This is a genomic window from Actinomadura rifamycini DSM 43936 (assembly GCF_000425065.1).
Lineage (GTDB): Bacteria > Actinomycetota > Actinomycetes > Streptosporangiales > Streptosporangiaceae > Spirillospora > Spirillospora rifamycini.
The window spans coordinates 57672-113844 of the sequence record NZ_KE384301.1 but is presented as its reverse complement, the minus strand read 5'-3'; the positions used below and the strand labels follow the sequence as shown (position 1 = coordinate 113844).

General features: G+C 74.5%; 55 protein-coding genes and 1 tRNA gene (2 of these 56 only partly in view). 35 read left to right on the top strand and 21 right to left on the bottom strand.

The features are described from left to right. From H505_RS0137330 to H505_RS0137280, 11 genes are all read left to right on the top strand, one after another. A protein-coding gene (locus H505_RS0137330) for an amino acid permease (protein ID WP_034521801.1) crosses the window boundary here: on the top strand, positions 1–1443 show its 3' portion. 24 nt of this gene lie to the left of the window's left edge; the window shows 1443 of its 1467 coding nt (coding positions 25–1467); the start codon falls outside the window, past its left edge; its stop codon occupies positions 1441–1443. Continuing rightward, positions 1440–2330 (top strand): universal stress protein, encoded by an 891-nt coding sequence (locus tag H505_RS0137325; protein WP_026406038.1) that lies wholly within the window; start codon positions 1440–1442, stop codon positions 2328–2330. Before H505_RS0137330 ends, H505_RS0137325 begins: the two co-directional genes overlap by 4 nt. Positions 2331–2488: 158 nt before the next feature. Next, on the top strand, positions 2489–3310 hold the full coding sequence (locus H505_RS46815; RefSeq protein WP_084551262.1) for a helix-turn-helix transcriptional regulator: 822 nt from the start codon (positions 2489–2491) through the stop codon (positions 3308–3310). After that, the gene (gene sufB / locus H505_RS0137315; RefSeq protein ID WP_026406037.1) at positions 3307–4719 is read left to right on the top strand and encodes a Fe-S cluster assembly protein SufB; all 1413 of its coding nucleotides are present in this window, start codon (positions 3307–3309) and stop codon (positions 4717–4719) included. The genes H505_RS46815 and sufB overlap by 4 nt, the downstream gene beginning before the upstream one ends. Then, entirely contained in the window at positions 4719–5858 is a 1140-nt protein-coding gene (sufD, locus tag H505_RS0137310) for a Fe-S cluster assembly protein SufD (RefSeq protein ID WP_026406036.1), read from the top strand. The genes sufB and sufD overlap by 1 nt, the downstream gene beginning before the upstream one ends. Continuing rightward, positions 5855–6172 (top strand): non-heme iron oxygenase ferredoxin subunit, encoded by a 318-nt coding sequence (locus tag H505_RS0137305; RefSeq protein ID WP_026406035.1) that lies wholly within the window; start codon positions 5855–5857, stop codon positions 6170–6172. The genes sufD and H505_RS0137305 overlap by 4 nt, the downstream gene beginning before the upstream one ends. Positions 6173–6186: 14 nt before the next feature. Continuing rightward, positions 6187–6954: a Fe-S cluster assembly ATPase SufC gene (gene sufC / locus H505_RS0137300; RefSeq protein WP_026406034.1), complete on the top strand. Its 768-nt coding sequence runs from the start codon at positions 6187–6189 to the stop codon at positions 6952–6954. Further along, positions 6951–8213 carry a cysteine desulfurase gene (locus tag H505_RS0137295; RefSeq protein ID WP_026406033.1) on the top strand — a complete coding sequence of 421 codons (1263 nt, stop codon included), beginning with the start codon at positions 6951–6953 and terminating at the stop codon, positions 8211–8213. The genes sufC and H505_RS0137295 overlap by 4 nt, the downstream gene beginning before the upstream one ends. A 42-nt stretch (positions 8214–8255) precedes the next feature. Further along, entirely contained in the window at positions 8256–8714 is a 459-nt protein-coding gene (sufU, locus tag H505_RS0137290; RefSeq protein WP_026406032.1) for a Fe-S cluster assembly sulfur transfer protein SufU, read from the top strand. Next, positions 8711–9115, top strand: coding sequence for a metal-sulfur cluster assembly factor (locus tag H505_RS0137285; protein ID WP_026406031.1), 405 nt, complete (start codon positions 8711–8713; stop codon positions 9113–9115). Before sufU ends, H505_RS0137285 begins: the two co-directional genes overlap by 4 nt. Before the next feature lie 103 nt (positions 9116–9218). Then, positions 9219–9998: a class I SAM-dependent methyltransferase gene (locus H505_RS0137280; protein WP_211238636.1), complete on the top strand. Its 780-nt coding sequence runs from the start codon at positions 9219–9221 to the stop codon at positions 9996–9998. Here the strand turns inward: H505_RS0137280 and H505_RS0137275 are convergent. Next, the gene (locus H505_RS0137275) at positions 9967–10548 is read right to left on the bottom strand and encodes a hypothetical protein (RefSeq protein WP_026406029.1); all 582 of its coding nucleotides are present in this window, start codon (positions 10546–10548) and stop codon (positions 9967–9969) included. The genes H505_RS0137280 and H505_RS0137275 overlap by 32 nt on opposite strands. Before the next feature lie 4 nt (positions 10549–10552). Beyond that, on the bottom strand, positions 10553–10738 hold the full coding sequence (locus H505_RS0137270; RefSeq protein ID WP_026406028.1) for a hypothetical protein: 186 nt from the start codon (positions 10736–10738) through the stop codon (positions 10553–10555). A 157-nt stretch (positions 10739–10895) separates the two neighbouring features. On the opposite strand from H505_RS0137270, the gene H505_RS0137265 reads away from it, so the two are divergent. Further along, entirely contained in the window at positions 10896–12098 is a 1203-nt protein-coding gene (locus tag H505_RS0137265) for a sensor histidine kinase (protein WP_233617390.1), read from the top strand. After that, positions 12099–12767: a response regulator gene (locus H505_RS0137260; protein ID WP_026406026.1), complete on the top strand. Its 669-nt coding sequence runs from the start codon at positions 12099–12101 to the stop codon at positions 12765–12767. A 105-nt stretch (positions 12768–12872) separates the two neighbouring features. On the opposite strand, the gene H505_RS46810 is transcribed toward H505_RS0137260, so the two are convergent. Next, a complete protein-coding gene (locus H505_RS46810; RefSeq protein WP_064743786.1) occupies positions 12873–14069 on the bottom strand; it encodes an EAL domain-containing protein in 1197 nt (398 codons plus the stop codon). A 103-nt stretch (positions 14070–14172) separates the two neighbouring features. Then, positions 14173–14568 carry a hypothetical protein gene (locus H505_RS0137250; protein WP_026406025.1) on the bottom strand — a complete coding sequence of 132 codons (396 nt, stop codon included), beginning with the start codon at positions 14566–14568 and terminating at the stop codon, positions 14173–14175. Positions 14569–14674: 106 nt separating this feature from the next. Here H505_RS0137250 and H505_RS0137245 point away from each other — a divergent pair, with 106 nt between their 5' ends. The 3 genes from H505_RS0137245 to H505_RS0137235 are packed head-to-tail and all read left to right on the top strand — an operon-like array spanning position 14675 to position 16730. Next, the gene (locus H505_RS0137245) at positions 14675–15313 is read left to right on the top strand and encodes an AIM24 family protein (protein ID WP_233617389.1); all 639 of its coding nucleotides are present in this window, start codon (positions 14675–14677) and stop codon (positions 15311–15313) included. After that, complete coding sequence (locus tag H505_RS0137240) at positions 15313–15966, top strand: AIM24 family protein (protein ID WP_026406023.1); 654 nt, start codon at positions 15313–15315, stop codon at positions 15964–15966. The genes H505_RS0137245 and H505_RS0137240 overlap by 1 nt, the downstream gene beginning before the upstream one ends. Positions 15967–15968: 2 nt before the next feature. Then, the gene (locus tag H505_RS0137235; RefSeq protein WP_034521797.1) at positions 15969–16730 is read left to right on the top strand and encodes an AIM24 family protein; all 762 of its coding nucleotides are present in this window, start codon (positions 15969–15971) and stop codon (positions 16728–16730) included. Between the two features lie 52 nt (positions 16731–16782). Here H505_RS0137235 and H505_RS0137230 read toward each other — a convergent pair whose 3' ends face one another. Further along, entirely contained in the window at positions 16783–17568 is a 786-nt protein-coding gene (locus H505_RS0137230; RefSeq protein WP_026406021.1) for a VOC family protein, read from the bottom strand. A 279-nt stretch (positions 17569–17847) separates the two neighbouring features. Here H505_RS0137230 and H505_RS0137225 point away from each other — a divergent pair, with 279 nt between their 5' ends. The 4 genes from H505_RS0137225 (at position 17848) to H505_RS46805 (ending at position 23146) form a co-directional block, all read left to right on the top strand. Beyond that, a complete protein-coding gene (locus H505_RS0137225; protein ID WP_026406020.1) occupies positions 17848–19446 on the top strand; it encodes an ABC-F family ATP-binding cassette domain-containing protein in 1599 nt (532 codons plus the stop codon). A 116-nt stretch (positions 19447–19562) separates the two neighbouring features. After that, complete coding sequence (locus tag H505_RS0137220; protein WP_026406019.1) at positions 19563–19775, top strand: helix-turn-helix domain-containing protein; 213 nt, start codon at positions 19563–19565, stop codon at positions 19773–19775. Positions 19776–20062: 287 nt separating this feature from the next. Next, positions 20063–20878 carry an enoyl-CoA hydratase/isomerase family protein gene (locus H505_RS0137215; protein ID WP_051301594.1) on the top strand — a complete coding sequence of 272 codons (816 nt, stop codon included), beginning with the start codon at positions 20063–20065 and terminating at the stop codon, positions 20876–20878. Between the two features lie 201 nt (positions 20879–21079). Then, complete coding sequence (locus tag H505_RS46805; RefSeq protein WP_084551324.1) at positions 21080–23146, top strand: ABC transporter ATP-binding protein; 2067 nt, start codon at positions 21080–21082, stop codon at positions 23144–23146. On the opposite strand, the gene H505_RS0137205 is transcribed toward H505_RS46805, so the two are convergent. Next, entirely contained in the window at positions 23122–24069 is a 948-nt protein-coding gene (locus tag H505_RS0137205; protein WP_026406017.1) for a sulfotransferase family protein, read from the bottom strand. The genes H505_RS46805 and H505_RS0137205 overlap by 25 nt on opposite strands. A 116-nt stretch (positions 24070–24185) precedes the next feature. On the opposite strand from H505_RS0137205, the gene H505_RS0137200 reads away from it, so the two are divergent. From H505_RS0137200 to H505_RS0137190, 3 genes are all read left to right on the top strand, one after another. After that, complete coding sequence (locus tag H505_RS0137200) at positions 24186–24953, top strand: SIR2 family NAD-dependent protein deacylase (protein WP_026406016.1); 768 nt, start codon at positions 24186–24188, stop codon at positions 24951–24953. Positions 24954–25313: 360 nt separating this feature from the next. After that, the gene (locus H505_RS0137195) at positions 25314–26255 is read left to right on the top strand and encodes a S66 peptidase family protein (protein ID WP_245592733.1); all 942 of its coding nucleotides are present in this window, start codon (positions 25314–25316) and stop codon (positions 26253–26255) included. Continuing rightward, entirely contained in the window at positions 26252–27142 is an 891-nt protein-coding gene (locus H505_RS0137190; RefSeq protein ID WP_026406014.1) for a hypothetical protein, read from the top strand. Before H505_RS0137195 ends, H505_RS0137190 begins: the two co-directional genes overlap by 4 nt. Before the next feature lie 55 nt (positions 27143–27197). Here the strand turns inward: H505_RS0137190 and yczE are convergent, their stop codons facing one another. After that, on the bottom strand, positions 27198–27860 hold the full coding sequence (yczE, locus tag H505_RS46800; RefSeq protein ID WP_425248286.1) for a membrane protein YczE: 663 nt from the start codon (positions 27858–27860) through the stop codon (positions 27198–27200). A gap of 117 nt (positions 27861–27977) precedes the next feature. On the opposite strand from yczE, the gene yczR reads away from it, so the two are divergent. Further along, positions 27978–29513, top strand: a complete 1536-nt coding sequence (gene yczR, locus H505_RS46795; protein WP_051301593.1) for a MocR-like transcription factor YczR — start codon at positions 27978–27980, stop codon at positions 29511–29513. Between the two features lie 4 nt (positions 29514–29517). Here the strand turns inward: yczR and H505_RS0137175 are convergent, their stop codons facing one another. Further along, positions 29518–29952, bottom strand: a complete 435-nt coding sequence (locus H505_RS0137175) for a CBS domain-containing protein (RefSeq protein WP_026406013.1) — start codon at positions 29950–29952, stop codon at positions 29518–29520. Between the two features lie 143 nt (positions 29953–30095). On the opposite strand from H505_RS0137175, the gene H505_RS0137170 reads away from it, so the two are divergent. Beyond that, positions 30096–31544, top strand: a complete 1449-nt coding sequence (locus H505_RS0137170; protein ID WP_051301592.1) for an MFS transporter — start codon at positions 30096–30098, stop codon at positions 31542–31544. Positions 31545–31565: 21 nt separating this feature from the next. Here the strand turns inward: H505_RS0137170 and H505_RS0137165 are convergent, their stop codons facing one another. From H505_RS0137165 to H505_RS0137130, 9 genes are all read right to left on the bottom strand, one after another. Then, complete coding sequence (locus H505_RS0137165) at positions 31566–33203, bottom strand: phytoene desaturase family protein (RefSeq protein WP_211238635.1); 1638 nt, start codon at positions 33201–33203, stop codon at positions 31566–31568. Positions 33204–33250: 47 nt separating this feature from the next. Continuing rightward, on the bottom strand, positions 33251–35008 hold the full coding sequence (locus tag H505_RS0137160) for an SDR family oxidoreductase (protein WP_034521791.1): 1758 nt from the start codon (positions 35006–35008) through the stop codon (positions 33251–33253). Continuing rightward, positions 35009–35851 carry a M24 family metallopeptidase gene (locus H505_RS0137155; protein ID WP_245592732.1) on the bottom strand — a complete coding sequence of 281 codons (843 nt, stop codon included), beginning with the start codon at positions 35849–35851 and terminating at the stop codon, positions 35009–35011. A 197-nt stretch (positions 35852–36048) separates the two neighbouring features. Further along, positions 36049–36981, bottom strand: a complete 933-nt coding sequence (locus tag H505_RS0137150; RefSeq protein WP_026406008.1) for a metal-dependent hydrolase — start codon at positions 36979–36981, stop codon at positions 36049–36051. Between the two features lie 174 nt (positions 36982–37155). Beyond that, positions 37156–37968 (bottom strand): formate dehydrogenase accessory sulfurtransferase FdhD, encoded by an 813-nt coding sequence (fdhD, locus tag H505_RS0137145; RefSeq protein WP_026406007.1) that lies wholly within the window; start codon positions 37966–37968, stop codon positions 37156–37158. Between the two features lie 56 nt (positions 37969–38024). Further along, positions 38025–38675, bottom strand: coding sequence for a trimeric intracellular cation channel family protein (locus H505_RS0137140; RefSeq protein ID WP_026406006.1), 651 nt, complete (start codon positions 38673–38675; stop codon positions 38025–38027). Then, positions 38672–39088: a DUF3099 domain-containing protein gene (locus H505_RS46790; RefSeq protein ID WP_281173529.1), complete on the bottom strand. Its 417-nt coding sequence runs from the start codon at positions 39086–39088 to the stop codon at positions 38672–38674. Before H505_RS46790 ends, H505_RS0137140 begins: the two co-directional genes overlap by 4 nt. Further along, positions 39051–39144, bottom strand: a tRNA-Sec gene (locus H505_RS50435). The genes H505_RS46790 and H505_RS50435 overlap by 38 nt, the downstream gene beginning before the upstream one ends. Positions 39145–39181: 37 nt before the next feature. Next, positions 39182–41026, bottom strand: coding sequence for an AMP-dependent synthetase/ligase (locus H505_RS0137130; protein WP_026406005.1), 1845 nt, complete (start codon positions 41024–41026; stop codon positions 39182–39184). A gap of 193 nt (positions 41027–41219) precedes the next feature. Between H505_RS0137130 and selD the strand changes: the two genes are divergently transcribed. The 3 genes from selD to H505_RS0137115 are packed head-to-tail and all read left to right on the top strand — an operon-like array spanning position 41220 to position 44019. Further along, entirely contained in the window at positions 41220–42212 is a 993-nt protein-coding gene (gene selD / locus H505_RS0137125) for a selenide, water dikinase SelD (RefSeq protein WP_026406004.1), read from the top strand. Positions 42213–42259: 47 nt separating this feature from the next. Continuing rightward, positions 42260–43753, top strand: coding sequence for a peptide MFS transporter (locus tag H505_RS0137120; protein WP_026406003.1), 1494 nt, complete (start codon positions 42260–42262; stop codon positions 43751–43753). Continuing rightward, entirely contained in the window at positions 43750–44019 is a 270-nt protein-coding gene (locus tag H505_RS0137115) for a hypothetical protein (RefSeq protein WP_026406002.1), read from the top strand. The genes H505_RS0137120 and H505_RS0137115 overlap by 4 nt, the downstream gene beginning before the upstream one ends. Before the next feature lie 44 nt (positions 44020–44063). On the opposite strand, the gene H505_RS0137110 is transcribed toward H505_RS0137115, so the two are convergent. After that, the gene (locus H505_RS0137110) at positions 44064–45950 is read right to left on the bottom strand and encodes a propionyl-CoA synthetase (protein ID WP_026406001.1); all 1887 of its coding nucleotides are present in this window, start codon (positions 45948–45950) and stop codon (positions 44064–44066) included. Positions 45951–46067: 117 nt separating this feature from the next. Then, entirely contained in the window at positions 46068–47525 is a 1458-nt protein-coding gene (locus tag H505_RS0137105) for an MFS transporter (protein ID WP_026406000.1), read from the bottom strand. A 273-nt stretch (positions 47526–47798) separates the two neighbouring features. Between H505_RS0137105 and H505_RS0137100 the strand changes: the two genes are divergently transcribed. The 3 genes from H505_RS0137100 to H505_RS48430 all read left to right on the top strand — a co-directional run bounded on the left by H505_RS0137100 (position 47799) and on the right by H505_RS48430 (position 52084). Beyond that, positions 47799–49715 carry a GTP-binding protein gene (locus H505_RS0137100; protein ID WP_026405999.1) on the top strand — a complete coding sequence of 639 codons (1917 nt, stop codon included), beginning with the start codon at positions 47799–47801 and terminating at the stop codon, positions 49713–49715. Positions 49716–49802: 87 nt separating this feature from the next. Continuing rightward, complete coding sequence (locus tag H505_RS0137095) at positions 49803–50996, top strand: RtcB family protein (RefSeq protein WP_026405998.1); 1194 nt, start codon at positions 49803–49805, stop codon at positions 50994–50996. A 2-nt stretch (positions 50997–50998) separates the two neighbouring features. Continuing rightward, positions 50999–52084, top strand: coding sequence for a TfoX/Sxy family DNA transformation protein (locus H505_RS48430; protein ID WP_051301591.1), 1086 nt, complete (start codon positions 50999–51001; stop codon positions 52082–52084). On the opposite strand, the gene H505_RS0137080 is transcribed toward H505_RS48430, so the two are convergent. After that, positions 52044–52868: an alpha/beta hydrolase gene (locus H505_RS0137080; RefSeq protein WP_026405997.1), complete on the bottom strand. Its 825-nt coding sequence runs from the start codon at positions 52866–52868 to the stop codon at positions 52044–52046. The genes H505_RS48430 and H505_RS0137080 overlap by 41 nt on opposite strands. A 142-nt stretch (positions 52869–53010) precedes the next feature. Between H505_RS0137080 and moaA the strand changes: the two genes are divergently transcribed. From moaA to H505_RS46780, 3 genes are all read left to right on the top strand, one after another. Beyond that, complete coding sequence (gene moaA / locus H505_RS0137075; RefSeq protein ID WP_026405996.1) at positions 53011–54000, top strand: GTP 3',8-cyclase MoaA; 990 nt, start codon at positions 53011–53013, stop codon at positions 53998–54000. Between the two features lies 1 nt (position 54001). Then, entirely contained in the window at positions 54002–54589 is a 588-nt protein-coding gene (gene mobA, locus H505_RS0137070) for a molybdenum cofactor guanylyltransferase (RefSeq protein WP_026405995.1), read from the top strand. 139 nt (positions 54590–54728) lie between these two features. Continuing rightward, the gene (locus H505_RS46780) at positions 54729–55028 is read left to right on the top strand and encodes a DUF6457 domain-containing protein (protein ID WP_233617733.1); all 300 of its coding nucleotides are present in this window, start codon (positions 54729–54731) and stop codon (positions 55026–55028) included. 6 nt (positions 55029–55034) lie between these two features. Here the strand turns inward: H505_RS46780 and H505_RS0137060 are convergent, their stop codons facing one another. Then, the gene (locus H505_RS0137060; protein ID WP_026405994.1) at positions 55035–55271 is read right to left on the bottom strand and encodes a hypothetical protein; all 237 of its coding nucleotides are present in this window, start codon (positions 55269–55271) and stop codon (positions 55035–55037) included. 65 nt (positions 55272–55336) lie between these two features. On the opposite strand from H505_RS0137060, the gene H505_RS0137055 reads away from it, so the two are divergent. Then, a protein-coding gene (locus tag H505_RS0137055) for an MFS transporter (protein ID WP_026405993.1) crosses the window boundary here: on the top strand, positions 55337–56173 show its 5' portion. The gene runs 582 nt beyond the window's last position; the window shows 837 of its 1419 coding nt (coding positions 1–837); it begins with the start codon at positions 55337–55339; its stop codon lies beyond the right edge, outside the window.

Sequence of the window (56173 nt, the reverse complement as noted above, 5' to 3'; positions counted from 1 at the left end):
GCCCCCGCCGGGCCCGGCGCCGGCGGGTTCGCGCGGAGCCTGCTGCGCACGAAGCCGGTCGACCGGATCGTCGCCGAGGGCGGGCGCGGCGCGGGCGGGGAGCTGCGGCGGACGATGGGCCTGCTGCAGCTCACCCTGTTCAGCGTGGGCGCCACCCTCGGCACGGGCATCTTCGTCGTGCTCGGGTCGGCGGTGCCGCTCGCGGGCCCCGCGGTCGTCGCGTCGTTCGTCCTCGCGGCGGTCACCGCGCTGTTCTCGGCGCTGTCGTACGCCGAGCTGGCCGGGACGATCCCGGTGTCCGGCTCGTCCTACTCGTACGCGTACGCGACGCTGGGCGAGCTGGTCGCGTGGGTGTGCGGCTGGTGCCTGCTGCTGGAGTACGGGGTGTCGGTCTCGGCGGTCGCGGTCGGCTGGGGCGCCTACCTGAGCGCCTTCTTCGACACCACGCTCGGGTTCACGATCCCGGCGGAGCTGGCCGACCCGCCGGGCGGCGGCGGGATCGTCAACGTGCCCGCGGTCGTCGTCGTGGCGCTGGCGGCGTTCCTCCTGCTGCGCGGCGCGTCCGAGACCGCCGCCGCGAACACGGTCATGGTGTTCCTCAAGATCGGCGTGCTGCTGTTCTTCTGCGCGGTGGCCTTCACGGCGTTCCGGTCGGAGAACCTCGCCGGGTTCGCGCCGATGGGCTGGGCGGGGATCAGCGCGGCCGGGTCCAAGGTGTTCTTCTCCTACATCGGCTTCGACGCCGCCTCCACCGCCGGCGAGGAGGCGAAGAACCCGCGCCGCGACCTGCCGCTGGCGATCGTCCTGTCCCTCGCCATCGTCACCGCCGTGTACGTGCTGGTCGGGCTCGCCGCGGTCGGCGCGATGCACTGGACGCGGTTCGGCGAGGACGACTCGGAGGCGTCCCTGGCGAACGTGCTCGACGCGGCCACCGGCGCCGCGTGGCCGTCGGCCGTCCTGTCGATCGGCGCCGTGATCGCGATCGCGAGCGTCGTCCTGACGGTGATGTACGGGCAGACCCGCATCCTGTTCGCGATGTCGCGCGACGGGCTCGTCCCGCCCGTCTTCCAGCGGGTGAGCCCGAAGCGGTCGGTGCCGGTCGCCAACACGGTCATCGTCGCGGCGTTCATCGGGCTGCTCGCCGGGTTCGTCCCGCTGGGCCGCCTCGTGGACGCCACCAGCATCGGGACGCTGTTCGCGTTCGCGCTCGTCAGCGTCGGCGTGATCGTCCTGCGGCGGACCCGCCCCGACCTGCCCCGCAGCTTCCGGACGCCGCTGTACCCGATCACGCCGCTGCTCGGCGTCGCGTTCTGCCTGTACCTGATGGTGGGGCTCGGCGGGATCACGTGGCTCGTGTTCCTGCTGTGGGGGCTGGTCGGGCTCGCCGCGTACTTCGCCTACGGGCGCCGCCACTCGCGGCTGCGGGGCGGGGGGACGGCATGACGGCGCGGGTCCTGGTCGGATGCTCCCCGGACGAGCGCGGCGACGACGCGCTCGTGCTCGCCGCGCTGGTCGCGCGCGCCACGGGCGCGGCGGTGACCGCCGCGAACGTCCACCCGCCGCCGTGGCCCGCCCGCGGACCGGGCTCGGTGGACGCCGAATGGCTCGCCTACCTGCGCGGCCGCGCGGACGAGGTCGTCCGGGCGGCGGTGGTGCGGCTCGCGGAGCTGGGCGTCCCGGAGGGCGGCGCCGAGCCCCGGGTGCACGCGCACCGGGGCAGCGGCCGCGGGCTCATCGAGGTCGCCGAGGACGTCGGGGCCGGGGTGGTCGTGATCGGCTCGGCGCCGCGCGGCCGGCGCGGCCGGATCGCGGTCGGCAGCACCGCCGACCAGCTCCTGCACGGCTCGCCGGTGCCGGTCCTGATGGCGCCGCGCGGGTACGGGGCGGAGGCGCCGCCGCGGCTGGAGCGGCTGACCGCCGCGTACTGGCGCCGCCGGGAGGCCGAGAACCCGCTCGGCGTCGCCGCCGGGTGGGCCGCGGCGCTCGACGTCCCGATGCGGCTGCTCACGCTGGTGCTCCGGCCGCCCGGGGTCGCCGCGCGGTTCCGGGACTCCGGCGAGATCCTGGAGCGGCAGCGGGAGCGGGCCGAGGAGGACCTCGCCCGCGCCGCCGGATCGGTGGAGGGCGTCCCGGTGACGACCGAGGCGGTCGCCGGGGTGAGCGTGGGCAAGGCCCTCGCCGCGGTCGATATGCTGCCGGGCGAGGTGCTGACCTGCCAGTCCGGGCACCACGGCCCGTTGCGCGGGGTCTTCCTCGGGGAGAGCTCCGGCAAGATCGTGCGCTCGGCGCCCCGCCCGGTGCTGATGCTCCCGCGCGTGGCGTCCCGGTGACGGACCGCTTCCGGGAGCCGCTCCGGGGCACGGCACGCGGCCCGTACGCTCACCGGGCCGGACGGCTCGTTTAGGTAAGGCTTACCTGCGTGAGCCACGACATCGGCAAACCGGTGTTTCGGGGGAAGGAATTACGGCACACTGATGTTGTGAAAAACGTGAGCGAGGATCGGGCGAGCGCGGAGGCCGTGGTGACACGGCCGTCCGGCGTGCCGTCTCCGGCCGGGACCGAGCGCGACACCCGCGCCCGGGTGGCCCGGCTGATCCTCGAGCACGGCCCCGTCACCGCGTCCGCGCTCGGCGAGCGGGTCGGCCTCACGCCGGCCGCGATCCGCCGGCACCTGGACGCGCTGCTGGCCGAGGGCATGATCGAGGTCCGCCGGGCCCGGCCGCAGACGCGGCGCGGCCGCGGGCGCCCCGCCAAGTGGTTCGCCATCACCGACGCGGGACGCAGCGCGTTCGTGCACGCCTACGACGACCTGGCGACCAGCGCGCTGCGCTTCCTCGCCGAGACGGCCGGCGCCCACGCGGTCGCCGAGTTCGCCCGGCGCCAGATCGCCGACCTCGAGCGGCGCTACCGGCCCGTCGTGCAGGAGGCCCCGCCCCACCAGCGGGTCCGCACGCTCGCCGAGGCGCTGTCCGGGGACGGCTACGCGGCGGCCGCCGCGAAGGCCCCGCAGCCGGGCGGCGGCGAGCAGCTGTGCCAGCACCACTGCCCGGTCTCGCACGTGGCGGCGGAGTTCCCGCAGCTGTGCGAGGCCGAGACGGAGGCGTTCAGCCGGCTGCTGGGCACCCCCGTCCAGCGGCTCGCCACGATCGCCCACGGCGACGGCATCTGCACCACCCACGTCAGCTCCCGCTCCCTGTGCGGGGACGGGACGGACGCCGCCGGGGAACCGGCGGACGGGCCGGGGGACGCGGGGGATCCCCCCGCAAGCACACTGACCAGTGACGAGGAGTCCGGGAGGACGCCCCTATGACTACGGCAGCCCACCCTGAACTGGAAGGGCTCGACAGGTACAAGTTCGGCTGGGCCGACTCCGACGAGGCCGGAGCCTCGGCCCGCCGCGGCCTGAACGAGGACGTCGTCCGCGACATCTCTGGCAAGAAGGACGAGCCGGACTGGATGCTCGACCTGCGCCTCAAGGGGCTGCGGCTGTTCGACAAGAAGCCCATGCCGACCTGGGGCTCGGACCTGTCGGACATCGACTTCGACAACATCAAGTACTTCGTCCGGTCGACCGAGCAGCAGGCCGCCTCCTGGGAGGAGCTCCCGGAGGACATCAAGAACACCTACGACAAGCTCGGCATCCCGGAGGCGGAGAAGCAGCGCCTCATCGCCGGCGTCGCCGCCCAGTACGAGTCGGAGGTCGTCTACCACAAGATCCGCGAGGACCTTGAGGAGAAGGGCGTCATCTTCGTCGACACCGACACCGGCCTGCGCGAGCACCCGGAGATCTTCCAGGAGTACTTCGGCTCCGTGATCCCGGTCGGCGACAACAAGTTCGCCGCGCTCAACACCGCCGTGTGGTCGGGCGGCTCGTTCATCTACGTGCCGCCGGGCGTCCACGTCGAGATCCCGCTCCAGGCGTACTTCCGGATCAACACCGAGAACATGGGCCAGTTCGAGCGGACGCTGATCATCGCCGACGAGGGCTCCTACGTCCACTACGTCGAGGGCTGCACCGCCCCGATCTACAAGTCGGACTCCCTGCACTCGGCCGTCGTCGAGATCGTCGTGAAGAAGGACGCCCGCGTCCGCTACACGACCATCCAGAACTGGTCGAACAACGTCTACAACCTGGTGACCAAGCGCGCCGTCGCCTACGAGGGCGCCACCATGGAGTGGGTCGACGGCAACATCGGCTCCAAGGTCACCATGAAGTACCCGGCGGTCTACCTGCTCGGCGAGCACGCCAAGGGCGAGACCCTGTCGATCGCGTTCGCGGGCGAGGACCAGCACCAGGACGCCGGCGCCAAGATGGTGCACGCCGCGCCCAACACCTCCAGCAGCATCGTGTCCAAGTCGGTGGCGCGCGGCGGCGGCCGCACCTCCTACCGGGGCCTGGTGCAGATCCAGGAGGGCGCCGAGCACAGCAAGTCCACCGTCAAGTGCGACGCGCTGCTGGTCGACCAGATCAGCCGCTCCGACACCTACCCCTACGTGGACGTCCGCGAGGACGACGTGGAGATGGGCCACGAGGCCACCGTCTCCAAGGTGTCGGAGGACCAGTTGTTCTACCTGATGAGCCGCGGTCTCACCGAGGACGAGGCCATGGCGATGATCGTGCGCGGGTTCGTCGAGCCCATCGCGCGCGAGCTGCCGATGGAGTACGCCCTCGAGCTGAACCGGCTCATCGAGCTGCAGATGGAAGGAGCCGTCGGCTGATGGGGCTGGACGTGAAGCCTCTCTCGACGCTGCACGAGAAGGCGTCGTACGACCTGGGCGACTTCGAGGTCCCCACCGGCCGCGAGGAGGAGTGGCGGTTCACCCCGCTGCGCCGCCTCCACGGCCTGCACAACGGGACCGCGCAGGACGGCGGCAAGGTCATCGTCGACGTCGAGGCCGCGCCGGAGGTGACGGTCGAGACCGTCGGCCGCGACGACGCCCGCCTCGGCAAGGCGTACGTCCCGGCCGACCGGGTCTCCGCCCAGGCGTGGAACGCGTTCGCGCACGCCACGGTCGTCACCGTGCCGAAGGAGGCGGTGGCGTCCGCGCCGACCGTCCTGCGGGTGCGCGGCGAGGACGCCTCGGCCGCCGCCTACGGGCACACCACCGTGATCCTGGAGCCGTTCGCGGAGGCCACCGTGGTGCTCGCGCACCGCGGCTCGGCCACCTACGCCGACAACGTCGAGTTCGTCGTCGGCGACGGCGCCCGCCTCTCGGTGATCAGCCTGCAGGACTGGAACGACGGCAGCGTGCACGTGTCGCACCAGCACGCCCGGCTCGGCCGCGACGCCCGGTTCGTCTCCCACAACATCTCGCTGGGCGGCGACCTGGTGCGGATCTCCCCGTCGGTCGCGTACGAGGCGCCCGGCGGCGACGCCGAGCTGTACGGTGTGTACTTCGTCGACGGCGGCCAGCACCTCGAGCACCGGCTCCTGGTCGACCACACCGTGCCGCACTGCCGCAGCCGCGTCGACTACCGCGGCGCCCTGCAGGACGCCGACGCGCACGCCGTCTGGATCGGCGACGTCATCATCCGCGCCGAGGCCGAGGGCACCGACACCTACGAGCTGAACCGCAACCTCGTCCTCACCGACGGGACGCGCGTCGACTCGGTGCCGAACCTGGAGATCCTCACCGGCGAGGTCGCCGGCGCGGGGCACGCCTCCGCGTCCGGACGCCTCGACGACGAGCACCTGTTCTACCTGCAGGCGCGCGGCATCACCTTCGACGAGGCGCGGCGCATGGTCGTCCGGGGCTTCCTCGGCCAGCTCGTCGACCGCATCGAGGTCGACGAGGTGCGCGACAAGGTCCGGCAGGCCATCGAGGCGGAGCTCGACGTGCGGGGCGGTGACCGGTGACGTACGTGAAGGTGTGCGCGCTCGCCGACGTCCCGGCGGACGGGGCGCTCGGCGTGGAGGTCGACGACACGCCCGTCGCGATCGCGCGCAGCGGCGACGAGGTGTTCGCCGTCAACGACATCTGCTCGCACGCCGAGGTCTCCCTCTCCGAGGGCGAGATCTACAACGGCACCATCGAGTGCTGGCTGCACGGGTCCTGCTTCGACCTGCGCACGGGCAAGCCCACCAACCCGCCGGCGACGCAGCCGGTCGCCACCTACAAGGTCAAGGTCGAGGACGGCGACGTCTACGTCTCGCTCGGCTCCGACGACTAAGGAACGACAACACCATGGCCACGCTTGAGATCCGCGACCTCCACGTCTCCGTCGGCGAAGGCACCGACGGGACCAAGGAGATCCTGCGCGGGGTCGACCTCACCGTGCAGGCCGGCGAGACCCACGCGCTGATGGGGCCGAACGGCTCCGGCAAGTCCACCCTCGCCTACGCGATCGCCGGGCACCCCAAGTACGAGGTGACCGGCGGCACCGTGACGCTCGACGGCGAGGACGTCCTGTCCATGAGCGTCGACGAGCGCGCCCGCGCCGGGCTGTTCCTGGCGATGCAGTACCCGGTCGAGGTGCCGGGCGTGTCCGTCTCGAACTTCCTGCGCTCGGCCGTCACCGCCGTCCGCGGCGAGGCCCCGAAGCTGCGCGAGTTCTCCAAGGAGATGAAGGCGGCGATGGACGGGCTGTCCATCGACCCCGCGTTCGCGCAGCGCTCCCTCAACGAGGGCTTCTCCGGCGGCGAGAAGAAGCGGCACGAGATCCTCCAGCTGGAGATGCTCAAGCCGAAGATCGCCGTGCTCGACGAGACCGACTCCGGCCTCGACGTCGATGCCCTCAAGGTCGTGTCCGAGGGCGTGAACCGGTTCTCGGCCGCGCCCGGCACCGGCGTCCTGCTGATCACGCACTACACGCGCATCCTGCGGTACGTGCAGCCGGACTTCGTGCACGTCTTCGCGGGCGGCCGCATCGTCGCCGAGGGCGGCCCCGAGCTGGCCGACCAGCTGGAGAACGAGGGCTACGAGAAGTACGTGAAGGCGGGCGCGTCGGCATGACACTGCTGCCCGAGGAGCTGAAGAAGGACTTCCCGCTCCTGCAGCGCACCGTCCGGGGCGGGCGGCCCCTGGTCTACCTGGACTCGGGGGCCACCTCGCAGAAGCCCGTCGCGGTGCTGAACGCCGAGCGGGAGTTCTACGAGCGGTACAACGCGGCGCCGCACCGCGGCGCCCACCTCCTCGCCGAGGAGGCCACCGAGGCGTACGAGAAGGCGCGCGCGTCCATCGCCCGGTTCGTCGGCGCGACGCCCGGCGAGATCGTGTTCACCAAGAACGCCACCGAGGGCATCAACCTCGTGGCGTACGCGATGAGCAACGCCGCCACCGCCGGGCCCGAGGCCGAGCGCTTCCGGGTGGGCCCCGGCGACGAGGTCGTGGTGTCCGAGATGGAGCACCACGCGAACCTCGTCCCGTGGCAGGAGCTGTGCCGCCGCACCGGCGCGACGCTCCGCTGGTTCGGGATCACCGACGAGGGCCGCCTCGACCTGGACGGCCTGGACGGCCTGGTCAACGAGCGCACGAAGATCGTCGCGCTGACGCACCAGTCGAACGTCCTCGGCACCGTCACGCCGGTCGACCGCATCGTGGAGCGTGCCCACGCGGTCGGCGCGCTCGTCCTGCTGGACGCCGCGCAGTCCGTTCCGCACCAGCCGGTGGACGTCCGCGCCCTCGGCGCCGACTTCCTCGCCTTCTCCGGGCACAAGATGCTCGGCCCGACCGGCATCGGCGTGCTGTGGGGCCGCCGCGAGCTCCTCGAGGCCATGCCGCCGTTCATCACCGGCGGCTCCATGATCGAGCTCGTGCGGATGGAGTCGAGCACGTTCATGCCGCCGCCGCAGCGGTTCGAGGCGGGCGTCCCGATGACCGCGCAGGCCGTCGGGCTCGGCGCGGCCTGCGACTACCTTGCCGACCTCGGCATGGACCGGGTCCACGCGCACGAGGAGGCCCTCGTCGGCTACTCCCTCGAGCGGCTGTCGGAGATCCCCGGCGTCCGGATCATCGGCCCGGGCACCACCGAGGCGCGCGGCGGGGCCGTGTCGTTCACCGTCGCGGACATCCACCCGCACGACGTCGGCCAGGTGCTGGACGACCTCGGCGTCGAGGTCCGCGTCGGGCACCACTGCGCGTGGCCGATCTGCCGCCGGTTCGGCATCCCCGCCACCACCCGGGCGACGTTCTACCTGTACAACACCCTCGCCGACGTGGACGCGCTCGCCGACGGGGTACGGCAGGCGCAGAAGTTCTTCGGAACAGCCTGAGGGCCGCCCCGGTTGTAGCCAGAAAGGCTTGGAAAGGACGACATGCAGCTGGAGGCGATGTACCAGGAGGTCATCCTGGACCACTACCGCAATCCCCTCCACAAGGGCTTGCGGGAGCCGTACGAGGGTGAGGCGCACCACGTCAACCCGACGTGCGGCGACGAGGTGACGCTGCGCGTCCACCTGGACGGCGACGGCCGGGACGCCACGGTGGCGGACGTCTCCTACGACTCCATGGGCTGCTCGATCAGCCAGGCCAGCGCGTCGGTGATGGCCGACCTGCTGATCGGCAAGTCGGTCAAGCAGGCCATGGAGGTCGGCGACGAGTTCCTGGCGCTGATGCAGTCGCGCGGCCAGGACGTCGAACCGGACGAGGACGTCCTGGAGGACGCCGTCGCCTTCGCCGGGGTGTCGAAGTACCCGGCCCGGATCAAGTGCGCCCTCCTCGCCTGGATGGCGTGGAAGGACGCGACCGCCCGCGCACTGGGAGAGGCATCATGAGCGAGACGACCGACACCGCCGAGACGACCGGCACCGCCGAGACGACCGGCGCGCCCGAGACGGCCGAGGCCGCCGCGGGCGGCACCGGCGCCGACACCGCCGCCGAGGAGGAGGTCCTCGAGGCGCTGAAGGACGTCGTCGACCCCGAGCTCGGCATCAACGTCGTCGACCTGGGCCTGGTGTACGGGGTGAACCTCGACGGGGGCGTCGCCACCCTGGACATGACGCTCACCAGCGCCGCCTGCCCGCTCACCGACGTGATCGAGGACCAGGCGCACAGCGCCCTGGACGGCCTGGTGCAGGACGTCAAGATCAACTGGGTGTGGCTCCCGCCGTGGGGCCCCGACAAGATCACCGAGGAGGGCCGGGACCAGCTCCGCGCCCTCGGCTTCAACGTCTGACGCGCCACCCGCGGAGGCCGCGCCCCGACCCGGGGCGCGGCCTCCGCGCGTCCGCCGGGCGCGGTGCCACCGGCGCCGAGGCGTCCGCGTAGGGTCGTCCGACGTGAAGGATGCTTTTCCGGACAGCGATCCGGGGCTCGTGGCCCGGCGTGCGGCCTCGTTCGGCGGCGGCGCCGCGGCGTACGCGGCGGAGCGGCCCGACTATCCGGTCGCCGCGGTGCGGTGGGCGCTGGAGCCCCTGGGCGGACGGCCGCCGCGGGTGCTCGACCTCGGCGCGGGCACCGGCAAGCTCACCGAGGTCCTCCTGCGGGACGGCCTGCGCCCCGAGGACGTCGTGGCCGTCGAACCCGATCCGGCGATGCTCGGCGAACTCCGCCGCGGGCTCCCCGACGTGCGCGTCCTGCGAGGGGGCGCGGAGGACATCCCGCTCGGCGACGCGAGCGTGGACGCGGTCCTGGTCGGGCAGGCGATGCACTGGTTCGACCTCGACCGGGCGCTCCCCGAGATCCACCGGGTGCTCGCGCCGGGCGGGGTCCTCGCGGGGCTGTGGAACCTGGACGACGACCGCGTGCCGTGGGTCGCGGGGCTGAAGGAGGCCGCGCGCAGCACCGTGTCGCTGCGGCGATGGCGGCCGAAGTCGGTCCCTCCGACGCGGTGGTTCCCGGAGATCGAGCGGGCGGAGTTCCCGCACGCCCAGCGGCGCACGGTCGACTCCATGGCGGCGACCGTCGGCACGCACAGCCACGTGCTCGTGCTGGACGCCGCCGAACGCGACGAGCTGCTCGGGCGGGTGCGCGACTACCTGCGCGGCAGGCCCGAGACGGCCGCGGGCGAGTTCGACCTGCCGATCGTCACCGCGGCCGTCCGGACTCTGCGGGGCTAGCGCTCCGCCCCTCCGGCTCCTGCTCCTTGGCCGGCCACAGCGTGTGGCTGACGGGCCAGATCGCCCAGATCGCCAGGACGAGGCCGAGGCGCGCCGCCCACGCCCACAGGGCCGCCGTGCGCTCGGCGTCGCCGACCATGGCGATCATGCCGACGAGCAGCCCGCAGGCGATCGCGGTGGCGGCGGCGGCCTTGCCGAACTCGCGCCACTCGTACCGGGTGCGCGCCCGGCCGCCCCGCGGCTTCCCGCGGGGCGGCGGGCCGCCCGCGAACCGGTGCGCGAAGCGCTCGTCGGCCCAGCGGACCATGCTGTGCCCGAACGCGATCGAGTAGCCGAGGTAGGCGGCCGACAGCCCGTGCGCGAAGCCCGCCTCGGCGCCCCGGCGCAGGTCGAGGACGGTCGCGGCGAGCAGCACGGCGTCGATCAGCGGCACGCAGAGCAGGAGCAGGGCCCCGAGGCGCCGCATCCGCAGCGGGTAGCGGGCGAGCAGGCCGGCGCCGAGGACGACCCAGAACCCGATCTCGCACGCGGCGATGACCGCGATGAGCACGGCGTCACCGGCGCCGGGCGAGGGCCGCGCCGGCGCCGTAGAGCGCCAGCCCGAGCAGGCCGAGGCCGATTCCGGCGAGCGGCTGACGGGTGTCCGTCCACTCCAGAACGTCCATCTGATCGCTGCCGAAGGCGTGGTTGACGAGCGAGAGCAGACCCGCGACCGCGACGATGGTTCCGATGGTGCGCACTGTGCGTTCCCTCCGATGGCGTACCCCTCGATCGTCGGACACGCGGGGGAGGGGACACGTCGTCTGGGATGAGGTTTCGCGGGTCGTCCGAAGGATGTACGCGCCGCCCTCACAGCGGTGGACGCGCCACACTCCCGGAGGTGCTGAGATAGGGGGCGTGCTGTCGACCGCCCGCCGCCTCACCACCCCGCAGGACGCCCTCATCGCCGCCGCGGCGCTGATCGGCGGCGTCCTGATGATCCTCGCGGACGGCTACATCAAGTGGGTGGACGCCTGGCTGCCGAACCTCGCGCTGCGGTGCGTCCCGCTGGCCGGCCTGTGCGCGGCGATGCTGCTGCGGCGGACGGCGCCCCGCACCGGGCTGGCGGTGGCGACGCCCTTCAACTTCCTCGACGTGGCGCTGGGACCGAGCCTCGCCACGCTGATGATCTACGGGGACGCGCTGTACGCGGCGAGCCTGTACGGGCCGCGGCGGACGGCCGAACGGCTCCTCGGCGTGACGATCGCGGCGACGCTGGCCACCACGGTGGCGGCGGGCGCCCTGCTGGGCGGGATCTCCGTCGCGGTGCTGCTGGGCGCGGTCGCCGGGATGACCTGGGTCGCGCCGGTGCTGACCGCGATGGTGGTCCGCGAGCACCGCTTCCGGGCGGAGGCCGAGCGGCAGCGCGCCGAGCAGGTCGCGCGGCTCGCCGAGCTCGACCGGCGCGCCGCCGTGGGCGCCGAGCGGGCCCGGATGGCGCGGGAGCTGCACGACGTCGTCGCGAACCACCTGAGCGCCGTCGCGCTGCACTCGTCGGCCGTCCTGAAGGTCCGCGACCTGGACCGGGAGACGCTGGACCGGTCGCTCGAGGTGATCCGCGAGAACAGCGTGCAGGGGCTGGCCGAGATGCGCCGCATGATCGGGCTGCTGCGCGACGGCGACGGCGCCGACACCGATCCGCCCGCGCAGCCGCGGCTGTCGGAGCTGGAACGGCTGGTGGCGCGAACGTCGCGCAACGACCTGTCCGCCCGGCTGCAGATCGCCGGGGAGCCGCCCGAGCTGCCCGCGGCGGTGGAACTGGCCGCGTACCGGATCGTGCAGGAGTCGCTGACGAACGCGCTCAAGCACGCCGGTCCCGGCCGCGCCGACGTGGTGGTCGAGTACGGGCGCGACGGCCTGACGATCGACGTGCTGAGCCCGCTCGGGGCCGGCGACGCGCGGCTGCCGGGCACCGGCAGCGGACTGATCGGGATGCGGGAGCGGGCGACGCTGCTGGGCGGCCGGTTCGACGCGGGCCCCTGGCCGGAGCCGGACGGCTCCCGCTGGCGGGTGCGCGCCCGGCTGCCGGTGGACCCGCCCGCCGAGAAGGAGACGACCTAGATGATCGACGTGCTGGTGGCCGACGACCAGGCGGCGGTGCGCGCCGGGCTGGTCCTCATCCTGGGCGCCGCGCCGGGCGTCCGGGTCGTCGGCGAGGCCGCCGACGGGGAACGGGCGGTCGAGCTGGCGCGCGAGCTGCGCCCGGACGTGGTGCTGATGGACGTGCGCATGCCGCGGCTGGACGGCATCCGCGCCACCCGGGAGATCTCCGGTTTCACCGACGTGCTCGTGCTGACCACGTTCGACGTGGACGAGTACGTGTTCGGCGCGCTGCGGGCGGGCGCGGCCGGGTTCCTGCTCAAGGACGTCGACGCCGACCGGCTCGTCGACGCGGTGCGCACGGTGGCGGCGGGGGAGGGCATCATCGCCCCGAAGGTGACCCGGCGGCTGATCGGCGCGTTCGCCGCGCGCCCGGCGGCACCGGAGCCCGTCCCCGGGCTGGCGGACCTGACGCCCCGCGAGCGGGACGTCTTCCGGTGCCTGGGCGAGGGCATGTCGAACGGCCAGATCGCGGAGCGCCTCGACATGGCCGAGACCACCACCAAGACGCACGTCAGCCGCATTCTGGCGAAACTCGGGCTGCGCAGCCGCGTCCAGGCGGCCATCCTCGCCCAGGAGACGGCCGCCGTCGGCCCGGTGGACCCCGGCCGTCACCCGCATCCCCGCTGACGCCTCCGGCCCGCCACACGGCCGCTCAGCGCGCCGCCCCCCTCGTCCGGCGGGACGGGCGCCGCACGCGGTGGCCGGAAGTCCGGGGGCGTCCGGGGCACGCGGTCAGGGGGACAGGCCGCGGATGAGGTCGGCGACCCGGACGATGCCGAGGCAGCGGCCCACCTCGTCCACCACGACCAGGTCGTCGTAGACCCGCTCGTCCTCCCGGCCCGCCGCGCGCAGCGCCGCCACCGCCGGGACGGTGCGCGGCACCGGCCGGGGCCGGTCGGCGAGCCGCGCGGCGGGCCGGGCGGCGTGCAGCGCGTGCCCGTAGGGCCCCGACAGCCGCAGCAGGAACCGCGTCCGGTCCACCGTGGCGTACGGGCGCTGCCGCTCGTCCACCAGGACGATGCTGGTGACGCCGCTCTCGGCGTTCAGCGCCTCCAGCACCTCGTCGGCGGTGGCCGTGTGCGGCAGCGTGATCGCCGGCAGGGTGAACTCCGACACGCGCGGCCCGAGCGAGGCGTACGGGAGCCGCGCCGCCGGCTCCTCGCGCGCCGCGACGGGGACGCTGACCGGCATGCCCGGCCGCCACTCCGGCCCGGCCAGCACCGGTCCCTGGGCGAGCCGGGCGCCGAGCCCGCGCAGGTGCAGCACCTGGTCCTGGGTCTCCAGCCCCGGCGCGAGGACGTGCGTCTCCAGCCGGTGCGCCAGGTCCATCAGGCTCCCGGCCAGCGCGGAGCGGCGCGGTTCGCCCGGCGTCCGCCGGGCCAGGTCGGCGTCGAGCTTGAGCAGGTAGGGGGCGACGTCGGCGAGCAGGTCCAGCGGCGCGTGCGCGGCGCCGAGCCCGGCGAGCCCGACGAGGTAGCCGGCCCGGCGCAGCCCGCCGAGCGCGGCCGCCACCGCGGGCCGGATCCCGGGCGGGAACCCGCCGGTCGCGCACAGGATGATCTCGTTGGGGCGGCGTCCCGCCGAGCCCAGGCCCCGGTGCAGGGCGGACAGGACGTGCTCGCCCGCGGCGAGGGTCTCGGCGCGCAGGCCGACCAGCAGCGGGAGCCGCGTGCCGAGTTCCGCCGCCGCGCCCGCCGCGTCGACCGCGCGGCGCACGTCGTCGGCGGCGGGATCGGGCCGTCCGGCGGGGGCGGGCGGTGCGGTGTACGGGTCGGGGCGGAGGTCTGCGGCCGGGTCCGGGAGGGGCCCGGCGGACGGGTCCGCGGTCGGGCCCGCGTGCGCCTCCACGGCCACGACGGCGCCGCTGCCCAGGTCGACGACCGGGTGGAACACCGCGCGGGCGGGGAGAAGGACATCAAGGGCTGACACATCCGCATGATGCCGCCTCTATACGCCCGAAACCCCAGTTGTCAGGAGTTGTTCACGCACAATTCGCCAGGTCAGACGTGCCCCGCATGATCATAAACAATGGTCACAGGTCGCGTCCGGCGAACAGCGTCGCCAGCAGGTAGGTGACGCCCGCGAGGGCGGCGAGCCAGGCGTACGGGGCGATCTCGGCGCCGCGCAGCGCCTGCACGGTCAGCGCCGCGACGACCGCGACCGTCAGCACGTCCCCGGTGACGGCGGCGCCGCGCCGGTGCGCGCGCGTCCGGTGCCCGGTGCCGAACCCCTCGCCGAGGGCCGGGCCGGCGTCGTGCCTGCGGTGCGCCAGCAGCCCCGCGTACCCGGCGAGCGCGCAGAGCGCGACCGCGCCGGTGCCGGTGCGGCCGTCGGCGGCGAGCACGGCGCCGACCACCACCGCGGCGGCCACGACGAGGCCGGGGACGGCCCACCGGCTGATGCTGCGGCGTTCGGGAGCGATCCACATGGGCGCCATCCTTCCCGATCACCGGGCGGTCCCGTCCGCAACGCGCCGGTCCGCTCACGGTCGATGCCTGTGGTTGGGCGGGGGCAGGCCGGTATGTTATCGGCCCGTGGCGCAATTTCGATTGAACGGCTCCAAGATGCTGGCCGTCGATCTCGCGGGCGAGTCGATCAGGGCGCTCAACGGCTCCATGGTCGCCTACGAGGGACAGATGGCCTTCAAGCGGCAGGGCATGAGCGGGGGCGAGGGCCTGCGCGGCGCGCTGAAGCGGAAGATCGCGGGCGAGAGCATGACCCTCATGGAGATCAGCGGCCAGGGCACGGTGTACCTGGCGAGCGAGGCGACCGAGGTCACCCTGGTCCAGCTCGCCGGCGACACCCTCTACGTGGAGTCCGAGAGCCTCCTCGCCCTGGACGGCGGCCTGCAGACCGGCGTGCACTTCGTCGGGCTGCGCGGGATGGGGAGCGGGCAGGGCCTCGCGACCACCAAGGTCGACGGGCACGGCACCGCGGCGATCCTGTCGGACGGGCCCGCGATCGCCCTCGAGGTGACGCCGCAGGCGCCGCTGAGCGTCGACCCGCACGCCTACGTGGGGCACATCGGCCGGCTCGAGCAGGACGTCGTCACCGACGTCAACTTCCGCACCGTCCTCGGCCAGGGGTCCGGGGAGAGCGTCCAGTTCCGGTACCAGGGGCACGGCCTGGTCTACGTGCAGCCCGCCGAGCGCGGCGGCATTCTGGAGATCTGATGCCGGGATACCAGTCGATCAACTCCAAGATGCTCCAGGTGCAGGTCGGGCCGGGGCGGGAGGTCTACAGCAGGCGCGGCGCGATGCTCGGCTACACCGGCCCGGTGTCGTTCGCGCCGTCCGCGACCGCCGGGCAGGGCCTCGGCCAGACGCTCGGACGCGCCGTCGCGGGCGAGCGCACCTCGATGATGCACGTCACCGGGCAGGGCCGGGTGATGTTCGGGTACGCGGGCCTGGAGGTCACCACGGTCGAGCTCGACGGCTCCGACACGCTGTTCGTCGAGGCCGACCGGCTCCTCGTGCACGACGCGACCCTCCAGGTCGGGACGATGTTCATGGGCGAGCAGGGCGGCGTCCGCGGCGTCATCCGCGGCGCGGTGACCGGCCAGGGCCTGTTCACCACCACGCTCACCGGCCGCGGCTCCTGCGCGCTGCTGTCGCACGGCGGCGTGATGGAGATGCCGATCACCCCGCAGCGCCCCGTCCACGTCGACCCGCAGGCGTACGTCGCCCACCGCGGCCAGGTGCAGAACAAGCTGAGCACCGCCGTCGGACTCCGCGACCTGGTGGGCCGCGGCTCCGGCGAGGCGTTCCAGCTCGAGCTGAGCGGCTCCGGCGTCGTCTACGTCCAGGCCAGCGAGAGGAAGATCTGACCGTGACCAGCTACGGCACGCAGACCTGGAACGCCGGCACGCTCCCGGCCAACGACAACGTCAACCCCTACGCCTTCAGCGTGGACCTCAACGGGCAGTGGTTCGCGCAGAAGGGCAAGATGATCGCCTACTACGGGCAGATCAGGTTCGAGGCGCTGTCGGCCGGGCCCCTCGACGCCCTCGTCGCGCACACGTTCAACTCCCCGCTCTACGCGCAGGACTGGATCGTCGCGCAGGGGCAGGGCAAGCTGCTGCTCGCCGACCGGGGCTTCGACGTCAACTCCTTCGACCTCGACGACGGCAACCTCACGGTCCGCGCCGGCAACCTGCTGGCGTTCGAGCCCGGCCTGGAACTGAAGCAGTCGATCATCCCGGGCTTCCTCACGCTGATCGGCACCGGCCGGTTCGTGGCCGCCTCGAACGGGCCCGTGCACTTCGTCGAACCGCCCGTCCGGGTCGACCCGCAGGCGCTGCTCGGCTGGGCCGACTGCCCGTCCCCCTGCCACCACTACGACCACGCGTACATGCGGGGGGCGCTCGGCGCCGCGCGCGCCGCGTTCGGCATCGGGGGCGCGTCCGGCGAGGAGCACCAGTTCGACTTCACCGGCCAGGGCACCGTGCTGATGCAGTCGTCCGAGGTCGTGATGAACGAGGACGTCCTGCTGCGCGACCTCGAGGGCCAGATCGGCACGGTCGGCACGTCCGGGCTGCAGCGGCTCCAGCACACGATCAACCAGCGCCTCGCCGCCGAACGCCAGGACTGACCGGCCGGCCGGTGCCGGGCGGGCGCGCGCCCGCCCGGCACCGGCGGCGGGGTCACCCCGCCGGTTCGGGCGCCGGCTTCATCAGCTGGAACCGGGCGCCGAACGGGTCGCGGACGGACGCGAACCGCCCGTACGGCGAGTCGACGGGTTCCCGGTCGACGGCGCCGCCGCCCTCGCGCACCAGCCGGACGGCCTCGTCGGCGTCCGCGACGGCGAAGCACGACTGCCACGACGCGCCGCCCGCGCCCGGCTCGCCCATCACGCCGCCGATGTAGCGGCCGTCCGGGCGCTTGAGGACGGTGTAGTCCATGCCGCCCGCCTCCTCGTCGGGCATCGCCTCGCCCCGGTGCCCGAACACGGCGGCGTAGAAGCCGAGCGCGGCCTCGGGGTCCGGGGTGACGACCTCGTTCCAGACGAGCGAGCCCGGCTCGTTCACGTAGGCGGAGCCGATGTGCGCGCGGCCCTGCCACAGGCCGAACTGGGCGCCCTGCGGGTCGCGGACGATGGCCATCCGGCCGAGGTCCATCACGTCCATCGCGGGCTCCACCACCTCGCCGCCCGCGTCGGTGACCCGCGCGACCGTCGCGTCGCAGTCGTCGGTGGCGAAGTAGACGTCCCACCAGAAGTCGTCGGCGTCCTCGTCCGGGTTCTTCATGACCGCCGCGACGGACTCGCCGCGCAGCAGGCACAGGTTGTAGTGCCCGGTCTCCGCGCCGGTGTCGCGGAACTCCCAGCCGAAGATCGGACCGTAGAACGCCTTGGCCCGCTCGACGTCCGGGACCCCCAGGTCGATCCAGTTCGGCGTCCCTTCGGGCGCGTTGCTCGTGACGTGCGTCATTCCGACTCGCTCCTTGGTCGTGGGCCGTCTCCGGCCCGGCGTCCCCGTCGCACGCTCTGACCCGTGCGTCCTCCCCATACCCCGGTCGCGTTCGCACTCGTGTTCGACGGGGCGGCGAAAAAGTATGGAACGGGGCGGGACGCGGTCACGTACACTGGACCGATGGTTTCGCTCCCGAACTGACAGGCCGTTCTGGCGCGCCCCGGTCACCGGACCGTGCGGCGCGCCGTTTCGTGCGCCTGCCCGTCGAACCGTCCCGTCCAGGGGAGCCCTGTCACTGTGATCATCGCGAAAGACATCGAGCTGCGCGCCGGGCCCCGGCTGCTGATCGAATCCGCCTCGTTCCGGGTCAATCCCGGCGACCGGGTCGGGTTCGTGGGCCGCAACGGCGCGGGGAAGACGACCCTCACCAAGGTGCTGGCGGGGGAGGCGCTCCCCGCGCAGGGCGCCGTCACCTCCTCGGGCACCATCGGCTACCTCCCCCAGGATCCGCGCGGCGTCGACCTCGACGAGCTGGCCCGCGACCGCATCCTGTCGGCGCGCGGCCTGGACGAGATCGTCCGCGACCTGCGGGCCGCCGAGGAGGCCATGGCCACCGCCACCGGCCAGGCGCGGGACAAGGCGGTCCGCCGCTACGGGCGGCTGGAGGAGCGGCTGCACGTGCTCGGCGGCTACTCCGCCGAGTCCGAGGCCGCCTCGATCGCGTCCAGCCTCGGCCTGCCGGACCGGGTGCTCGGGCAGCCCCTCGGGACGCTGTCGGGCGGGCAGCGGCGGCGGGTGGAGCTGGCCCGGATCCTGTTCTCCGACGCCGACACCCTGCTGCTGGACGAGCCGACCAACCACCTGGACGCCGACTCCATCGTCTGGCTGCGCGACTTCCTGAAGTCGCACCAGGGCGGCCTCGTGGTCATCAGCCACGACGTCGAGCTGCTGGACGCCGTCGTGAACCGGGTCTTCCACCTGGACGCCAACCGCAGCGTCATCGACATCTACAACGTCGGCTGGAAGAAGTACCTCGACCAGCGGGAGACCGACGAGCGGCGCCGCAAGCGCGAGAGCGCCAACGCGCATCGGCAGGCGTCCGCGCTGCTGTCCCAGGCAGACAAGATGCGCGCCAAGGCCACCAAGGCGAAGGCGGCCCAGCAGATGGACCGCCGCGCCCGGCAGCTGCTGGCGGGCGTCGAGGGCGAGCGGCAGGCCGACAAGGTGGCCAAAATTCGCTTCCCGGACCCGGCGCCGTGCGGCAAGACCCCCCTCACCGCGACGGGTTTGTCGAAATCGTACGGATCTTTGGAGATTTTCACCGACGTCGACCTGGCGATCGACAAGGGCAGCCGCGTCGTCGTCCTCGGCCTGAACGGCGCGGGCAAGACGACGCTCCTGCGCCTGCTGGCGGGGGTGGACGAGGCCGACACCGGCACCGTCGAGGCCGGCCACGGGCTGCGGCTCGGCTACTACGCCCAGGAGCACGAGACGCTGGACGTCGAACGGTCGGTGCTGGAGAACATGCAGTCCGCCGCGCCCGGCATGGCGCCCGTCGAGGTCCGCAAGATCCTGGGCTCGTTCCTGTTCTCCGGCGACGACGTCGACAAGCCCGCGGGCGTCCTGTCCGGCGGCGAGAAGACCCGGCTGGCACTGGCGATGCTCGTGGTCTCCAGCGCGAACGTCCTGCTCCTGGACGAGCCCACCAACAACCTCGACCCGGCCAGCCGGGAGGAGATCCTCGCGGCGCTGCGGACGTTCGCCGGAGCCATCGTCCTGGTCACCCACGACGAGGGCGCCGTCGAAGCGCTCGCTCCGGAAAGAGTGATCTTGCTTCCGGATGGTGTGGAGGATATCTGGAGTGACGAGTTTGCCGATCTGGTGACGCTCGCGTGACCTGCGCGGCATCTTCCGCAGATCTTTTCTCGCCGAGTGGGTAGCCGAACGGCCGGGAATGACTGATCATGGCGGGGGATAACGCAGCGGTCACCACATCACTACGGGAGGTACTCGTGGCCGAGACCCTGAAGAAGGGCACCCGCGTGACCGGTGCCGAGCGCGACAAGCTGGCGACGGACCTGAAGAAGAGGTACGAATCCGGCGAGAGCATCCGCGCCCTGGCAGCCGCCACCGGCCGCTCGTACGGCTTCATCCACCGGATTCTGACCGAGTCCGGCGTCAACCTTCGCGGTCGCGGCGGCGCGACCCGGGGCAAGAAGTCCTGACCGGACGCCGACCCCCGGAGCAGCGCCCCACCTGACCCGTTGCGGCCGCCTTCGGCGCGACCGGCGCCGAGCGGAGGCAACGGGTCAGGCCCGGCCGCGGCGGGGATCGTCCCCCCTGGACGGGACGCCCGACCAGGCGCCGCGACCGACCGAGTAGGGTTCGGTCGCGGCGGGATCGGCATGGGCCCCGCCTCGTGGACGGCGAGGCGGGCCCGGTGCGCGGTGCACCGCCGCAGCCGAGCCGTTCGGGCGCGCCCTCGGGAGGCCGCCCACCAGGAGGGGGACACATGACCGACGTGCACGCGCGCGCCGAGGAGAGCGCGGCGCCCGCCGCCCCGGGCGCGGCCGAGCTGGCCGAGGCCGGGCTGGCGCTGGAGATCGACGGGGCCGTCGCCACCGTCACGCTCGACCGCCCCGAGCGGCGCAACGCGATGACCTTCGCGACCTGGCGCGGGCTCGCCGCGATCGGCCGCTCGCTCCCCGCGGACGTGCGCGTCGTCGTCCTGCGCGGCGCGGGCCCGTGCTTCTCCGCCGGCATCGACCTGTCGATGTTCTCCGGCGGCGGCGAGGGCTTCACCGACGGCTCCGACGCCGCGGCGACCGACCGGTTCATCGCGGAGCTGCAGGAGGGCTACACCTGGCTGCGGCGCCCCGACATCGTCACCGTCGCCGCCGTCCACGGGCACGCGATCGGCGGCGGCTTCCAGCTCGCCCTGGCCTGCGACATGCGGGTCGTCGCCGACGACGCCCGGTTCTGCATGAAGGAGCCCGCGCTCGGGCTCGTCCCCGACCTGACCGGCACCAAGCCGCTCGTGGAGATCGTCGGGATCGGCCGCGCGCTGGAGCTGTGCCTGACCGCCCGCACCGTCGGCGCGGACGAGGCCGCCCGGCTGGGCCTCGCCGAGATCGTCGTCCCGGCGGACGGCCTGGACGCGGCGGTCGCCGACCTCGTCGCGTCCCTGCTCGCGGTGAACCCGGGCGCGGCGGTCGCGACGAAGCGGCTGCTGTGGGAGGCGGCCGAGAACACGCTCGAGGAGCAGTGCGCCGCCGAGCGGCGCGAGCAGATCGGCCGGCTCCGGGAGATGTTCGGCGCGCAGGGCTAGGACGGCGGGGACGCCGCCTCGAACGCGGCGGAGACCGCCACAGACGCGGCAGAGACGCGGCGGGGACGCGCGTTTTCGCCCACAGCTCAAACCGGAAGGGCCGCGGGGGTCGTCGCGTTGTGATGCTTACTTGATGACCCGATGACGAGTGCGCGCCCGCGTTCCGCGGGCGCGCCGCGACCCTCGGAGGCGCGTGTGGGCATGCCGGGAACGCCGGGCAACGGCTGGCAGGTGATGGCCTCGTTCCGCCGGGACAGCTCGGTCACCCAGCAGAAGCTCAAGCCCGGCACCGTGAAGCGGATCGTCGGCTACGCGCGCCCGTACGTCCGCGAGCTGTCGCTGTTCCTCGCCCTCAACACGTTCGCCTCGCTCATCGTGGTCGCCAACCCGCTGCTGCTGAAGGCGATCATCGACCGGGGCATCGTGCCCGGCCGGCAGTCCGTGGTGGTGTGGCTGGCCGTCGGCGTCGCCGCGCTCGCGCTGGTGGAGGCGGTCCTCGGGCTGGCGCAGCGCTGGTACTCGGCGCGGGTCGGCGAGGGACTCATCTACGACCTGCGCTCGCAGGTGTTCGCGCACGTCCAGCGCCAGCCCGTCGCGTTCTTCATGCGGGCGCAGACCGGCTCGCTGGTCAGCCGGCTGAACAACGACGTCATCGGCGCGCAGCGGGCGCTGACCACCACGCTGTCGTCGGTCGTGTCGAACGTGATCAGCCTGGTGCTGGTGCTCGTCACGATGCTCATCCTGTCGTGGCAGGTCACGCTGATCGCGCTGCTGCTGCTCCCGGTGTTCGTCCTGCCGGCCAAGTGGGTCGGCAAGCGGCTGCAGCGGGTCAGCCGCGAGCAGATGAAGCTGGACGCGGAGATGAGCTCGCTCATGACCGAGCGGTTCAACGTCGCGGGCGCGATGCTGGCGAAGCTGTACGGGCGCCCGTCCGAGGAGGAGGAGAACTTCTCCGGCCGGGCCGCGCGGGTCCGCGACATCGGCGTGGTCGCCGCCATGTACGGCCGGGTGTTCTTCACCGCGCTGACGCTCGTCGCCGCGCTCGCCACCGCCATGGTCTACGGCGTCGGCGGGTCGCTGGTCGTGGGCGACGCGCTGGAGCTCGGCACGCTCGTCGCGCTCGCCACCCTGCTGACCCGGATGTACGGGCCGCTGACCGCGCTGTCGAACGTCCACGTGGACGTCATGACCGCGCTGGTGAGCTTCGACCGGGTCTTCGAGGTGCTGGACCTCGAACCGCTCATCCGCGACCGGAAGGACGCGCGGGGGCTCGCCGAGGCCCGGCGGGCGGCGGCCGGCGCGCACGGCCCGGACGGCGCGGACGCCCCGCGGGCCGCGACCGCGGCGCCCGCCGCGCCCGCGATCGAGTTCGACCACGTGCGGTTCGCGTACCCCTCGGCGGACGAGGTGTCCCTGGCGTCGCTGGAGTCGATCGCCCGCGCCGACTCCGCCCCCGGCCGCGAGGTGCTGCACGACGTCCACTTCACCGTGCGCCCCGGCCAGCTCGTGGCGCTCGTCGGCCCGTCCGGCGCGGGCAAGTCGACGATCACGCACCTGGTGTCCCGCCTCTACGACGTGTCGGACGGCGCCGTGCGGATCGGCGGGGCGGACGTCCGCGACGTGACGCTGGAGTCGCTGCGCGCGGAGATCGGCGTGGTCAGCCAGGACGCCCACCTGTTCCACGACTCGATCCGCGAGAACATGCGCTACGCCCGTCCGGACGCCGCCGACGAGGAGATCCGGGAGGCGCTCGAGGCGGCGCACATCGGCGGCCTGGTCGACCAGATGCCCGAGGGGCTGGACACCGTCGTCGGCGACCGCGGCTACCGGCTGTCGGGCGGGGAGAAGCAGCGGCTGGCGCTGGCGCGGCTGCTGCTCAAGGCGCCGTCGGTGGTCGTGCTGGACGAGGCGACCGCGCACCTGGACTCCGAGTCGGAGGCGGCGGTGCAGCGGGCCCTGGCGTCCGCCCTCGCGGGGCGCACCTCGCTGGTGATCGCGCACCGGCTGTCGACCGTCCGGGAGGCCGACCAGATCCTGGTCATCGACGGCGGCCGCGTCGCCGAGCGCGGGCGGCACGAGGAGCTCCTGCTGCGGGGCGGCCTGTACGCCGAGCTGTACCGCACCCAGTTCGCCCGCCAGAGCGACGGCGGGAGCGGCGGGAGCGAGGCGGACGGCGTGATCGGGCGGGACGCGCTCGACGGGCCGCCGGCGGCCGCCGAGTGGCGGCCCGGCGCCGCGGAGGATCAGGCGCCGGAGGCGAGCCGGTAGCCGAGCCGGCCCAGCTCGATGCCCGCGATCTTCTCGACCTGGGCGGCCTGCCGGGACGTCAGCCGCTCGCGCCACGACCCGACCCCGTGCGCGTCGCCGGTCCGGCCGCCCGCCGCGGCGCGGACGAGCCCGCCCAGCGCCGTGCGGGAGATCTCGGCGTCGAGGTAGCGGGACAGGTCGGCGGCGAGCTTGCGCGGCCGGGCGGCCAGGTCCTCGTACCGGACGGTGAACAGCTGCTCCTCGGGGACCTGCCGGCGCAGCTTCGCGCTCAGCCGCACCGCGCCGCGCCAGCGCAGCGCGCACTTGACGGCGGTCGCCGCGCGCGGCCAGCGGCTGCGCTCGGTGTGGTCCTCGACGCCGAAGAACGCGTTCGGGAAGACGGTGTCGAGGTTGGCGAGGCCCGGCTGGAACCAGGCGAGGCAGCGCTCGTCCTCGAGCATGTCGGCGACGGCGTCCCGGCCGTCCCGGATCACCTGGACGAGCTGCGCGTCGGGGAACGCGTCGAGCAGCACGTCGGCGCTGTAGATCAGGTCGGGGGAGGCGTCGGCGAACCGGGCGATGCCGCGCGCGTCGACGCACGTCGCGTCCCCGGGGCCGTCGCCGGCGGGCGGCAGCCCGCCGAGGTCGCGGCAGTCGGCCGGGCACTCGCCGCACGCCCGCGCCGACACCTGCCACGCCTGCGCGTAGGCGTCGCGCAGCACCCGGGCGGCGCCGCGCTCGCGCTCGCCGGCGATCGCGGGCCGCCGCGCGAACGCGTAGGTGACGCGCAGCACCTCGGGACGGCCGGTCGTCAGGTGGAACTCCGGTGACCTCTTGATCGCACGCGCCAGCAGGTCCGTGCCCGAGTGCGGAGCGCCCAGGACGAACACGGGGCGGCGGACCTTGGTGCCGTTGATCACCAAGATGTGCGGCGTCGACCTCATACGGAGCCAAGTTTGTCACCTTTTGCGGGGTGGACGGTCCGTGACCCTCCGTAGGGCGCGTCCGATACACATCCGTTAAACAGCGATTTAGCAGGATCGCGTTCTAGCCTGGAGGAATGGACGAAAGGCAGACGCTCGCCGACCTCCTGCCGACGGTCGGCGCCATCACGGTCCTGACCGGCGCGGGCATCTCGACCGACAGCGGGATCCCCGACTTCCGCGGGCCGCAGGGCGTCTGGACCAAGGACCCGACGGCCGAGGCGATGTCCACGATCGGCTCCTACCTCGCCGACCCGGACGTGCGGCGCCGCGCGTGGCGGTCCCGCCGCGACCACCCCGCCTGGGACGCCGAACCGAACGCCGCCCACGCGGCGCTGGTCGAGCTGGAACGGGCCGGACGGCTGCGGGCCCTCGTCACGCAGAACATCGACGGGCTGCACCAGCGGGCCGGATCGGGGCCCGGCACGGTCATCGAGATCCACGGGACGATGCGCGACGCGGTCTGCCTGTCCTGCGGGCTGCGCACCCCGATGCCCGAGATCCTCGCGCGGGTCGACGCCGGCGAGGAGGACCCGCCGTGCGCCGAATGCGGCGGCGTCCAGAAGTCGGCGACGATCTCCTTCGGGCAGGCGCTCGAGCAGGACGTCCTGGACGCGGCGATCACCGCCGCGCGCGAGTGCGACCTGTTCCTGGCCGTCGGGACGTCGCTGACGGTGCAGCCCGCGGCGGGCCTCTGCCTGGAGGCGGTGGAGCACGGCGCCCGGCTGGTGATCATTAACGCGTCGGAAACGCCGTACGATGGTCTGGCCGACGCGGTCCTGCGGCTGCCGGTCGGGGAGGCCCTGCCGAAACTGGCGGGGCTGGTGCTCGGCACCGTCCGCTGACCGCCGTGCGCCGCCCCGGAGGCCCGGGGGCGTCCGCCCGGAGGCCCTCGGACGACCGCTACAGTGACCGGGCGGTCGCCGTGGCCGGGCGCGCGCCGGGCGGCGGCCGCGACGTCCCGGCGGGATCCGGCGGCGCATCCGTTGGCGGGTCGTGACCGGCGGCCTCTTCCGTCGACGTCCGGATCCTGACAAGCTCTAACGGTCGGGTGCTGAGGAGGGATCGGGTTGATGAGCGGGGGCGCCCGCGCGGAGGCGGCACAGGAGCCGTCCGACGCGCCCTCCGGGGAACCGTCCGCACGGCGCGCGGACACGCGGAATGTCCGTACTTACAGGCGTTTGCTCCCCGGTGACCGGGTTGTCGTGGTCGCTCCGAGCGGTCCCGTCGAGCCGGCCCGCCTCGCGGCCGGCGAAGCGGCGCTGCGCGATCTCGGTCTTGACGTGGCGGTCGGGAAGCACGCCCTCGACCGAGTCAACCTCGACGGCTCCGCGCCCGCCCGCGACGCCCGGCGCGGGCTCGCCGGCGGCGACGCCGAACGGGCCGCCGACCTGGCGGACGCCTGGTGCGACCCGGACGTGCGCGCGGTGATCTGCGCGCGCGGCGGCTACGGCGCCACCCGCGTCCTCGACCTGCTCGACTGGACCGCCCTCGCCGCCGCCACCGAGGCCGACGTCGCCGCCGCGGGCGCACCGAAGATCCTGCACGGATCGAGCGACGTCACCGCCCTGCACGCGGCGTTCGGCGCCCGCCTCGGCATCACCACGTCCTTCGGCCCGATGGCCGCCGGGCTCCTCGCGGGCCCCGACACGGCGGCGTCCGGGACGGACGGCGACCGCGCCTGGTCGATCGACGCGCTCCGCGGCGCGCTGTTCGGCGGCGGAACCGCACTGCCCGGTGCCCGCGCGCTGCGCCCCGGACGCGCGGAAGGCCCCCTCACCGGCGGCACCCTCTCCCTCCTGACGGCCCTGCTGGGCACCCCGTACGCGCCGCCGCCCGCCGCGGGCCGCATCGCGTTCCTCGAGGACGTCACCGAGGCCCCCTACCGGATCGACAGGATGCTCGTGCAACTGCTGCAGGCGGGATGGTTCGACGGCGCCGCCGGGATCGCCCTCGGCTCCTGGGACCGCTGCGGCGACCCGGACGAGCTCGACGCCGTGTTCGCCGCCCGGCTCGGCGGGCTCGGCGTGCCCGTCCTGGCGGGCGTCCCCGCCGGACATGGAGCGCGCCAGGGCACGCTCGAGCTCGGCGCCCCGGCCGTCCTCGACGCCGACCGGCGCACGCTGGCGGCGGGGGGCGCCCGATGAGCGGGCGGCACGCGGGCGGAGACGCGTGGGACGACGGCACCCTCGAATCGCTGCTGGTCCTGGTGGCCGAGAGCCTCGGCTACGCGTGCCGCCCCGCGCCCGGCGACATCATGCTGCTGGAGGGCCCGCAGCGCCTGCACGTCAACATGCGGGACGTCCGGCAGGTCGCCCGGCGGGTGCCGCGCGACGACTGGCCCGCGCTGGTCTCCGACCACGTCACCACCGTCGTCACCGCGACCGAGGAGCCGCTCGACCTCAGCGACTTCGACCTCGCCCAGCACCTGCTGCGGACCCGCATCTACCCGGCCGAAAACGACAACGGCACCCTCGCCGCCCGCCCCTTCGCGCCCGGCCTGATCGAGGCCGTCGTCGTCGACACCCCGACCACGATGCGGACGGTCACCACCACGGAGATGCGGGGCTGGCCCGTCTCCGGGGACGCGCTGTTCATGATCGGACGAGCCAACGTGCGGGCGGACGGGCCGCTGCAGGTCGTCGAGCAGGACCTGCGCGGCGTCCGGGTGTCGGTGCTGCGCGGCTGGACGTTCTACGCCGTCACGCACCTGGCGTGGCTGGAGGAGTACCTGCCGATCGGGCCCTACGGCGCGCTCGTCATCGCCCCGAACCGCAGCCTGATCGTCGCGCACCCGCTGCGCATGACCGAGGGCTCCCCGCGCGCCCGCTACCGCGCCGCCGTGGCCGCCGCCGAGGAGCTGCGGGCGCAGGCGTACCGCGCCTACCACGAGGGCCCGGGGTCGCTCAGCCCGCAGCTCTACTGGTGGCGCGCGGGCGAGCTGACGTACCTGCACACGCGTTACGAGAACGGCGTGCTCGTCCTGCCGGAGGAGTTCGCGGCCGTCCTGGCGACGCTCGCCGCCGAGCACTGACCGCGCCCGGGGCGGACGCCCCGCCACGAACGGTCTGCGGACCGCGGGGTTCTCGTCAGGTCGGTTCGGGGGCGCCGACGGGTTCGGGGGGTGCGGCGGGCCCGTGGGCCCCGACCGGCGCCGGGACGTCGACGGGGACGTCCGGGGCGGGGTCGCGGGCCGGGTCCTTGATCGTGAGCATGGGCAGGAACACGTGCGTGAGCGGGCCGATGGCGAGCGCGTACAGGACGGTGCCGACGCCGACCGTCCCGCCCAGCAGCCAGCCGACCGCGAGGACGGTCAGCTCGATCCCGGTCCGGACGGCGCGCAGCGAGCGCCCGCGCGCGGCGATCCCCGTCATCAGGCCGTCGCGGGGGCCGGGCCCGAGCCCGGCGCCGATGTAGCAGCCGGTGGCGAAGCCGCCGACCAGCACGGCCGTCACCAGGTACGCCGCGCGGGCCCCGAGCGAGTCCGGGGCGGGCAGCAGCCACAGGAACGCGTCCGTGAAGGCGCCGACGAGGAGCACGTTGCTGATCGTGCCGATGCCGGGGCGCTGCCGCAGCGGGATCCACGCCAGCATCACCAGCGCGCCCGCGATCAGGATCCAGGTGCCGATCGTCAGGCCGAACCGCAGGGCCAGGCCCTCGTGGAGCACGTCCCACGGGTCGTTCCCCAGGTTCGAGGACAGCTGCAAGGCCAATCCGAGGCCGTACAGGGCCAGGCCGACGTAGAGTTGCACCAATCGGCGTGCCATCAAGGCCATTGGTCGTTCCCGCTCCTTCGCTCCGGTGTGACAAGGCCACTCTTGTCCCGATTGGCCTGGAGGCTACAGAGCCAATGTGCGAAAGTGGTCTGTATGAGCACCAGATATGTGAGCGGGCACCAGCTGGCCCGGCTGCTGGGCGACGTGCCGCGCGAGCGCCCGGTCTACGCGGCGGTGGCGCGCGGCGTGCGCGGTCTCGTGCTGGACGGGCGGCTGGCGCTGCGGACGCGGCTGCCCGCGGAACGCGACCTGGCCGGCGCCCTGGGCGTCAGCCGCACCACCGTGACGGCCGCCTACGACCGGCTCCGCGAGGAGGGCTACATCGAGAGCCGGCAGGGCGCGGGGAGCTGGACGGCGCTGCCGCCGGTGCGGATGGCGGGCGAGGGCGGGCCCGGCGCGGGCCGGGGCCGCCCGGCGCCCGCCGCACCGGCCCCCGGCGTCGCCGGGGCGGCGCCCGGCGGGTTCGGCACCGCCGGCTTCGACATCGCGTTCGCCGACGGGGGACCGGACGGCGAGGGCTTCATCGACCTGGGCTGCGCGGCGCCCGCCGCCCCCGCCGTCCTGGACGAGGCCGTGGCGGCGGCCGTCGCCGAGCTGCCCCGGTACAGCCGCGGCCCCGGGTACGAGCCGGCCGGGCTCGCCTGCCTGCGCGGGGCGATCGCCGACCGCTACACCGCCCGCGGCGTCCCCACCCGCCCGGACGAGATCGTCGTCACGAGCGGCGCGCAGCAGGCGTTCACGCTCCTCGTCCGGATGCTGGTGAACGCCGGGGACCCGGTGATGGTCGAGCGGCCCACCTACCCGCACGCGCTGACGGCGCTGCGGGCCGCCGGCGCGCGGCTGGTCCCGGTCGGGATGAACGGGGGCTGGGACGCCGAGCTGGCCGCGGCCACGATGCGGCAGGCGGCCGTCCGGCTGGTGCACACGATCCCGGACTTCCACAACCCGACCGGCCTGCTGATGCCGGACGCCGACCGCGCCGCGTTCACGGCCGGCGCGCGGGCCGCCGACGCGTACGTCGTCGCCGACGAGATCTTCGCCGACCTCGCGCACGACCCGGACGCGCCGCGGCTGCCGCCGCTGGCGATGTACGACTCCGGCGGCCGGGTGATCACGATCGGGTCGGCGTCCAAACTGATGTGGGGCGGGCTGCGGATCGGCTGGATCCGGGCGACCGCGCCGCTCGTGCGCCGCATGGTCGTGGCGCGCGAGCCGCTCGACATGGCCAGCCCGGTGCTGGACCAGCTGATCGTCCGGGAGCTGCTGGAGCGGGTCGAGGACGTCCGGGCGGAGCGGGCCGCGCACCTGCGGGAGAGCCGGGACGCGCTCGCCGCGGCGCTGCGGGAGCGGCTGCCCGACTGGGAGTTCCGGCTGCCGGAGGGCGGCATGTCGCTGTGGGCGCGGCTGGGCGCGCCGGTGGCGACGCAGCTCGCCGAGACGGCGGGCCGGTTCGGCGTCCGGGTCGTGCCGGGGCCGGTGTTCGCGGCCGACGGCGTCCTGGAGGACTACGTCCGCCTGCCCTACGTGCTGCCGCCCGACGTGCTGCGCACCGCCGTCGACCGGCTCGCCGCCGCGTACCGGCGGGCGGAGGGCGCGCCCGCCGCCCGGCTGCTGCCCGCCTACGTGTAGCGGGTCACTGGACGTTGTGGATGTAGTCGACGAGGTGCTCGCGTTCGCTCTCCAGCGCGTCGATGGCGCTCTTGACGACGTCGCCGATGCTGACGATCCCGGCGAGCCGCCCGTCCTCCACCACGGGCATGTGCCGGAACCGGTGCTCGGTCATGGTCAACCGCAGGTCCTGCACCAGGTCGCCGGGGGCGCAGCTGCGGACCTCGGCGGTCATGATCTCGGACACGGGGCGGTCCAGCAGGGCCGCGCCGTGCTCGTGCATCCGCCGGACGACGTCCCGTTCGGACGCGATGCCGGCGATGGTCGCGCCGTCGGCGGACACGACCACCGCCCCGACGTTGTGTTCGGCCAGGACGGCCAGCAGTTCCCGGACGGTGCTCCCGGGCGGCACGGTGACCACCGCGTCGCCCTTCCTCCGCAGGATGTCGCGAATCCGCATTGCCTCACGCTCCGGTGACAAGGGGGTTCCGGTCTCGCCAAGGTCGCATGAACCGGCGCGCAAGGGAACCCCGCGGCGCGGGGGCGGGACCGGGCCCGAGGGCGCCTCCGCATAAAAACCGCCGTCCGGGAAGCAAGAAGACCATGACGACGGACGGCAGGGTCATCGAGACCGAGATACCGGCAAGGCTCGACCGGCTCCCGTGGTCCCGGTGGCACTGGACCGTCCTGATCGGGCTCGGTGCCGTCTGGATCCTGGACGGGCTGGAGGTCACGGTGGTCGGCGTCGTCGGGGCGCTGCTGACCAGCGAGTCCGGGGGCCTCGGCCTCACCGAGGGGCAGGTCGGGCTGGCCGCCTCGATCTACGTGATCGGGGCGTGCACGGGCGCGCTGTTCTTCGGGCACCTCACCGACCGGTTCGGGCGCAAGAAGCTGTTCATCCTGACGCTGGTCGTCTACCTGGTGGCGACGGTCGCGACCGCGTTCTCGTTCAGCCCGTGGTGGTTCTACCTCTGCCGGTTCTTCACGGGGGCGGGCATCGGCGGCGAGTACGCGGCGATCAACTCCGCCATCGACGAGCTGATCCCGGCGCGCGTCCGGGGCCGCGTGGACATCCTCATCAACGGGTCGTTCTGGATCGGCACGGCGTTCGCCGCGGCCCTGTCCATCCCCATCCTGAACGGCTCGCTGTTCTCCGAGGAGCTCGGCTGGCGGGCGCTGTTCGCGCTCGGCGCGGTGCTCGGCCTCGGCGTCCTGTTCGTCCGGCGCAACGTCCCGGAGAGCCCGCGCTGGCTGTTCATCCACGGCCGCGAGGACCGGGCCGAGGACGTCGTCGGCGGGATCGAGCGGCGCATCGTCGACGAGACCGGCACGGAGCTGGCGCGTCCGGAGACCAGCATCCGCGTCCGGCAGCGCCGCGTGGTGAGCTTCCGGGAGATCGCCGAGACGGCCGTCCGCCGGTACCCGCGCCGGACGGTCCTCGGCCTGGCGCTGTTCATCGGGCAGGCGTTCCTCTACAACGCCGTGTACTTCACCTACGCGCTGGTGCTGTCCACGTTCTTCGACGTCCCGGACGTCGACATCGGCTATTACCTGATCCCGATCGGCCTCGGGAACTTCCTGGGCGCGTTCCTGCTCGGGCGGCTGTTCGACACGGTCGGCCGCCGCACGATGGTGTCCCTGTCGTACATCGTGTCGGGCGTCCTGCTGATCGGCACGGGGTTCCTGTTCCGCGCGGACGTGCTGAACGGGTGGACGCTGACGGCGTGCTGGTGCGTCGTGTTCTTCTTCGCCTCGGCGGGCGCGTCGTCGGCGTACCTGACGGTCAGCGAGATCTTCCCGATGGAGACCCGCGCGATGGCCATCGCCGCGTTCTACGCGGTCGGCACCGGGCTCGGCGGCGTGATCGGCCCCGCCCTGTTCGGCCGGCTGGTGGAGACGGAGAGGCTGAGCGCGGTCGCCAACGGGTACTTCCTGGGCGCCGCGCTGATGATCGCGGCGGGGCTGGTGGAGGCGTTCATCGGCGTGGAGGCGGCGCGGCGGTCGCTGGAGGACATCGCGAAACCGCTGTCCGCCGAGGAGACCGCGACCTGACGCGCGGGGCGGCGGCCCGCGTCAGCCGGTGAGGGCGCGGCGCAGCGCCTCCAGCGCGGGCGTCAGGACGAGCCGTCCGGCGGGGGACGCGTGCGCGAGCGCCGCGCGGGCCGCGTTCGTCCCGCACCCGCCGTGCACGCCGCCGCCCGGGTGCGCCGACGCCGACGCCAGGAACAGGCCCGCGACCGGCGTCTCCGCGCGGCCGAGGCCCGGCACGGGACGGAACACGAGCTGCTGGTGCGGCAGCGACGTCCCGCCGTTCAGCGCCCCGCCCGGCAGGCTGGCGTTGCGGTCGGCGAAGTCCGGCGGGGCGACGATCCGGCGGGCGGCGATCCGGTCCCGGAAGCCGGGCGCGAGCCGCTCGACGATCCCCTCCAGCCGGTCGGCGAACGCGGCGCGCTCCCGCGCGTCCCAGGCGCCGGTGATGCCGTCGGGGCCCGCGTCGCCCCGCACCCGGTGCGGCACGTGCGTGTACGCCCACACCGACTCCGTCCCGGCGGGGGAGCGGCCGGGGTCGGCGGTCGTCATCTGGCCGAGCAGCGCGAACGGCTCGGCGGGCACCCGCCCGGTGGCGAGGTCGGCGCCGTAGCGGGTCAGCGCGTCCATGCCGGACGCCAGGTGGACGGTCCCCGCGCGCGCCGCGCCCGGCGACGTCCACGGGATCGGCGCCGTCAGCGCCCAGTCGACCTTGAACGTCGCGGGATCCCAGTCGAAGCGCCGCATCTGTTCGCGCAGCCGCGCCGGGAGGTGCTCCCAGCCGACGAGGCCGCCGTACAGCGCGGGCGCCGAGACGTCCGCCAGCACCGCCTTCGCCGCCCGGACCGGCTCCCCGTCGGCGGTGCGGACGCCGAGCGCCCGCCCGTCCCGGACGATCACCGAGCGCACCGGCGCGCCGCAGCGCACCCGCCCGCCCGCCGCCTCCAGCCGCCGCACCAGCGCGGCCGTCAGCCGCCCGGCCCCGCCCTCCGGGACCGGCCAGCCGTACCGCTGCCCCGCCATCGCCAGCAGCCAGCCGAACGCCGTCCCGCCCGTCGACTCGGGCGACAGGTCGGTGTGCAGCGTCGACCCGGCCAGCAGCAGCGGCCCGCCCGGCCCCGCGAACTCCCGCTCGCCGAGCGTCCGCACGGGCGACAGCAGCGTCCGCAGGACGCCGAGGACGCCCCCGTCCCCGGCGCCCGCGCGGCGGGCGGCCGCGGCCAGCGCCGGAAGCGGGCGGACCGGCGGGAAGGGGGTGAACAGGGCGTGCAGCAGCTCCTCGCCCATCCGCTCCCACAGCCCGTACAGCCGCAGCCACGCCTCCCCGTCGCCGGCGCCGAGCGCGTCCAGCCCGGCGGCGGTGGCGTCCGGATCCCGTTCGAGGACGGCGCAGCGGCCGTCCGGCAGGGGGTGGGCCAGCACCGCGGGGGCGTGCCGCCAGCGCAGCCCGTGCCGCTCCAGCCCGAGCGCGCGCATCGCCGGGGACGCGACGCCGAGCGGGTAGAACGCGCTGCACAGGTCGCTGACGTAGCCGGGATGGACGCCCCGGTCGCTGCGCACCGCCCCGCCGGGCTCGGGCTGCGCCTCGAGCACCAGCACGTCCCAGCCCGCGTCGGCCAGCACGTTCGCCGCGACGAGTCCGTTCTGCCCCGCCCCGACGACGACCGCGTCCGGCATCTTCATCGCCTCCCGCCACCCACCCTAGGGGCGGGCTCCCGCGGGACCGCGCGTCACCTCAGGTCGAGGCGGGCGAGGAGGCGCAGCGCGCCGGGCGACACGCGTGCCAGCAGCCGGGCGGCGTGCGCCTCGGCCGTGACGGGGACGACGGCGCGGTCCTCCCGGACGGCGGCGACGATCCGCTCCGCGACGCCCTCGGGCGCGAAGCCGCGCAGCGCGTAGGCGCGCGTCGCCCGGTCGCGCCCGTCCGCCTCGCCGGCCTCGTCGCGGCCGACGAACCGGGCCCGCCCGGTGATCCCGGAGTCGACGATGCCGGGGCAGATCGCGCTGACCCCGATGCCCGCGCCCTTCAGCTCCGCGCGCAGGCACTCCGACAGCATCAGCACCGCCGCCTTGCTCGTCGCGTACGCGGGCAGGGTGCGGGACGGGGCGAACGCGGCGGCCGACGCGACGTTGACCAGGTGGCCGCCCTGCCCCCGCTCGATCATCTGCGCGGCGAACAGCCGGGACCCGTGGAGGACGCCCCACAGGTTCACGTCCAGGATCCGCCGCCAGTCGTCGGCGGTGTGGTCGAGGAACGCCCCGGCCATCCCGATCCCGGCGTTGTTGACCACGACGTCGGGGACGCCGTGGTCGTGCAGGACGGCCTTCGCGAAGTCCTCCATCGCCTGCGCGTCGCCCACGTCCACCCGCACCGCGTGCCCCGCCGGACCGGCCCGTCCGGCCAGCTCGGCGGTGCGCCGCGCCGCCGCGAGGTCCAGGTCGGCGGCGACGATCTCGGCGCCGCGCCCGGCGAACGCCAGCGCGGTGGCGCGCCCGATCCCGCCGCCCGCCCCCGTCACGACGACCAGCGAGCCCTCGAAGGGGCGGCGGTCTCGGGCGACCCGGGCCCGCCGCAGCGACCGCGACCCGGCGGCGGTCAGCGGCCCGCCCGTCGTGCCCGCGGCGTGCTCGGCGATCCAGCGGGCGACCGCGTCCGGGTGGCTGCGCGGTACCCAGTGCCCGGCCCGGACGGTCCGCAGCGACAGGTTCGGGACCCGCTCGGCCAGCCCGCCCACCAGGTGCGGCGACACGAACAGGTCGCGGGTCGGGACGATCACCTGGGTCGGCACGCCGGTGCGGCGGTCCAGCGGCCGGCGCAGCCGCGCCGCCATGTTCGCCCGGTACAGCCCGACCCCGGCGGCGCCGTCGCGCGGCAGCGTCCGGGCCGGGTGCCCGGCGCGGGCGGGAACCCCCTCGCCGGCCTCCAGGGCGCGGGTGAACGCCCGGGAGAATCCGGCCCGCCACAGCGCCTCGGGAAGCAGCGGGGTCTGGAAGAAGTAGATGTACCAGGACCGCACGCCCTGCGCCGCCGCGCGCCGCAGCCCGCGCGGCGTCGGGCGGCCGAGCGACCGGCGCGTCCAGTGGGCGACGTGGTCCAGGCAGGGCCCGGAGATCGAGGTGAAGGACGCGAAGCGGTCCGGCATCGTGCAGACCGCCTCCCAGCCCTGGATCGACCCCCAGTCGTGCCCGACGAGGTGGACGGCCCGGCCGGGCGCGGCGGCGTCCAGCACCGCCCGCATGTCGGCCATCAGGTGCTCGAAGGCGTAGTGCTTCGCGCCGAACGGCCGGGACGACGCGCCCGCGCCGCGCACGTCGTACCGGACGACGTGGAACCGCGCGGCGAGCCGCTCGGCCACCTCGTCCCACACGGCGTGCGTGTCGGGGTAGCCGTGCACGAGCAGCACCGTCGGGTTCGCCCGGTCGCCCTGCTCGTGGACGGCGAGGTCGACCCCGTCCCCGCGCACCCGCCGCCGCTTCACAGCCTCCATCTATGCCGCCTCTCGTCGCGCCCACCGGCGCACATGGGGGAGATCGTCGTCGAGCCAGTAGGCGTCGTCCCCGGTGACGACGAGGATCTCCTCGAACTTCACGCCGACGCCGCGGAACGCGATGTGCGGTTCGACGGCCCACAGGCCCGGCGTCGGGGCGTGCCGGGACGCCGCGCCCCCGTTCCAGAGCGGCGACCGGCCGCGGACCCGCTCGGTGACAAGCTCGCGGCCCATCGTCTGCAGGAAGCGGACGCCGAACGGGAACCCGACGCGCTTGGGCAGAAAGCCGCCGATCATGCCGACCTGGTGGCCGATGACCCGGCCGGGATACGCGCGGTGCCGGTTGCGGTGGCCCTGCCGCTCGATGAGCGCGTCGACCTCGGCGTAGACGTCGGCGAACGTCCGCCGCTCGCGGACGAGCCGCAGGATCAGCGTCCGGTACTCGGCGAGGTCGGCGTCGACCCGCTCCCAGACGCGGTTCTCCCCGAGGACCCCGCCGTACCCGATGTCGGCGCAGTAGCCGTCCTTGACCGGGGCCATGTCGAGAACGTACGGCATGCCCTCCTCGAGCCGGGCGCCGCTCGGCAGGAACTGCGTGGGGACGCGGAACCCGGTGAAGGCGGACCGGTCGCCGAACCAGGCGAACGGCGTGTGCAGCCAGTCGTCCACGCCGCGCTCGCGGAGCCACCGGCGCATGCGGCGGCACGCCTCGCGCTCGGTCGTCCCGGGTTCGAGGGTGCCGGCCACCGCCTCGGCGCAGGCGTAGGAGAGCCGCTGGACGGCACGGAACCGCTCGAGTTCCGCGGGGTCGTCGACGCGGGCGAGCGCCACATTATTGGACACGATGTTAATTAAGCGCCCGCGGCGGACCCCCGGTCAAGAGGGGCGCGCGTGACGCTCGCCACGCGCGCCCGCCGGTACGCGTTCGCTAGCAGGGGTTCACCGGCAGGGGTTCACCGGCAGGGGTTCCCCGGCAGGGGTTCGCCGGGAGGGGTTCGCCGGGAGGGGTTCGCCGGGAGGGGTTCGCCGGGAGGGGACCGTCAGTAGGGGTCGTAGCCGGCGGCCCGGGCGGCGGGGGAGTGCATCAGGTACTCCAGCGCCTGCGGCGTGGAGCAGACCTTGGACGGGTGGTGGCCCGGCCGCAGGTAGACGGGGGCCTCGCCGAGCAGCAGCCGGAAGATCCCCGGTACGTGCCCGCGCCGCACCGAGCGCCGGTAGGCCCGGTACACGCGCAGCGGCGTGGTCCTCCGCGTGATCGTCGGGTCCTGCTTGAGCAGGTACAGGGAGCCGCCGATCAGCGCCCAGTACAGGAAGAAGAGCGACACCACCCAGGCCGCGACCCGCATCGGGTAGCGGCCGCCCACGGCCCGGTAGACGTCGAACACCACCGACCGGTGCTCGACCTCCTCGGCGCCGTGCCAGCGCAGCAGGTCCAGCATCGTCGGATCGACGCCGGACTTCTCGAACCGCTCGTTGTCCATGATCCACTGGCCGAGCACGGCGGTGTAGTGCTCGATCGCCGCGACCGCGGCGAGCTCGAACCGCAGCCGCCGGCGCCACGCCCGCGGGTTCTTCTCCTTCAGCGCGGCCATCTGCGCCGGCCGCTCGGCGTTCCCCTTCGCCGCCGCGTCGGTGATCTTGGAGACGTCGATGCCGTTCCGCTCCAGGATCTGGTCGAGGACGCCCTGGTGGGAGCGGGCGTGCACCATCTCCTGCCCGATGAACCCCTTGATCTCCTCGAGCAGCCGCTCATCCTTGATGTACGGCCGCGCGTCCTTGACGCACTGGATGAACCACTTCTCGCCTTCCGGCAGGACGATGTGGAAGGAGTTGATGATGTGGGTGGCGACGGGATCGTCCGGCACCCAGTGCAGCGGGGTCTCCGACCAGTCGAACGTGACGCGCCGAGGCTTGATCGGAGGATGGCGCTCGTCGATCCCGGACGCCGCTCCGTCCGTCAGGGGCCTCGTCATTCCCTCTCCTCTTCGTCGCGGGGCGCGCGCGTCGCGGCGCGAGACGTCGAGTCAACTCGGATCCGCGCGAGCTTTCTTGGGAGCGGGCCAACAAGTTACCCCTGGGTTTTGCGCGGCGGGTGACAACCGGCCAGGTGGCCGGGGCCCGTTACGGACGACCGTTCCGGCGCGTGGTCAGACGGTGACGCGTTCGGCGCCGGTGTAGACGTTCATCGTCTCGCCCCGCAGGAACCCGACGAGCGTCATCCCGGCGTCCTCGGCGAGGTCGGCCGCGAGCGAGGACGGCGCCGACACCGCGGCCAGCACCGGGATCCCGGCGGTCATCGCCTTCTGCGTCAGCTCGAACGACGCGCGCCCGCTGACCATCAGCACCCGCCCGGCGAGCGGCAGCTCCTTGCGCCGCAGCGCCCAGCCGATCACCTTGTCGACGGCGTTGTGCCGCCCGACGTCCTCCCGGACGGCCAGCAGCCCGCCCTCGGCGTCGAACAGCCCGGCGGCGTGCAGCCCGCCCGTCCGGTCGAACACCCGCTGCGCCGCGCGCAGCCGTTCCGGCAGGGCGGCGAGCGTCGCGGCGGTGAGCCGCACCGGGTCCGCGGCGACGTCGTGCGGCCGGTCGGCGCGCAGCGCCTCGATGCTCGCCTTCCCGCAGACCCCGCACGCGCTGGTGGTGGTGAACGCCCGCGTCATCGACGCGTCCGGCTCGGGGACGCCCGGCGCCAGCGCCACGTCCAGGACGTTCTGCTCCTCGGTGTCGGCGCAGTACCGCATGGTCGCCAGGTCGGCCGCGCCGGAGATGATCCCCTCGGCCGCGAGGAACCCGGCGACCAGGTCGAAGTCGTGCCCGGGGGTGCGCATGGTGACGGTGAGCGGCCGGCCCGCGACGCGGATCTCCAGCGGCTCCTCCACGGCGAGCGTGTCGGGCCTGCGGCCGCGCGCCCCGCCGGTGCTCAGCCTCAGTACCGGCCTGCGCACGGTGATCCGCCCCATGACCCGACGGTACCCCGGATCGGCGGTTCCGTGGCGGGGGAGCGGCTCGGCGACGGTCAGTCGGAGTCGGAGTCGGAGTCGGAGACGCCGCGGGGCCGCGGCGCCCGCCAGCCGTGGCGCATCGCCAGCACCCGCAGCCCGAACGCGAGGACGGCGGCGCCCGCGGTGACGCCGTCGCCGTGCAGGCCCGCCGCGTCCGTCGCGGCCACCGCCGCCGCGCCGAGCATGGCGGGCAGCGCGTACAGCTGCCGGTCGTACAGCACGGCGGGGATCTGCCCGCTCAGCAGGTCGCGCAGGGCGCCGCCGCCGACGGCCGTGATCGTCCCGAGCAGCACGGCGTGCAGCGGCGAGAGCCCGAAGGCGAGGGCCTTGACGGTGCCGGTGGTGCAGAACAGCCCGAGGCCGGCGGCGTCGAACAGCATGATGCCGGGCATGAGCCGCCGCACCTGCGGATGCCAGAAGAACACCAGCGCGGCCGCGGCCAGCGGCACCAGCACGTAGCCGAGGCTGGTGAACGCGGCGGGCGGCACCGCGCCGATCATCAGGTCGCGGACGATCCCGCCGCCGAGCCCGGTGATCTCGGCGAGCACCACCAGGCCGACGACGTCGAGCTTCTGCCGGACGGCCGTGAGGGCGCCCGACACCGCGAAGACGAACACGCCGGCCAGGTCCAGCAGCCAGGCGACGTCGGTGAGCCGCTCGGTCACGCCGCCCCGCCGCGCCGGTCGCCGTGCCCGCCGTCGCGCGGATCGCCGTGTGCGTCGCCGTGTGCGTCGTCGCGCCGGTCGGGCCGGCCGTGGACGTCGTCCTCGCGGTCGACGTTCCAGTTCGCGACGACCGCGGCGAACGGCGGAATGATCATCGCGGTGACCGCCATCCCGATCGCGGCGGGGACGGAGAAGTGCCGGACGACGGCCCACGCCAGGACGAACAGCGTGAGGCACGTCCCCATCATGGCCGCGTACGCGATCCGGCGCCCTCTCATGCCTTCACGGTACGGCCGGGGCGGGCGCCGGTCCCGCGCGGGGCGTGCGCCGGCGCGCGGTGCGGGGCCGCGGCGGGGCGCGGCGCGGGGTGCGGAAGCGGAGGCGTACGGGAATCGAACCCGCCGTCCCGAGATCCTCGGGACCGTCGACTTTGAAGGTCGGGGAGGCCACCAGGCGCTCACACGCCTCCGCCACCGATCATAGGGGCCCGCCGCGGCGGGCGCCGGTCAGGACGCGTACAGCTCGTCGATGGCCGACCCGTACTTGCCGTGGACGACGCGGCGCTTCAGCTTCAGGGTCGGGGTGAGCTCCTCGCTCTCGGCGGTCCACTCGGCGGGCAGCAGCCGCCACTTCTTCACCTGCTGCACGCGGGCGAGCCGCTCGTTGGCGTCGGCGACGGCGCGGCCGATCTCCTCCAGCACGACCGGGTGCTCGGCGAGCGAGGCGAGGTCGGTCCGCTCGATGCCGTGCGCGGCGGCCCAGACGGGGGCGACCTCGCCGTCCAGGGTGACGAGGGCGACGACGTAGGGGCGGCGGTCGCCGTAGGCGAGGGCCTGCCCGACGAGCGGGTGCTCCTTGAGCAGGTTCTCGATCATCGAGGGGGCGATGTTCTCGCCGCCCGCGGTGATGATCAGTTCCTTCTTCCGGTCGACGACGCGGAGGAAGCCGTCCTCGTCGAGGCGCCCGATGTCGCCGGTGTGCACCCAGCCGTCCCCGTCGATGAGGTCGGCGGTGGCCTCCGGCCGGTTGAGGTAGCCGGGGGTGCAGGTCGCGCCGCGCACGAGGATCTCGCCGTCGTCGGCGAGCTTCAGTTCGACGCCGCCGAACGCGCGGCCGACCGTGCCGAGCTTGAAGGAGTCGGCGAGGTTGGCGGTGATCGCGCCGGTCGTCTCGGTCATCCCGTACGCGTCGAAGATCTTCAGGCCGAGGCCGGCGAAGAAGCGGGCGACCTCCTCCGGCAGGGGCGCGGCGGCGCTGGACGCCTGGCCGACCCGGTCGAGGCCGAGCATCGCCTTCATCGGGGTGAGGACGGCCTTGTCGGCCTGCTCGTAGGCGGCGGTGATCTCCGGGGTCAGGGTGTTGCCGAACTCCTGGGCGGTGACGTAGGCGCGCCCGGCGTCGAGGGCGGCGGCGACGGCGGCCTTCTTGGCCTCATCCTGCTCGGCGGCCAGCACCGCCTGGATCCCCGCCATGATCTTCTCCCAGATCCGCGGGACGCCGAAGAACGAGTGCGGCCGGACCTGCGGGAGGACGGACGTGAGCTTCATCGGGTCCGGGCAGAAGTGGACGTGCGAGCCCAGCCGGATCGGCAGGTAGTAGCTGAGCACCCGGTCGGCGATGTGCGCGAACGGCAGGTAGGACACGCCCGCGGGGTGCTCGGGCAGCACCGAGCTTCCCCGGACCATCGCGGCCTCGTGCAGCACCATCGAGTGGGTGATCAGCACCCCCTTGGGGTTGCCGGTGGTGCCCGAGGTGTAGAGCAGGGTGACGGTGTCCTCGGGCTTGACCGCCCGCCAGCGCCGGTCGGTCTCCGCCGGGTCGGCGGCGAGCGACGAGCGCCCGAGCTCGGTGAAGGCGTCCCAGGTCAGGAAGCGGTCGTCGCCGTCCGGGCAGGCGCCGGCGTCCACCACGATGATCTTGCGGAGGTCGGGCAGCCGGTCGAGCGCGGGCAGCCAGCGGTCGAGCTGGTCGCGGCCGTCCAGGACGGCGTACTTCGCGGCGCAGTCCCCGGCCACGAACGCGATCTGCTCGGGGGCGAGCGTCGCGTACACCGTGGTGGGGACGCCGCCGGCGTGGACGGCGCCGAGGTCGGCGAGCACGTGCTCGGACCGGTTCGGCATCATCAGCGCGACGACCTCGCCCGGCCGGAGCCCGAGCGCGGCGAACCCGGCCGCCGTCTCCAGCGCCCGGGCGCGGGTGTCCGCCCAGGTGAGAGTGCGCCAGCCCGCCCCGTCCGGGTCGGAGTAGGCGGGCCGGTCGCCGTGCCGGTCCGCGGTCTCGGCGAGTTCGCCGCAGACGGTCCGGCCCTTGAGGGCGCGGTCGAGTTCCGCGCGCTGCTCCTGGATGCCCATGTCGCCCCTCGTGTCGGTGTCGATGCCGAAGTAAGTGATGACTTGCAGACTCGAATCGCACCATGCCGAACACTGTTCGGGCAAGGGGTTCGGGAGTCCTTTCGCAGGTGGCGGCCGTACGTGGTCGCTGGGTGATCGATCCCGTACCGTCCGGTTGTTGATCATTTGCGGTAGTTGTGCATTAAATTTCCCGGTGACCCCCCTGGCCCGCACCGCACGCCTCACCCAGTACGCCCACGGCGCCGGCTGTACCTGCAAGATCCCCCCGGGCGAGCTGGAACGCGTCGTGGCCGGGCTCACCGGCGGGGGCGCCCCGCTGCTGGCCGGCGGCGAGGACGGCGACGACGCCGCGGCGGCGCGGATCGGGGACGGGCGCGCCGTGCTGTCCACCGCCGACTTCCTGCCCCCGGTCGTCGACGACCCCTACGACTGGGGCCGGATCGCCGCCGCCAACGCGCTGTCCGACGTCTACGCGATGGGCGGCGAGCCGCTGATGGCGCTGAACCTGCTGGCCTGGCCGGGCGACCTGCTGCCCCGCGACCTCGCCCGCGAGGTCCTGCGCGGCGGCCGGGACGCCGCCGCCGTCGCGGGCTGCGCCATCGCCGGCGGCCACAGCATGGACGACCCCGAACCCAAGTACGGCCTCGCCGTCACCGGCCTCGCCGACCCGGACCGGCTGCTGCGCCTGGACGGCGGCCGCGCCGGGGTCCCGCTGACGCTGACGAAGCCGCTCGGCCTCGGCGTCCTCAACGCCCGGCACAAGGCGACCGGCGAGGCGTTCCCGCAGGCCGTCGAGACGATGACCGCGCTCAACGACGACGCCGCGCGGGCCGCCCTGGACGGCGGCGCCCGCTGCGCCACCGACGTCACCGGGTTCGGGCTGCTCGGCCACCTGTTCAAGCTGGCGCGGGCGAGCGGCGTCACCGCCGTCGTCGACGCCGCCGCCGTCCCGTACCTGGACGGCGCCCGCGCCGCCGTCCGCGACGGGTTCGTCCCCGGCGGCACCCGCCGGAACCTGTCGTGGGTGTCGCCGCACACCGACTTCCGCCGGATCGGCGAGGAGGAGCGGCTGCTGCTGGCCGACGCGCAGACGTCCGGCGGCCTGCTGGTGGCGGGCGAGGTCCCCGGCGCGCCGGTGATCGGCGAACTGGTGCCGCGCGGCCGCCGGGCGCTCGTGGTGCGCTAGCCGATCTTTGGGTAGGACCCCCGTCGCGATGATCGGGGGGAGGTCGCATGGCGGATGCGCCGGTTCGGGGAGAACGCACGTTCTTCGGCCATCCGTGGGGACTGGCCACACTGTTCTTCACCGAGATGTGGGAACGGTTCAGCTTCTACGGGCTCCGGGGGATCCTCGTCCTGTTCCTCATCGCGCCGCCCGCCGAGTCCGGACTCGACATGGAGGAGGGCACGGCGAAGGCGCTCCTCGGCGTCTACATGTCGATGGTGTACTTCGTCGCCCTGCCGGGCGGCTGGATCGCCGACCGCATCCTGGGCGCCCGCCGCGCCGTCCTGTGGGGCTGCGTCGTCATCATGCTCGGGCACGTCTCGATGGCGGTCCCGGGGGGCGCCGGGTTCGTCTACCTCGGCCTCCTGCTGATCATCCTGGGCACCGGGCTGCTCAAGCCCAACATCTCCAGCATGGTCGGCAAGCTCTACGAGGGGCAGACGGACGCGCGCCGCGACGCCGGGTTCTCCATCTTCTACATGGGCATCAACATCGGCTCGCTCGCCCCGTTCCTCGTCGGCTGGCTCGGCGAGAAGGTGAACTGGCACGCCGGGTTCGGCGCCGCGGCCGTCGGCATGGCGATCGGGCTCCTGCAGTACGTGCTCGGCTCGCGGCACCTGCGCGGGGTCGGGGACGTCCCGGGCCACCGGCTCACCCCGGACGAGCGCCGCACGCTCGTCCGGTACGTCGCCGGCGGCCTCGCCCTCACGGCCGTCGTCGCGGCGGTCCTCGCGGGGATCGGCGAGCTCACCGTCGACGCCGTCACCGTCGCGCTGACCGTGCTGGCGCTCGTCGTCCCCGCCGTCTACCTCGGCTACCTGCTGCGCAGCCACGAGGTCACCGAGGACGAGCGGGTGCGGCTGCGCGCCTACGTCTGGCTGTTCCTCGGCGCCGCCGTCTTCTGGATGATCTACGACCAGGCGCCCGGCCCGCTCAACGTCTTCGCCGACGAGCACGTCGACCTGAACTTCTTCGGCTGGCGGATGCCGACGAGCTGGACGCAGAACATCAACCCCATCCTCATCATCTGCTTCGCCGCCGTGTTCGCGTGGCTGTGGACGACGCGGTTCGGGCGCCGCGTCAGCACCCCGCAGAAGTTCGCGTTCGCGCTGGTCATGGTGGGGCTGTCGTTCGTCGTGATGTCGATGGCGGCGGCCGCCGCCGACGGCGGGCGGGTCAGCATCGCGTGGCTCGTCGCCGTCTACCTGCTCCAGGTGTTCGGGGAGCTGTCGCTGTCGCCGGTCGGCCTGTCGGTCACCACCCGGCTGGCGCCGCACGCCTTCGCCGGCCAGATGATGGGCGTGTGGTTCCTGGCCACCGCCGCGGGCGACGCGGTCGGCGGGCAGGTCGCCCGCCTGGAGGACGCCTGGGGGGACGTGCGGTACTTCCTCACGCTCGGCGCGTTCACGATCGTCGCGGGGGCGGCGATGTTCGCGTTCGTCCGGTCCCTGCGCCGCCTGATGGGCGAGGAGCACGCCCCGCCGACGACGGGGGCCGCATGACCCTCGCCGGGAGCATCGCCGCCATCGTGCTGGGCGCCGCCGTCGGCGCCCTCGGCCGCCTCGTCACGCCCGGCCGGCCGACCATGCCGGCCTGGGCGACGATCGGGGTCGGCGTCGTCGCCGCCTTCGCCGGCACCGGACTGTTCGGCCTGTTCGGCCCCGAGAACGCGGCCTGGGGCGTCCGGCAGGCGGCGGCGCAGGTCGGCACGGCGGTCACCGCCGTGCTCCTGGTCGCCGCCTGCTGGCCCGCCGGCCACGGGCGCTGACGGACGGCGCCGGGTCGGACGGGCGCCGGGTCAGCCGCGTCGGGTCAGCCGCGCGCCGGGCGCAGCACGGGGCGCAGGCCGTCCAGCACGTCCGGGTCCTCGATCGTGGACGGCACGGCCACCTCGCGGCCGTCGGCGATCCCGCGCATCGCCGCCCGCAGGATCTTCCCCGAGCGGGTCTTCGGCAGCGCCGGGACGACCGTGACCTCCTTGAGCGCCGCGACCGGCCCGACCCGGTCGCGCACCAGCCGCACCAGCTCGGCCGCCAGCTCCGACTCCTCGGCCAGGACGCCGCTCTTCAGCACCACCAGCGCCCGCGGGACCTGCCCCTTGAGGTCGTCCCGCACGCCGATGACCGCGCACTCCGCGACCGCCGGGTGCGCCGCGATGGCCTCCTCCATCGTCCCGGTGGACAGCCGGTGCCCCGCGACGTTGATCACGTCGTCGGTGCGGCCCATCACCCATACGTAGCCGTCCTCGTCGATCCGGCCGCCGTCGCCGGTCAGGTAGTAGCCGGGACGCTTGTCCAGGTACGCCTCGACGAACCGCTCGTCGTCCTGCCACAGCGTCGGCAGCGTCCCCGGCGGCAGCGGCAGCCGGAGCGCGATGTCGCCGTCCTCGCCCGGCGGCAGCGGCGCGCCGTCCGGCCCGAGGATCCGCACGTCGTAGCCGGGCACCGGCACCGACGGCGACCCCGGCTTCACCGGCATCGGCTCCAGCCCGCGCAGGTTCGCCACGATCGGCCACCCGGTCTCGGTCTGCCACCAGTGGTCCACGACGGGACGGTCGAGGATCCGCTCCGCCCAGTGGTAGGTGTCGGGGTCGAGCCGCTCCCCGGCGAGGAACAGGGCGTCGAACGCCGCCAGGTCGCGCCCGGCGAGCAGCGCGCCGTCCGGGTCCTCCTTCTTGATCGCCCGCATCGCGGTGGGCGCGGTGAACAGCACCTTCACCCGGTGCCGCTCGACGACGCGCCAGAAGGCGCCCGCGTCCGGCGTCCCCACCGGCTTGCCCTCGTACAGGACGGTCGTGCAGCCCGTCAGCAGCGGCGCGTACACGATGTAGGAGTGGCCGACGACCCAGCCGACGTCGGACGCCGCCCAGAACACGTCGCCGGGACCGACGCCGAACACGTTCTCCATCGACCAGCGCAGCGCGACCGCGTGCCCGCCGTTGTCGCGCACCACGCCCTTCGGCCGCCCGGTCGTGCCCGACGTGTACAGGATGTAGAGGGGGTCGGTGGCGGCGACGGGGACGCACTCGGCGGGCGCCGCGCCCGCGAGCGCCTCGTCCCACGCGACGTCCCGCGGGCGCTGCAGGTCGGCGTGGAGCTGCTCGCGCTGCAGGATCACGCACCGCTCCACCTTGTGGCGGGCGAGGTCGAGGGCCTCGTCGAGCAGCGGCTTGTACGGCACGACCCGGGCGCCCTCGATGCCGCAGGACGCCGACACCACCGCCTTCGGGCGGGCGTCGTCGATCCGGACCGCCAGCTCCCGCGCCGCGAACCCGCCGAACACCACCGAGTGCACCGCGCCCAGCCGGGCGCACGCCAGCATCGCGACCACGGCCTCGGGCACCATCGGCATGTACACGACCACCCGGTCGCCGCGGTCGACGCCCTGGGCGCGCAGCGCCCCCGCGAACCGCGCCGTCAGCTCGGTCAGCTCCCGGTAGGTGTAGGTCCGCTCCGTCCCGGTGACCGGGCTGTCGTAGATCAGCGCGGCCTGGTCGCCGCGGCCCTCCTCGACGTGCCGGTCGAGCGCGTTGTCGCACGTGTTCAGCTCGCCGCCGGTGAACCACCGGTAGAACGGCGGCGCGCCGTCGTCCAGCACCCGGTCCGGCGGGACGAGCCACCGCACGTCCCGCGCCGCCAGCCCCCAGAAGCGGGTCGGATCGGCGATGCTGCGTTCGTACGCGGCGGCGTAGGCGCCCATGTGGTCCTCCCGTGCGGGTCCCCGGCCCCGATCCGCGTATCGGGGCGCACGTCGGTAGGGCCGCATCCCTATAGGGCATGGATCGGGCGCCGTTCGTCAAGGCCCCGCGCCGACCCGTCAGAGCCCGGCGTCGTCCCGCGGATACCGGAGCGCGTTGCCGAGGGCGACGGCCGCGGCCAGCATCGCGCCCGCCCCGACGATCCAGAACGACAGCTCGTAGGCGTCCAGCGCCGGGACGTCCGTGCCGTCGATCACCATCCCGGCCAGGATCGCGGCGGTCACCGCGCCCGCGATGCTCCCGCCGCCCACCCGGACCAGCGAGTTGATGCCGCTGGCGATGCCGCTCTGGTCCATCGGGACGTGCTGCACCGCGAGCGTCCCCAGCGCCGCGTACGCCACCCCGAACCCGAGGCCCTGCACGGCGCTGAAGACCAGCATGTCGAGGCCGCGCTCGTTGGAGAACGCGAGCCAGAAGTAGCTCAGCCCGGCGATCCCCGAGCCCGCCGCGAGCGTGTACGCGGGGCCGATCCGCGCCGTGATCCGCCCCGACTGCGTGGACGACAGCAGCATCGTCGCCGTGCTCGGCAGCATGTACAGGCCGACGTGCAGCACCGTGCCGTCCAGCCCGTACCCGACCGCCGCCGGGTCCGCCTGGACGAACGACGCGATCAGCGTGAACGCGGCGAACATCGAGAACCCGAGCAGCGCGGACGCGACGTTCGCCGACAGCGACCGCGCCCCGACCAGCAGCGACAGCCGCACCAGCGGCTCGCGGACCCGCATCTCCAGGACCGTCCACGCCGCGCACAGCACGGCCGCCGCGCCGAACAGGCCGAGCACGCCCCCGGACGCCCAGCCCCACGCGTTGCCCTGGCTGATGCCGAGCAGCAGGCACGTCAGCCACCCCGCGAGCAGCACCGCGCCCGGCACGTCCGGACGGCCGCCCGCGCGGACGCCGACGTCCCGGGCGGTCGCGGCGACCAGGACGAGCGCGACGGCGCCGAGCGCGGCGGCGATCCAGAACACCGGCCGGTGGCTGGCGGTGCGGTCGGCGATCAGCCCGGTCACGATCATGCCGATGCTGCCGCCGACGCCCATCGTCGCGCTGACGACCCCGATCGCCGTGGTGATCCGGTCGCGCGGGAACGTGTCGCGGATCATCCCGATGGCGAGCGGCACCATCACCGACGACACGCCCTGCAGCGACCGTCCCGCGATGAGCGTCCCGAGCGAGCCGGACGCCGCGCACAGCACCGATCCGGCGATCAGCAGCACGAGCGCCAGCAGGATCATCCGCTTCTTGCCGTACATGTCGCCGAACCGCGTCAGCAGCGGCGTCGCGACCGCGCCCGCCAGCAGCGACGCCGTGAACACCCACGTCACCGCCGTGACCGACGCGTCGAAGGTGCCCATGAGCTGCGGCAGCAGCGGGATCACCAGGGTCTGCTGCACCGACACGACCATCCCGGCCCCGGCGAGCGCGACCAGCGTCAGCGTGGTGTGCGCGGGGGCGGCGGGCCGCCGTCGTGCCGCCGCGGCGGCTCTGCTGGGGACGTCGGTGGGCGCGCCGGTCATCGAGGGGGACCTCCAGACGCTCCGGGCAGATGCGGGCACCCGGCACTGTAATTATTCAAACTAAGTATTAGCACTGTCCTGAACGGGACGATCGCGCGGCGTCCGGTTTCGACTTCCACATCCGGAAAATCAGGACGGTGATGTTCGTGACGCCGCGGGCCCGCGCGTTCCGGTTTCGCGACGGGCGCGAACGTCCTTAGGGTGGCGTTCCGTGGACCCCGCTTCCGTGGATCTTCGTCTGCACGACCCCCTCCCGCCCGGCCGGACCGAGTGATGCAGGTCCTCGCCACCGCCGGCCACGCCGCGCACGGCAAGTCCTCGCTCGTGCGCGCCCTGACCGGCATGGAGCCGAAGGAGCCCGGCCCGGCGCTGACCGGCACCGCCTGGACGCGGCTGCCGTCCGGCCGCCGCGTCGCGTTCGTCGACGTCCCCGGGGACCCGCGCTCGGTCCCGGCCGTCCTGGCGGGCCTGGCGCCCGCCCCGGCGGTCCTGCTGGCCGTCGCCGCCGACGAGGGCTGGATGCCGCAGTCCCGGGAGCACCTGGAGGCCGCGGTCGCCCTCGGCGTCCGCAGCGGGGTCCTGGCGATCACCCGGGCGGACGTCGCCGACCCCGGCATCGCGCTGCGGCAGGCCCGCGAACGCCTCGCGGGCACGCCCCTCGCCGCCGCCGAGGCCGTCGCGGTCAGCACCGTCACCGGCACCGGGACCGCCGAGCTGGCCGCGGCCCTCGACCGGCTCACGGGCCGCCTCCCCGTCCCCGACCCGGACGCGCCCGTCCGGCTGTGGGTCGACCACGCGTTCACCGCCGGACGGCAGAGCGTCGTCAGCGGCACCCTCGGCGCCGGGACCGTCCGCGTCGACGACGAACTGGTCCTCATGCCCGCGGGCACGCGCGTCCGCGTCCGGACGATCGGCTGCGCGGGGGAGCCCCGCGACGAGGTCGGCGGCGTGTCCCGCGTGGTCCTCACCCTCCGCGACGCGGGCCCCGTCGCGCCCGGCATGGCCCTCGTCGCGCCCGGCCGCTGGTCGCCGACCACCTCCGTGGACGTGCGCACCCGCTTCGGCGAGGCGTCCGGCCGGCTCGCCCGCCGGATGACCCTGCACATCGGCGCCGCGGCCGTCCGCGTCGGGCTGCGCCCCCTCGGCCCCGACACCGCGCGGCTCACCCTCAACGCGCGGCTCGCGCTGCACGTCGGCGACACCGGCGTCCTGCGCGACCCCGACCGCCGCGCCATCGCGGGCGTCAGCGTGCTCGACGTGCGCCCGCCGACCCTGGTGCGGCGCGGCGCCGGCGCCGCCCGCGCCCGCGAGCTGGCGTCCTGGCCCGACCGCCCCGACGGCGCACTCGTGCTGCGCCGCCACGGCGTCCTGCGCCGCGCCGAGCTCACCGGGATGGGCTGCGCGGTCCCGCCGGACGCGGTGCCGCTGAACGGCGACTGGGTCGCCGACCCCGCCCACTGGGAGACGCTCCGCGACCGCCTCGCCGCCGAGACCGCCCGGCACGCCGCCGAGCGCCCCGGCGCCCCGGGGCTCCCGCTGGAGACCGTCCGCCTCCGGCTCGGGCTGCCCGCCCGCGAGCTGGTCGCCGCCCTCGCCCGCCCGCCGCTGCGCATCGAGGGCGGCCGCATCCACGCCCCCGCCGCCCCGCCGGACCCCGAACCGGCCGCGCCCCCCGGGCCGGGCTCGCCACCCGAGGCGTCGGCGGGTGCCGGCCCGGACGCGGCGGCCGAGTCGGGCGCGGGAGCCGCGGCCGCCGCGCGTCCCGTAGCGGACCCGCCCGCCGAGACCAGAGCTGCCGGCGAGGTCGGCGGCGGGGCGGACGGACGCGGCGCGGGGGAGGCCCGCCCTGCGGCGGCGGAGGCGCCGGTGTGGGCGGACGGCGTGGCGCGGCTGCGGGCGGAACTCGCGGGGGACCCGTTCGGCGCGCCCGGCGCCGAGCGGCTCGCCGAGCTCGGGCTGACCGGCGACGCGCTCGCCGACGCGGCCCGCGCGGGGGCCGTGCTGCGCCTCGCCGACGGGGTGGTCCTGCTGCCCGGCGCCGACCGGGAGGCGCTGCGCATCCTGTCGGCGCTGCCGCAGCCCTTCACCCCCGATCAGGCCGGGGAGGCGCTGGCCGCGCCGCGCCGGGTCGCCGTCGCGCTGCTGCGGCACCTGGACGGGCTGGGGCTGACCGAGCGCCGCCGCTCCTGAGGCCGGGGGCGGGAAAACCCGTTGAAACCGGCCCGGTGGGTCTGGCGTCATAGATCACGGTTCGGATCCCCCGCAGAAGGAGAAGGAATGCCGTACCAGACTCTGAAGGGCGGCCGCGTTCCCATCCGGATGTGGACCGACCCCGCCACGGTCGAGGACCAGGCGCTCGACCAGCTCCGCAACGTGTCCGCGCTGCCGTGGGTCGAGGGGCTCGCGGTGATGCCGGACGTCCACTACGGCAAGGGCGCGACGGTCGGCTCGGTGATCGCGATGAAGGACGCCGTGTCCCCGGCGGCCGTCGGCGTCGACATCGGCTGCGGGATGACCGCCGCGAAGTCGACGCTGACCGTGGAGGACATGCCGGACGACCTGTCGGGCGTCCGCTCGCGGCTCGAGCGGGCGATCCCGGTCGGGCGCGGCGCGCACAAGGAGGCCGTCGACCCGTCGGCGCTGCCCGGCCTGAAGATGCGCGGCTGGTACGAGTTCTGGAAGGAGTTCGACGAGCTGCACCCGGCGGCGCACGCGAAGTTCGGCCGCGCCCGCCAGCAGATGGGGACGCTCGGCGGCGGCAACCACTTCCTCGAGCTGTGCGCGGACGACGACGGCGCGATCTGGCTCGTCCTGCACTCGGGGTCGCGCAACATCGGCAACGAGCTCGCGGCGCGGCACATCGAGGCGGCGCAGAAGCTGCCGCACAACCAGGACCTGCCCGACCCCGACCTCGCGGTGTTCCTCGCGGGCACCGTGAAGATGGACGCCTACCGGCACGACCTGTTCTGGGCGCAGGAGTACGCGCGCCGCAACCGGGCGGTCATGATGGCCCTCGCGCAGAACGTCGTCACGCAGCGGTTCGGCGCGAAGCGCTGCCGCTGGGAGCAGGCCGTCTCCTGCCACCACAACTACGTGGCGGAGGAGGAGTACGGCGGCGTCGAGCTGCTCGTGACCCGCAAGGGCGCGATCCGCGCGGGCGCCGGCGACCTCGGCATCATCCCGGGCTCCATGGCCACCGGGACGTACATCGTGCGCGGCCTCGGCAACGAGACGGCGTACAACTCGGCGTCGCACGGCGCGGGCCGCCGGATGAGCCGGAACAAGGCCCGCAAGAACTTCACCGTCGAGGACCTCGTCGAGCAGACCAAGGGCGTCGAGTGCCGCAAGGACGGCGGCGTCGTCGACGAGATCCCCGGGGCCTACAAGGACATCGAGGAGGTCATCGAGGCGCAGTCCGACCTGGTGGAGGTCGTCGCGCACCTGCGGCAGCTCGTCTGCGTGAAGGGCTGACGATGGCGGGACGGACGGGGGCGGCGCAGCGGCCGGGCAACGCGCGGCGCGCGGACGACGGCATGAAGCTGCACCGCCGCGCCGTTCGGCTCGACGGGCGGACCCGCACCGTCATCGGGCTCCGGCCGGGGACGGCCGTGCGGTTCGGCACGAACCGGTTCCACGGGACCTGGCACGTGCTGTCGGACCGGCACGGCGCGCGCGTCCTCGGCCGGATGCTGTGGGGGCTGTCGTACCAGGCGCGGCCCGGCACGGTCCTGGTCGTCGACCGGCCGTTCCTCGTCCCGACGCCGTTCGACGCCGACCCGCCCGACCCGGTCGTGCTCGTGCCCGGCTGGTGCACCCCGTTCGCGCGGCGGGCCGCCCGCGACCTCGCGCGGCGGCTCCCGCTGCGCGCCGCACCGGACGGGACGGTCCGGTGGCGGACGCACGGCCTCGACGCCGCGCTGCGCGAAGAACCGGACTGGGAGCGCGACTCCTGGCGGTGGGCGGAGTCGGGCCGCGTCGAGCGGACGCACGGGCTGATCGTGCTCGCCCCCGCGACCCCGCGCGAGGCGCGGCTCTGGGGGCTCGGCGCCGCCCGCCTCGACCCGTCCGGCCGCTTCGGCATGGACTACACGTTCCTGGGGGAGTGGGACCACAGCGTCCCGGGCGAGATCCAGGTGTTCCGCGACTTCCACCGCGACGTCGGCAGGGCGCGGTGGGCGCGCGCCGAGATCCTCGCCCGACCGGACGCCCCGTCCGACGCCGCCGACCTGCGGCCGCTGATCTGGCGGCGGCACGGCGCGATCGGGCGCGGCCGGTCCCGCCTCGTCCGCAACTGCCGCCCGCTCGGCCGCCGCGACGCCGAAGCGCTCGAGGCGGCGGGCGTCCCGACCCTCGACTCCCTCGCGGCGCACGGCCCCGTCGAGGCGTACCTCCTGCTGCGGGGCCGCGCCGCGCGCCGCGTCGACGAGGACCTGCTGTGGACGCTGGAGGCCGCCGTCACCGGCGCCGCGCCCCGCGACGTCGCGCCCGCCCGCCGCGCCGAACTGCTGAGCGAGCTCGCTACGCGGACGAAGCGGCCCCCTCGAGCACCCGGTCGATGAACGCGGTGACGTCCCCGAGGACCTCGTCGCGGTTCGTCTCGTTGAACACCTCGTGGCGCGCGCCCGGATAGATCCGCTCGGTCAGGTCCGCGCCCCGCACCTTCTCGATGCCGGTGCGGGTGTCGTCCAGCGGGACGAGCCGGTCGTCGTCGCCGTGCACCCACAGCGTCGGCAGCGCCCCGAGCGAACCGTGCCCGTTGACGCGCCGCAGGCACGCGTCCAGCGCCCGGACGGTCGTCTTCTTGAACGGGCCGTGCCACACCAGCGGGTCGGCGGTGTAGGCGGCGCCGACGGACGGGTCCCGCGAGAGGGTCGCGGTGTCGATCGGCTCGTCCGGCATCTCGTCCAGCGGCAGCAGGTCGTCGACGGTCCCCCAGCGGCCCAGCACCGGGCCCGACAGCACCAGCGCGGCGAGGCCGCCGCCGTGCAGCTGCGCGTACCGGGCGGCGATCAGCCCGCCCATCGAATGCCCGATCAGCACCACCGGGAGGCCCGGGTGGTCGCCGCGGGCGGACTCCACGACCGTGTGCAGGTCGGCGACGACCTCCTCGTAGTCCTCGACCAGCACCCGCTCGCCCGCCGACCGCCCGTGGCCCATGTGGTCGGGGCCGCACACGGTCGCGCCGTGCCGCACCAGCGCGTCCGCGACGTGCTCGTAGCGGCCGAGGTGCTCGCCGTAGCCGTGCGCGAGGACCGCGACGTAGCGCGGGCCGTCCGCCGCCCAGATCCGCGCGGTGACCGCGCCCCGCACTCCGGCGAACTCCCACTCCCGTGCCTGCGCCACCGGTACCTCCTCGTCCGTCTCCCCGGAGGGTCCTCCGGGGGCACCCTGCCATGATCAGGCGGATACCGTCTCCCGCGATGGAACGAATCGTCAACGTCCGCAATAGTCTGGGGTGATCTATCGGACGTGGAAAGGGGCGCCCGTGCTCGTCGACGCCTTCGGTCGCACCGCGACGGACCTGCGGGTCTCCCTCACCGACCGCTGCAACCTGCGCTGCTCGTACTGCATGCCGCCCGAGGGCCTCGACTGGCTGCCCCGGCCGGAGCTGCTCACCGACGACGAGGTGGCGCGGCTCGTCGCGCTCGGCGTCGAGCGGCTCGGCGTCCGCGAGGTGCGCTACACCGGCGGCGAGCCGCTGCTGCGCCGGGGCCTGCCCGAGATCGTCCGCCGGACGGCCGCGCTGCGCCCCCGCCCGCAGATCTCGCTCACCACCAACGGGATCGGGCTGGACCGGCTCGCCGCGCCGCTGGCCGACGCCGGGCTGGACCGCGTCAACGTGTCCCTCGACACCCTCGACCGGGCGACGTTCGAGCGGCTGGCGCACCGCGACCGGCTCGACGACGTCCTGCGCGGCCTCGCCGCCGCCGGCGCCGCCGGGCTCGCCCCCGTGAAGGTCAACGCGGTGCTGATGCGCGGCGTCAACGACCACGAGGCCGTCCCGCTGCTGCGCTACTGCCTCGAGCACGGCTACCGGCTGCGGTTCATCGAGCAGATGCCGCTGGACGCCCAGCACGGCTGGACCCGCGACGGCATGGTCACCGCGGACGAGATCCTCGACCGGCTCGGCGCCGCGTTCGCCCTCGCCCCCGAGGACCCCGGCGACCGCGGCAGCGCCCCGGCCGAGAGCTTCCTCGTCGACGGCGGACCGGCGGCCGTCGGCGTGATCGGCTCGGTGACCCGCCCGTTCTGCGGCGCCTGCGACCGGGTGCGGCTCACCGCCGACGGGCAGGTCCGCAACTGCCTGTTCGCCACCGACGAGTCCAACCTGCGGGACGCGCTGCGCGCCGGGGCGTCCGACGACGACCTGGCCGAGCGGTGGCGCGCCGCCGTCCGCGCCAAGCGCGCCGGGCACGGCATCGACGACCCGTCCTTCCTGCAGCCGGCCCGCCCCATGTCGGCGATCGGCGGCTGACGTGCCGGGCTCCGGGGCGTGGGACGCGGTGATCCTCGCCGGCGGACGCGCCCGCCGGTTCGGCGGCGCGGACAAGCCCGCCGCCCGCGTCGGGGGCCGCGCCCTGCTCGAGCACGTCGCCGCGGCCGCGTCCGGCGCGGCCCGCGTCGTCGTGGTCGGCCCGCCCCGCGACCTCGCCGCGGCCGCCGTCCGCGTCCGGGAGGACCCGCCGGGCGGCGGCCCGGTCCCCGCACTGCGCGCCGGGCTCCCCGAGGTCAGCGCCCTCCGCGTGGCGCTCCTGGCCGCCGACCTGCCGTTCCTGCGCCCCGCCCACCTCGCCCGCCTCCTCGACGCCGTGGCGGGCCCGGCCCGGGGCGCGGTGCTGGTCGACGCCGGCGGCCGCGACCAGTGGCTCGCCGGATGCTGGCGCACCGCCCCGCTCCGCACCGCCCTCGACCGCTACGCCGGGGCGTCCCTGCGCGGCCTGCTCGCCCCCCTCGAACCGGTCCGCGTCGCGCTTCCCGCCGGGGACCGCCCGCCCTGGTACGACTGCGACACCCCCGACGACCTGGCCCGCGCCCGCGCCCTCACCGACCCCGACCCGCGCTGACGGCCCTCCCGGCCGGTCCCCGCGGCGGTTCGCGGTGCCCGGTCCGCGGTGCCGGCGGACCCGGTCCGGGGCGTCCGCGTCGATCGTGCGAGAGTGGGCATCCAGTCGGAATCGCATGATGTCCGCGAAGGGGGAACCCATGTCCGTGCTCGAGGACTGGATGGACGCGGCGTGCCGCGAACTGGGCCTGGACCGGGGCGACATCGACCGCGACCTGGTGCTCGATCTCGCCCGCGACGTCGCGCACGGCGTCGCGCGTCCCGGCGCGCCGCTCACCGCCTACCTGCTGGGGCTGGCGGTCGGCCGCGGCGCGCCCGCCCGGGACGCCGCGGCCCGGCTCACCGAGCTCGCGGAGGGCTGGGGCGCCGCCGCGGAGCCGGGGCCCGCGCCGGACGACGTCCCGCGGCCGGCGGCGGAGCCCGTCCTCGACGAGATCTGACGCCGGTCAGGCGCCGGGCGCGTCGCGGTCGGCCACCGGCACCACGTCCTTGAGGAAGTCGCGGCGGTCCAGGAACGCCGACAGGCTCGCGCGGTGCTCGTCGCAGGCGAGCCAGATCTTCCGCCGGTCCGGCGTGTGGATCTTCGGGTTGTTCCAGCGCAGCGCCCACACCGCGTCCGCGCGGCAGCCCTTGGCGGAGCACCGCAGGTCGTCGGGGTGCGTCTCGGGAGTCGATTCGGTCACCGGACCAGCGTGGCACAGCCGGCGGCGGCGCGTTTGCCCCGGTGATCTCCGGAAAGGACCGGCCCGTGCACTCCGACCCGCCGGTCGGGGCGGACCGGCGCTGGCAGGCGCTCGCCGTCTGCCTCGTCGCGGCCTTCATGACGCTGCTCGACGTCAGCATCGTGAACGTGGCGCTGCCCACCATCCGGGACGGGCTGCACGCCAGCGAGGCGGGGCTGCAGTGGATCGTGTCCGGGTACGCGCTGACGTTCGGGCTGGTGCTCGTCCCCGCGGGACGGCTCGGCGACGCCCGCAGCCGCCGCGCCGTGTTCATGTCCGGGCTGGCGCTGTTCACCGTGGCGAGCGCGCTCGCCGGGGCGGCGCGGGACGACCTGTGGCTGATCGTCGCGCGGCTCGTGCAGGGCGTCGCGGGCGGCATCCTCAACCCGCAGGTGGCGGGCCTCATCCAGCAGCTGTTCCGGGGCGCCGAACGGGGGCGCGCGTTCGGCGCGCTCGGCGCCGTCATCGGGCTCGCGACGGCGACCGGGCCGCTGCTGGGCGGCGCCCTCATCGCGCTGGCCGGGCCCGACGACGGCTGGCGGTGGGTGTTCTACGTCAACGTGCCGGTGGGCGTGGCCGCCCTGTTCCTCGCGCGGATGCTGCTGCCCGCCCCGGTCTACGGCGCCCGGCAGGGGCTGGACCCGCCCGGCGTGCTGCTGCTGGGCGCGGGCGTCCTGTGCGTGCTGCTGCCGTTCGTCCAGCACCAGCAGTGGCGCAGCCCGGCCAAGTGGCTGCTGCTCCCCGCGGCGGCGGCGCTGATCGCGCTGTTCGTGCTCTGGGAGCGCCGCGCCCGCTCCCCGATGGTCGACCTGGCGCTGTTCCGGCTCCGCTCGTACGCGCTCGGCACGGCGATCGCGCTGCTG

Bases quoted from the DNA above. Each gene is read 5' to 3' on its own strand.
- sufD (WP_026406036.1), top strand. From the start codon at position 4,719: ATGGGGCTGGACGTGAAGCCTCTCTCGACGCTGCACGAGAAGGCGTCG.
- H505_RS0137260 (WP_026406026.1), top strand. From the start codon at position 12,099: ATGATCGACGTGCTGGTGGCCGACGACCAGGCGGCGGTGCGCGCCGGG.
- H505_RS0137215 (WP_051301594.1), top strand. From the start codon at position 20,063: ATGACCGACGTGCACGCGCGCGCCGAGGAGAGCGCGGCGCCCGCCGCC.
- H505_RS0137230 (WP_026406021.1), bottom strand. From the start codon at position 17,568: ATGACGCACGTCACGAGCAACGCGCCCGAAGGGACGCCGAACTGGATC.
- H505_RS48430 (WP_051301591.1), top strand. From the start codon at position 50,999: ATGGCGGGACGGACGGGGGCGGCGCAGCGGCCGGGCAACGCGCGGCGC.
- H505_RS0137105 (WP_026406000.1), bottom strand. From the start codon at position 47,525: ATGACCGGCGCGCCCACCGACGTCCCCAGCAGAGCCGCCGCGGCGGCA.
- sufB (WP_026406037.1), top strand. From the start codon at position 3,307: ATGACTACGGCAGCCCACCCTGAACTGGAAGGGCTCGACAGGTACAAG.
- H505_RS0137160 (WP_034521791.1), bottom strand. From the start codon at position 35,008: ATGGAGGCTGTGAAGCGGCGGCGGGTGCGCGGGGACGGGGTCGACCTC.
- H505_RS0137205 (WP_026406017.1), bottom strand. From the start codon at position 24,069: ATGAGGTCGACGCCGCACATCTTGGTGATCAACGGCACCAAGGTCCGC.
- H505_RS0137175 (WP_026406013.1), bottom strand. From the start codon at position 29,952: ATGCGGATTCGCGACATCCTGCGGAGGAAGGGCGACGCGGTGGTCACC.
- H505_RS0137190 (WP_026406014.1), top strand. From the start codon at position 26,252: ATGAGCGGGCGGCACGCGGGCGGAGACGCGTGGGACGACGGCACCCTC.
- sufC (WP_026406034.1), top strand. From the start codon at position 6,187: ATGGCCACGCTTGAGATCCGCGACCTCCACGTCTCCGTCGGCGAAGGC.
- yczR (WP_051301593.1), top strand. From the start codon at position 27,978: ATGAGCACCAGATATGTGAGCGGGCACCAGCTGGCCCGGCTGCTGGGC.
- H505_RS46780 (WP_233617733.1), top strand. From the start codon at position 54,729: ATGTCCGTGCTCGAGGACTGGATGGACGCGGCGTGCCGCGAACTGGGC.
- H505_RS0137120 (WP_026406003.1), top strand. From the start codon at position 42,260: ATGGCGGATGCGCCGGTTCGGGGAGAACGCACGTTCTTCGGCCATCCG.
- H505_RS0137130 (WP_026406005.1), bottom strand. From the start codon at position 41,026: ATGGGCATCCAGGAGCAGCGCGCGGAACTCGACCGCGCCCTCAAGGGC.
- H505_RS0137295 (WP_026406033.1), top strand. From the start codon at position 6,951: ATGACACTGCTGCCCGAGGAGCTGAAGAAGGACTTCCCGCTCCTGCAG.
- H505_RS0137110 (WP_026406001.1), bottom strand. From the start codon at position 45,950: ATGGGCGCCTACGCCGCCGCGTACGAACGCAGCATCGCCGATCCGACC.
- sufU (WP_026406032.1), top strand. From the start codon at position 8,256: ATGCAGCTGGAGGCGATGTACCAGGAGGTCATCCTGGACCACTACCGC.
- H505_RS0137240 (WP_026406023.1), top strand. From the start codon at position 15,313: ATGCCGGGATACCAGTCGATCAACTCCAAGATGCTCCAGGTGCAGGTC.
- H505_RS0137325 (WP_026406038.1), top strand. From the start codon at position 1,440: ATGACGGCGCGGGTCCTGGTCGGATGCTCCCCGGACGAGCGCGGCGAC.
- H505_RS0137200 (WP_026406016.1), top strand. From the start codon at position 24,186: ATGGACGAAAGGCAGACGCTCGCCGACCTCCTGCCGACGGTCGGCGCC.
- H505_RS0137150 (WP_026406008.1), bottom strand. From the start codon at position 36,981: ATGACGAGGCCCCTGACGGACGGAGCGGCGTCCGGGATCGACGAGCGC.
- H505_RS0137165 (WP_211238635.1), bottom strand. From the start codon at position 33,203: ATGAAGATGCCGGACGCGGTCGTCGTCGGGGCGGGGCAGAACGGACTC.
- H505_RS0137095 (WP_026405998.1), top strand. From the start codon at position 49,803: ATGCCGTACCAGACTCTGAAGGGCGGCCGCGTTCCCATCCGGATGTGG.
- H505_RS0137250 (WP_026406025.1), bottom strand. From the start codon at position 14,568: ATGTGGATCGCTCCCGAACGCCGCAGCATCAGCCGGTGGGCCGTCCCC.
- H505_RS46805 (WP_084551324.1), top strand. From the start codon at position 21,080: ATGCCGGGAACGCCGGGCAACGGCTGGCAGGTGATGGCCTCGTTCCGC.
- H505_RS0137285 (WP_026406031.1), top strand. From the start codon at position 8,711: ATGAGCGAGACGACCGACACCGCCGAGACGACCGGCACCGCCGAGACG.
- H505_RS0137100 (WP_026405999.1), top strand. From the start codon at position 47,799: ATGCAGGTCCTCGCCACCGCCGGCCACGCCGCGCACGGCAAGTCCTCG.
- fdhD (WP_026406007.1), bottom strand. From the start codon at position 37,968: ATGGGGCGGATCACCGTGCGCAGGCCGGTACTGAGGCTGAGCACCGGC.
- H505_RS0137115 (WP_026406002.1), top strand. From the start codon at position 43,750: ATGACCCTCGCCGGGAGCATCGCCGCCATCGTGCTGGGCGCCGCCGTC.
- H505_RS0137170 (WP_051301592.1), top strand. From the start codon at position 30,096: ATGACGACGGACGGCAGGGTCATCGAGACCGAGATACCGGCAAGGCTC.